The organism is Bacillus sp. NH11B, assembly GCF_001884205.1.
GTDB classification, from domain to species: Bacteria; Bacillota; Bacilli; order Bacillales; family Bacillaceae_G; genus Bacillus_A; species Bacillus_A proteolyticus.
Genome location: NZ_MAOG01000028.1, coordinates 1 through 57,671 on the forward strand (window position 1 = coordinate 1; position 57,671 = coordinate 57,671).

At 35.3% G+C, this 57,671-nt stretch carries 58 protein-coding genes, 1 pseudogene and 1 riboswitch (1 of these 60 running past the window's edge); of the genes and pseudogenes, 40 read left to right on the forward strand and 19 right to left on the reverse strand.

Features of this window, described 5'->3' with window-relative positions; translation table 11 throughout:
- Positions 1-112 precede the first annotated feature (112 nt).
- The 12 genes from BAU27_RS06530 to BAU27_RS06585 all read left to right on the forward strand — a co-directional run bounded on the left by BAU27_RS06530 (position 113) and on the right by BAU27_RS06585 (position 12,306).
- Entirely contained in the window at positions 113-1,558 is a 1,446-nt protein-coding gene (locus BAU27_RS06530; RefSeq protein WP_071770420.1) for an o-succinylbenzoate--CoA ligase, read from the forward strand.
- Complete coding sequence (gene menC / locus BAU27_RS06535; RefSeq protein WP_071770421.1) at positions 1,559-2,665, forward strand: o-succinylbenzoate synthase; 1,107 nt, start codon at positions 1,559-1,561, stop codon at positions 2,663-2,665.
- A gap of 232 nt (positions 2,666-2,897) precedes the next feature.
- Positions 2,898-3,596, forward strand: a complete 699-nt coding sequence (locus BAU27_RS06540; protein ID WP_071744353.1) for a response regulator transcription factor — start codon at positions 2,898-2,900, stop codon at positions 3,594-3,596.
- Positions 3,589-4,695 carry a HAMP domain-containing sensor histidine kinase gene (locus BAU27_RS06545; RefSeq protein WP_071744354.1) on the forward strand — a complete coding sequence of 369 codons (1,107 nt, stop codon included), beginning with the start codon at positions 3,589-3,591 and terminating at the stop codon, positions 4,693-4,695. The genes BAU27_RS06540 and BAU27_RS06545 overlap by 8 nt, the downstream gene beginning before the upstream one ends.
- Positions 4,696-4,777: 82 nt before the next feature.
- Positions 4,778-5,638, forward strand: coding sequence for a M15 family metallopeptidase (locus tag BAU27_RS06550; RefSeq protein WP_071744355.1), 861 nt, complete (start codon positions 4,778-4,780; stop codon positions 5,636-5,638).
- A 233-nt stretch (positions 5,639-5,871) separates the two neighbouring features.
- A complete protein-coding gene (locus BAU27_RS06555) occupies positions 5,872-6,972 on the forward strand; it encodes an amidohydrolase/deacetylase family metallohydrolase (RefSeq protein WP_071770422.1) in 1,101 nt (366 codons plus the stop codon).
- Positions 6,950-8,053, forward strand: a complete 1,104-nt coding sequence (locus BAU27_RS06560) for a DgaE family pyridoxal phosphate-dependent ammonia lyase (RefSeq protein ID WP_071770423.1) — start codon at positions 6,950-6,952, stop codon at positions 8,051-8,053. The genes BAU27_RS06555 and BAU27_RS06560 overlap by 23 nt, the downstream gene beginning before the upstream one ends.
- Position 8,054: 1 nt before the next feature.
- Complete coding sequence (gene dagF / locus BAU27_RS06565; protein WP_000181936.1) at positions 8,055-8,810, forward strand: 2-dehydro-3-deoxy-phosphogluconate aldolase; 756 nt, start codon at positions 8,055-8,057, stop codon at positions 8,808-8,810.
- Positions 8,803-9,819 carry a sugar kinase gene (locus BAU27_RS06570; protein ID WP_071770424.1) on the forward strand — a complete coding sequence of 339 codons (1,017 nt, stop codon included), beginning with the start codon at positions 8,803-8,805 and terminating at the stop codon, positions 9,817-9,819. The genes dagF and BAU27_RS06570 overlap by 8 nt, the downstream gene beginning before the upstream one ends.
- Positions 9,819-10,544 carry a GntR family transcriptional regulator gene (locus BAU27_RS06575; RefSeq protein WP_071770425.1) on the forward strand — a complete coding sequence of 242 codons (726 nt, stop codon included), beginning with the start codon at positions 9,819-9,821 and terminating at the stop codon, positions 10,542-10,544. Before BAU27_RS06570 ends, BAU27_RS06575 begins: the two co-directional genes overlap by 1 nt.
- A 65-nt stretch (positions 10,545-10,609) precedes the next feature.
- Positions 10,610-11,935: a gluconate permease GntP gene (gene gntP, locus BAU27_RS06580; protein WP_071770426.1), complete on the forward strand. Its 1,326-nt coding sequence runs from the start codon at positions 10,610-10,612 to the stop codon at positions 11,933-11,935.
- Between the two features lie 179 nt (positions 11,936-12,114).
- Positions 12,115-12,306, forward strand: coding sequence for a YjcZ family sporulation protein (locus tag BAU27_RS06585; protein ID WP_001290387.1), 192 nt, complete (start codon positions 12,115-12,117; stop codon positions 12,304-12,306).
- 53 nt (positions 12,307-12,359) lie between these two features.
- Here BAU27_RS06585 and BAU27_RS06590 read toward each other — a convergent pair whose 3' ends face one another.
- From BAU27_RS06590 to BAU27_RS06615, 6 genes are all read right to left on the reverse strand, one after another.
- Positions 12,360-14,339, reverse strand: a complete 1,980-nt coding sequence (locus tag BAU27_RS06590; protein ID WP_071770427.1) for an FtsX-like permease family protein — start codon at positions 14,337-14,339, stop codon at positions 12,360-12,362.
- Positions 14,336-15,088 carry an ABC transporter ATP-binding protein gene (locus BAU27_RS06595; protein ID WP_000393250.1) on the reverse strand — a complete coding sequence of 251 codons (753 nt, stop codon included), beginning with the start codon at positions 15,086-15,088 and terminating at the stop codon, positions 14,336-14,338. Before BAU27_RS06595 ends, BAU27_RS06590 begins: the two co-directional genes overlap by 4 nt.
- 19 nt (positions 15,089-15,107) lie before the next feature.
- Positions 15,108-17,063, reverse strand: coding sequence for an FtsX-like permease family protein (locus BAU27_RS06600; RefSeq protein ID WP_071770428.1), 1,956 nt, complete (start codon positions 17,061-17,063; stop codon positions 15,108-15,110).
- A gap of 79 nt (positions 17,064-17,142) precedes the next feature.
- Positions 17,143-19,113 (reverse strand): FtsX-like permease family protein, encoded by a 1,971-nt coding sequence (locus BAU27_RS06605; RefSeq protein ID WP_071770429.1) that lies wholly within the window; start codon positions 19,111-19,113, stop codon positions 17,143-17,145.
- A 94-nt stretch (positions 19,114-19,207) separates the two neighbouring features.
- Complete coding sequence (locus BAU27_RS06610; protein WP_071770430.1) at positions 19,208-20,230, reverse strand: sensor histidine kinase; 1,023 nt, start codon at positions 20,228-20,230, stop codon at positions 19,208-19,210.
- 2 nt (positions 20,231-20,232) lie between these two features.
- Entirely contained in the window at positions 20,233-20,928 is a 696-nt protein-coding gene (locus tag BAU27_RS06615; protein WP_071770431.1) for a response regulator transcription factor, read from the reverse strand.
- A gap of 208 nt (positions 20,929-21,136) precedes the next feature.
- Here BAU27_RS06615 and BAU27_RS06620 point away from each other — a divergent pair, with 208 nt between their 5' ends.
- The 4 genes from BAU27_RS06620 (at position 21,137) to BAU27_RS06635 (ending at position 24,483) form a co-directional block, all read left to right on the forward strand.
- Positions 21,137-21,409, forward strand: a complete 273-nt coding sequence (locus BAU27_RS06620) for an autorepressor SdpR family transcription factor (protein WP_071770432.1) — start codon at positions 21,137-21,139, stop codon at positions 21,407-21,409.
- Positions 21,406-22,041 carry an SdpI family protein gene (locus BAU27_RS06625; RefSeq protein ID WP_071770433.1) on the forward strand — a complete coding sequence of 212 codons (636 nt, stop codon included), beginning with the start codon at positions 21,406-21,408 and terminating at the stop codon, positions 22,039-22,041. The genes BAU27_RS06620 and BAU27_RS06625 overlap by 4 nt, the downstream gene beginning before the upstream one ends.
- 161 nt (positions 22,042-22,202) lie before the next feature.
- Positions 22,203-22,919 carry an ABC transporter ATP-binding protein gene (locus BAU27_RS06630; protein ID WP_071744369.1) on the forward strand — a complete coding sequence of 239 codons (717 nt, stop codon included), beginning with the start codon at positions 22,203-22,205 and terminating at the stop codon, positions 22,917-22,919.
- Positions 22,909-24,483 (forward strand): putative ABC transporter permease subunit, encoded by a 1,575-nt coding sequence (locus tag BAU27_RS06635; RefSeq protein WP_071770434.1) that lies wholly within the window; start codon positions 22,909-22,911, stop codon positions 24,481-24,483. The genes BAU27_RS06630 and BAU27_RS06635 overlap by 11 nt, the downstream gene beginning before the upstream one ends.
- A 152-nt stretch (positions 24,484-24,635) precedes the next feature.
- Here the strand turns inward: BAU27_RS06635 and BAU27_RS06640 are convergent, their stop codons facing one another.
- Positions 24,636-25,508 (reverse strand): AraC family transcriptional regulator, encoded by an 873-nt coding sequence (locus BAU27_RS06640; protein ID WP_071770435.1) that lies wholly within the window; start codon positions 25,506-25,508, stop codon positions 24,636-24,638.
- A 304-nt stretch (positions 25,509-25,812) separates the two neighbouring features.
- On the opposite strand from BAU27_RS06640, the gene BAU27_RS06645 reads away from it, so the two are divergent.
- Together BAU27_RS06645 and BAU27_RS06650 are read left to right on the forward strand one after the other, a co-directional pair.
- On the forward strand, positions 25,813-26,583 hold the full coding sequence (locus BAU27_RS06645) for an ABC transporter ATP-binding protein (RefSeq protein ID WP_071744372.1): 771 nt from the start codon (positions 25,813-25,815) through the stop codon (positions 26,581-26,583).
- Positions 26,570-28,519 carry an ABC transporter permease gene (locus BAU27_RS06650; RefSeq protein WP_071770436.1) on the forward strand — a complete coding sequence of 650 codons (1,950 nt, stop codon included), beginning with the start codon at positions 26,570-26,572 and terminating at the stop codon, positions 28,517-28,519. Before BAU27_RS06645 ends, BAU27_RS06650 begins: the two co-directional genes overlap by 14 nt.
- Positions 28,520-28,585: 66 nt before the next feature.
- Here BAU27_RS06650 and BAU27_RS06655 read toward each other — a convergent pair whose 3' ends face one another.
- On the reverse strand, positions 28,586-29,044 hold the full coding sequence (locus BAU27_RS06655) for an epimerase (protein WP_071770463.1): 459 nt from the start codon (positions 29,042-29,044) through the stop codon (positions 28,586-28,588).
- Positions 29,045-29,317: 273 nt separating this feature from the next.
- On the opposite strand from BAU27_RS06655, the gene BAU27_RS06660 reads away from it, so the two are divergent.
- The gene (locus tag BAU27_RS06660) at positions 29,318-29,896 is read left to right on the forward strand and encodes a class I SAM-dependent methyltransferase (protein ID WP_071770437.1); all 579 of its coding nucleotides are present in this window, start codon (positions 29,318-29,320) and stop codon (positions 29,894-29,896) included.
- Positions 29,896-30,495: a DedA family protein gene (locus BAU27_RS06665; RefSeq protein ID WP_071770438.1), complete on the forward strand. Its 600-nt coding sequence runs from the start codon at positions 29,896-29,898 to the stop codon at positions 30,493-30,495. Before BAU27_RS06660 ends, BAU27_RS06665 begins: the two co-directional genes overlap by 1 nt.
- Before the next feature lie 71 nt (positions 30,496-30,566).
- On the opposite strand, the gene BAU27_RS06670 is transcribed toward BAU27_RS06665, so the two are convergent.
- On the reverse strand, positions 30,567-30,950 hold the full coding sequence (locus tag BAU27_RS06670) for a hypothetical protein (protein WP_071770439.1): 384 nt from the start codon (positions 30,948-30,950) through the stop codon (positions 30,567-30,569).
- Between the two features lie 80 nt (positions 30,951-31,030).
- A complete protein-coding gene (locus tag BAU27_RS06675; protein ID WP_071744377.1) occupies positions 31,031-31,489 on the reverse strand; it encodes a helix-turn-helix transcriptional regulator in 459 nt (152 codons plus the stop codon).
- 296 nt (positions 31,490-31,785) lie between these two features.
- Between BAU27_RS06675 and BAU27_RS06680 the strand changes: the two genes are divergently transcribed.
- Positions 31,786-31,965, forward strand: a complete 180-nt coding sequence (locus BAU27_RS06680) for a hypothetical protein (RefSeq protein ID WP_071744378.1) — start codon at positions 31,786-31,788, stop codon at positions 31,963-31,965.
- 148 nt (positions 31,966-32,113) lie between these two features.
- On the opposite strand, the gene BAU27_RS06685 is transcribed toward BAU27_RS06680, so the two are convergent.
- Entirely contained in the window at positions 32,114-33,049 is a 936-nt protein-coding gene (locus BAU27_RS06685) for an Rpn family recombination-promoting nuclease/putative transposase (RefSeq protein ID WP_071770440.1), read from the reverse strand.
- A gap of 173 nt (positions 33,050-33,222) precedes the next feature.
- On the opposite strand from BAU27_RS06685, the gene BAU27_RS06690 reads away from it, so the two are divergent.
- Both BAU27_RS06690 and BAU27_RS06695 read left to right on the forward strand, forming a co-directional pair.
- Entirely contained in the window at positions 33,223-33,903 is a 681-nt protein-coding gene (locus BAU27_RS06690) for a DUF7003 family protein (RefSeq protein ID WP_071770441.1), read from the forward strand.
- Between the two features lie 24 nt (positions 33,904-33,927).
- The gene (locus tag BAU27_RS06695; RefSeq protein ID WP_071770442.1) at positions 33,928-34,428 is read left to right on the forward strand and encodes a DUF2199 domain-containing protein; all 501 of its coding nucleotides are present in this window, start codon (positions 33,928-33,930) and stop codon (positions 34,426-34,428) included.
- A gap of 47 nt (positions 34,429-34,475) precedes the next feature.
- Here BAU27_RS06695 and BAU27_RS06700 read toward each other — a convergent pair whose 3' ends face one another.
- On the reverse strand, positions 34,476-35,378 hold the full coding sequence (locus BAU27_RS06700) for a diacylglycerol/lipid kinase family protein (RefSeq protein ID WP_071770443.1): 903 nt from the start codon (positions 35,376-35,378) through the stop codon (positions 34,476-34,478).
- A gap of 229 nt (positions 35,379-35,607) precedes the next feature.
- The gene (gene hpt, locus BAU27_RS06705) at positions 35,608-36,135 is read right to left on the reverse strand and encodes a hypoxanthine phosphoribosyltransferase (protein ID WP_000687586.1); all 528 of its coding nucleotides are present in this window, start codon (positions 36,133-36,135) and stop codon (positions 35,608-35,610) included.
- Positions 36,136-36,296: 161 nt separating this feature from the next.
- Here hpt and BAU27_RS06710 point away from each other — a divergent pair, with 161 nt between their 5' ends.
- The 7 genes from BAU27_RS06710 to BAU27_RS06740 all read left to right on the forward strand — a co-directional run bounded on the left by BAU27_RS06710 (position 36,297) and on the right by BAU27_RS06740 (position 43,980).
- Positions 36,297-36,512, forward strand: coding sequence for a hypothetical protein (locus tag BAU27_RS06710; protein ID WP_071770444.1), 216 nt, complete (start codon positions 36,297-36,299; stop codon positions 36,510-36,512).
- A 183-nt stretch (positions 36,513-36,695) separates the two neighbouring features.
- Complete coding sequence (locus tag BAU27_RS06715) at positions 36,696-37,028, forward strand: hypothetical protein (RefSeq protein ID WP_071770445.1); 333 nt, start codon at positions 36,696-36,698, stop codon at positions 37,026-37,028.
- Between the two features lie 158 nt (positions 37,029-37,186).
- Positions 37,187-40,081 (forward strand): S-layer homology domain-containing protein, encoded by a 2,895-nt coding sequence (locus tag BAU27_RS06720; protein WP_483295353.1) that lies wholly within the window; start codon positions 37,187-37,189, stop codon positions 40,079-40,081.
- A gap of 163 nt (positions 40,082-40,244) precedes the next feature.
- A complete protein-coding gene (locus BAU27_RS06725; RefSeq protein WP_071770446.1) occupies positions 40,245-40,691 on the forward strand; it encodes an LPXTG cell wall anchor domain-containing protein in 447 nt (148 codons plus the stop codon).
- 89 nt (positions 40,692-40,780) lie between these two features.
- Positions 40,781-41,401, forward strand: a complete 621-nt coding sequence (locus tag BAU27_RS06730) for a class D sortase (RefSeq protein WP_071770447.1) — start codon at positions 40,781-40,783, stop codon at positions 41,399-41,401.
- A 39-nt stretch (positions 41,402-41,440) separates the two neighbouring features.
- A complete protein-coding gene (locus BAU27_RS06735) occupies positions 41,441-42,130 on the forward strand; it encodes a response regulator transcription factor (RefSeq protein ID WP_000041857.1) in 690 nt (229 codons plus the stop codon).
- Complete coding sequence (locus BAU27_RS06740) at positions 42,127-43,980, forward strand: sensor histidine kinase (RefSeq protein ID WP_071770448.1); 1,854 nt, start codon at positions 42,127-42,129, stop codon at positions 43,978-43,980. The genes BAU27_RS06735 and BAU27_RS06740 overlap by 4 nt, the downstream gene beginning before the upstream one ends.
- A 219-nt stretch (positions 43,981-44,199) precedes the next feature.
- On the opposite strand, the gene thiT is transcribed toward BAU27_RS06740, so the two are convergent.
- A complete protein-coding gene (gene thiT / locus BAU27_RS06745; protein ID WP_071770449.1) occupies positions 44,200-44,859 on the reverse strand; it encodes an energy-coupled thiamine transporter ThiT in 660 nt (219 codons plus the stop codon).
- Between the two features lie 86 nt (positions 44,860-44,945).
- Positions 44,946-45,047, reverse strand: a riboswitch (TPP riboswitch).
- Between the two features lie 194 nt (positions 45,048-45,241).
- Between thiT and BAU27_RS06750 the strand changes: the two genes are divergently transcribed.
- Genes BAU27_RS06750 through BAU27_RS06760 form a run of 3 tightly spaced genes read left to right on the forward strand, consistent with a single transcriptional unit; the run spans position 45,242 to position 47,638 of the window.
- Positions 45,242-45,469: a FeoA family protein gene (locus tag BAU27_RS06750; protein ID WP_071744389.1), complete on the forward strand. Its 228-nt coding sequence runs from the start codon at positions 45,242-45,244 to the stop codon at positions 45,467-45,469.
- Entirely contained in the window at positions 45,466-47,454 is a 1,989-nt protein-coding gene (gene feoB / locus BAU27_RS06755; RefSeq protein ID WP_071770450.1) for a ferrous iron transport protein B, read from the forward strand. The genes BAU27_RS06750 and feoB overlap by 4 nt, the downstream gene beginning before the upstream one ends.
- Before the next feature lie 16 nt (positions 47,455-47,470).
- Positions 47,471-47,638 carry a FeoB-associated Cys-rich membrane protein gene (locus BAU27_RS06760; RefSeq protein WP_046956111.1) on the forward strand — a complete coding sequence of 56 codons (168 nt, stop codon included), beginning with the start codon at positions 47,471-47,473 and terminating at the stop codon, positions 47,636-47,638.
- 37 nt (positions 47,639-47,675) lie between these two features.
- On the opposite strand, the gene BAU27_RS06765 is transcribed toward BAU27_RS06760, so the two are convergent.
- Positions 47,676-48,254 carry a lipoprotein BA_5634 family protein gene (locus BAU27_RS06765; RefSeq protein WP_071770451.1) on the reverse strand — a complete coding sequence of 193 codons (579 nt, stop codon included), beginning with the start codon at positions 48,252-48,254 and terminating at the stop codon, positions 47,676-47,678.
- Between the two features lie 413 nt (positions 48,255-48,667).
- On the opposite strand from BAU27_RS06765, the gene BAU27_RS06770 reads away from it, so the two are divergent.
- The 5 genes and pseudogenes from BAU27_RS06770 to BAU27_RS06790 form a co-directional block, all read left to right on the forward strand.
- The gene (locus tag BAU27_RS06770) at positions 48,668-49,333 is read left to right on the forward strand and encodes a PspA/IM30 family protein (RefSeq protein WP_071744392.1); all 666 of its coding nucleotides are present in this window, start codon (positions 48,668-48,670) and stop codon (positions 49,331-49,333) included.
- A 79-nt stretch (positions 49,334-49,412) separates the two neighbouring features.
- Positions 49,413-49,817: a DUF350 domain-containing protein gene (locus tag BAU27_RS06775; RefSeq protein WP_002123337.1), complete on the forward strand. Its 405-nt coding sequence runs from the start codon at positions 49,413-49,415 to the stop codon at positions 49,815-49,817.
- Between the two features lie 21 nt (positions 49,818-49,838).
- Positions 49,839-50,345, forward strand: a complete 507-nt coding sequence (locus BAU27_RS06780; RefSeq protein ID WP_000051748.1) for a DUF4178 domain-containing protein — start codon at positions 49,839-49,841, stop codon at positions 50,343-50,345.
- Positions 50,346-50,358: 13 nt separating this feature from the next.
- Positions 50,359-51,177 carry a DUF4247 domain-containing protein gene (locus BAU27_RS06785; protein WP_071770452.1) on the forward strand — a complete coding sequence of 273 codons (819 nt, stop codon included), beginning with the start codon at positions 50,359-50,361 and terminating at the stop codon, positions 51,175-51,177.
- A gap of 99 nt (positions 51,178-51,276) precedes the next feature.
- Positions 51,277-51,477: pseudogene (locus BAU27_RS06790) on the forward strand (hypothetical protein); the annotation flags it as partial.
- Positions 51,478-51,728: 251 nt separating this feature from the next.
- Here BAU27_RS06790 and BAU27_RS06795 read toward each other — a convergent pair.
- Complete coding sequence (locus tag BAU27_RS06795; protein ID WP_071744395.1) at positions 51,729-52,601, reverse strand: YitT family protein; 873 nt, start codon at positions 52,599-52,601, stop codon at positions 51,729-51,731.
- A 184-nt stretch (positions 52,602-52,785) separates the two neighbouring features.
- Positions 52,786-53,826: a YdcF family protein gene (locus BAU27_RS06800; RefSeq protein WP_071770453.1), complete on the reverse strand. Its 1,041-nt coding sequence runs from the start codon at positions 53,824-53,826 to the stop codon at positions 52,786-52,788.
- A gap of 709 nt (positions 53,827-54,535) precedes the next feature.
- Here BAU27_RS06800 and BAU27_RS06805 point away from each other — a divergent pair.
- Together BAU27_RS06805 and BAU27_RS06810 are read left to right on the forward strand one after the other, a co-directional pair.
- Positions 54,536-55,309, forward strand: a complete 774-nt coding sequence (locus BAU27_RS06805; protein WP_071770454.1) for an S-layer homology domain-containing protein — start codon at positions 54,536-54,538, stop codon at positions 55,307-55,309.
- 82 nt (positions 55,310-55,391) lie between these two features.
- Positions 55,392-55,625 carry a spore germination protein gene (locus BAU27_RS06810; protein ID WP_071744397.1) on the forward strand — a complete coding sequence of 78 codons (234 nt, stop codon included), beginning with the start codon at positions 55,392-55,394 and terminating at the stop codon, positions 55,623-55,625.
- Positions 55,626-55,788: 163 nt separating this feature from the next.
- Here BAU27_RS06810 and cydB read toward each other — a convergent pair whose 3' ends face one another.
- Together cydB and cydA are read right to left on the reverse strand one after the other, a co-directional pair.
- The gene (cydB, locus tag BAU27_RS06815) at positions 55,789-56,817 is read right to left on the reverse strand and encodes a cytochrome d ubiquinol oxidase subunit II (protein ID WP_071770455.1); all 1,029 of its coding nucleotides are present in this window, start codon (positions 56,815-56,817) and stop codon (positions 55,789-55,791) included.
- Positions 56,807-57,671: the 3' portion of a cytochrome ubiquinol oxidase subunit I gene (gene cydA, locus BAU27_RS06820; RefSeq protein ID WP_071744399.1), read on the reverse strand. 485 nt of this gene lie beyond the right edge of the window; the window shows 865 of its 1,350 coding nt (coding positions 486-1,350); its start codon lies off the right edge, out of view — the gene reads right to left on this strand; the stop codon is at positions 56,807-56,809. Before cydA ends, cydB begins: the two co-directional genes overlap by 11 nt.

Below are 57,671 nucleotides of genomic sequence, written 5' to 3' on the forward strand. Positions count from 1 at the left end.
AGCCACCGAACATTCTAGCCGCTGCAGCTAGATAAGATCAAACCGGAAACAAAACAACTAAGAGACTTGATGTCATATCAAGTCTCTTTCTTTCATGAAAGGAGAATGAATGATGGAGACGATGCCGAATTGGTTAATGCAACGTGCATTTTTAACACCTGATCGTACTGCAATTGAAATAGAGGAAGAGAAAGTTACTTTCATGCAGCTGCATGAAAAAGTAGTATCTGTTTGTGAACAGCTTTCACATGTTAGAGTGAAGCAGGGGCAAAAGGTGGCTGTTCTGATGAAAAATGGTATGGAGATGATTTCAGTTATTCACGCCCTATCTTACGTAGGTGCAGTAGCTGTACTTTTAAATACGCGTCTTTCAAGAGAAGAGCTACTTTGGCAAATGGATGATGCTGAAGTTGTTTGTTTAGTGACGGATCAAGATTTTGAGGCTAAGGGTGTTCCTGTCTATTCGTTCGCTGAAGTGATGAATGGGCCAAAGGCAGAAGCCTCTATACAAGAAGAATTCTCTTTAGAAGAAGCGATGACAATTATTTATACGTCTGGGACGACAGGGAAACCGAAAGGCGTTATTTTAACGTACGGCAATCACTGGGCAAGTGCGGTTGGTTCTTCGCTTAATTTAGGGCTTCGTGATGATGATTGCTGGTTAGCTTGTATGCCGATGTTCCATGTTGGCGGACTATCTCTTTTAATGAAAAATATTATGTATGGTATGCGCATTTTACTCGTTCCGAAATATGATGCTAATTTCATTCATGAAGCACTTCAAACTAGAGGTGTTACGATTATTTCTGTCGTTTCTAAAATGTTAACAGATTTATTAGAGAGACTTGGAGAAGGAACATATCCATCTTCTTTACGATGCATGTTACTTGGCGGGGGACCAGCGCCGAAACCGTTATTAGAAACGTGTGTGGATAAAGGAATTCCTGTGTATCAAACGTACGGAATGACAGAAACGTCGTCGCAAATTTGTACGTTATCCGCAGATTACATGTTAACGAAAGTAGGATCAGCTGGAAAACCTTTATTCCAGTGCCAACTCCGTATTGAAAAAGATGGCGTCTTAGTGCCGCCGTTTGCGGAAGGCGAAATCGTAGTAAAAGGACCGAACGTAACAGGTGGCTATTTTAATCGTGAAGATGCGACGCGCGAGACAATTCAAAATGGCTGGCTTCATACTGGTGACCTCGGTTATTTAGATGAAGAAGGATTTTTATACGTATTAGATCGCCGCAGTGATTTAATCATTTCAGGCGGAGAAAATATATATCCAGCTCAAATTGAAGAAGTGTTGCTTTCTCATCCGATGGTAGCGGAAGCAGGTGTTGTCGGTATGACTGATGATAAATGGGGACAAGTACCAGCTGCTTTTGTTGTAAAAAGCGGGGCGGTAACAGAAGAAGAAATTCTGCATTTTTGCGAGGAGAAATTAGCGAAATATAAAGTACCGAAGAAAGCTTGCTTCTTAGAGGAATTACCACGAAATGCTTCGAAAAAATTGTTAAGACGAGAGTTAAGACAATTAGTGGAGGAGATGTAGGTGGAGATAAAAAAGGCAACACTTTATATAACGGAAATGCCACTTGTCATCCCGTTTGCGGCAAGCTACGGGACTTACGAAAAGCGTGAGAGTATCGTCGTTGAATTAGAAGATACGGACGGGTGCATTGGTTTTGGGGAAGTCGTTGCGTTTTCTGAGCCTTGGTATACGGAAGAAACGGTGAGGACAGCACTGCATGTACTGCAAGACTTTTTATTACCTGATTTATTAAAGGCTGAAATTTCTCATCCGAATGAGGTACCGGGTCTATTTCAACATATAAAAAGAAACCGAATGGCAAAGGCGGGAATTGAAGGGGCTGTTTGGGATTTATATGCGAAGCGTCAAAAGAAATCGCTAGCGACATTACTTGGCGGAACTAAGTCTGAAATTGAAGTCGGTGTTGTAATCGGAATTAATACGATTCCGATTATGTTAAAACAAATCGAGAAGTACGCGGAAGAAGGATACGAGCGTTTTAAAGTGAAAATAAAGCCAGAACATGACTACGAGTTATTAAAAGAAATTCGTAAAGAGTTTCCGTACATCCCGTTAATGGCTGATGCGAATTCTGCGTATACATTAGCGGATGCAGAGAAACTGAAACGATTAGATGAATTCAGGCTGATGATGATTGAACAACCACTAGCGGATTACGATTTTCTTGATCATGCACAACTGCAAAAGAAAATTGAAACACCGATTTGTTTAGATGAAAGCATCCATAGTTTAGAAGACGCGCGCGTTGCGATTACACTTGGCAGTTGCCAAATCGTTAACATTAAACCAGGGCGAGTGGGCGGATTAACAGAATCGGTTCAAATTCATAATTATTGTATGGAGCATAATATCCCTGTTTGGTGCGGTGGTATGGTAGAGATGGGGATTTCACGAGCGCAAAATGTTGCGCTTGCTTCATTGCCGAACTTTACGATTCCTGGCGATATATCTGCCTCTAGTAGACATTGGGAGAAGGATATTATTTCGCCGGAAGTGATGCTTAAAGATGGGAAAGTGATTGTACCGCAAAGCATTGATGCTGAGTATGAGGTGGATCGCGGGAGATTGGCGGAAATTACGAAACAGCGGATTGTTTTGGAGCGGTAGGGATTTTGTCGTTAATTGTCGGTAAGTCGATATATTTCAATAATCGCTGATATAATTCGAGTTACGGTCGATATAATTGAAAAATCGCCGATATAATTCAAGTAGTGGTCGATATATTTGGAAAATCGCTGATATAATTTTATTTACCAAGGTTACTTTAACGAGTAGCCTTTTCGTATTGTACAAATTGGATAGACTAGTTTACAATCGAGCGTATAAAAGGGGGAGTAAAATGAAGCGCATTTCAATTTTAATAGCTGATGATGAGGCAGAAATTGCTGATTTAATTGAGATACATTTAGAAAAAGAAGATTACCACGTCGTGAAAGCAGCTGATGGAGAAGAGGCAATTCATATTATTGAAACGCAGCCAATCGATTTAGTGGTTTTAGATATTATGATGCCGAAGATGGATGGTTATGAAGTGACGCGCCAAATTCGTGCGAAGCACCATATGCCAATCATTTTCTTAAGTGCGAAAACGTCTGATTTTGATAAGGTGACAGGTCTTGTATTAGGTGCAGATGATTATATGACGAAACCTTTTACACCGATTGAATTAGTTGCACGTGTAAATGCACAATTACGCCGGTTTCTTACGTTAAATCAGCCAAAAGTAGCGGAGAATAAATCTGCTTTAGAGGTAGGCGGAGTCGTTATTGATCCGGAGCGAAGAACAGTGAATGTGTACGGAGAACAAGTTGAATTAACACCGAAAGAGTTTGATATTTTATATTTATTAGCGAGCCATCCGAAGAAAGTGTACAATGTGGAAAATATCTTTCAGCAAGTATGGGCGGATGATTATTATGAAGGTGGAAATACAGTTATGGTACATATCCGTACTTTACGAAAAAAACTTGGAGAAGATAAAAGAAAAGATAAGTTAATAAAAACAGTGTGGGGAGTAGGGTATACTTTCAATGGCTAAAAAGATGAGAAGTTTTCGCTCGAAGATGGTTATGCTATTTGCGTTAAGTATGATATTAGCCGGTGGCGTAACATATTTCATTTATGAAGGATTAAGGATTTATTATAAATTAGTCGTTCGTTATGAAGATCCTTTAGCTCAATTTCGTTCCGTGGTAAGACAAATTGGGGACGTTAATTTCTTTTTAATTATTTTTATCCCTCTGTCCATTATGTTTTTCTTCTTCCTTACTAGACCGTATTTAAAGTATTTTGATGAGATTTCAAACGGGATTCATCATTTGGCGAACGGAGATTTTACAAATCAAGTGCGCATTTCATCAAATGATGAGTTTGGATATATCGCAAGCGAAATTAATGTAGCGAGTGAGAAATTAAAGGAAGCAGTGGAACGAGGAGACTTCGCGGAAAGTAGTAAGGATCAGCTTATTGTTAACTTAGCTCACGATTTAAGAACGCCGTTAACATCAGTGTTAGGATATTTAGATTTAATTCTTAAAGATGAGAATTTGACGAAGGAACAAATTAAACACTTTTCCACGATTGCTTTTACGAAATCGCAAAGGCTTGAAAGCTTAATTGATGAATTATTTGAAATTACACGTATGAATTATGGCATGTTACAACTAAATAAAAAGCCGATTGATATAAGTGAGTTGCTTATACAGCTAGATGAGGAATTGTATCCGCTATTAGAGAAACATCATTTAGAAGCAAGATTGCATGTTGATCCTCATTTACCGATTAACGGTGATGGAAAATTGTTAGCTAGAGTATTTGAAAACTTGTTAACAAATGCCGTTCGATACGGATATGATGGGCAATTTGTTGATCTGAATGGGTATATCGATAATGAAGAAGTTGTCGTACAAGTTATTAATTACGGAGATAGCATTCCAGAAGAAGATTTACCGTATCTTTTTGATATGTTTTATACAGGTGATAAGGCAAGATCAGAGCAGCAAGGTGGTACAGGCCTTGGGCTATTTATTGCGAAAAATATTGTTGAACAACATGATGGGAAGATTTCGGCTGAAAGTAATGTAGTTAGAACAATATTTGAAGTGCGATTGCCAAAAGACGAGAATTTAACAATTTAATAAAAATTTAAACTTTACCCCACTTTTTATTTTAATAGTTTTTTCTATTCTATACGTAAGTTACGTTAAGGAGGAACTAGAAATGAAAAAGTGGGTATTTATTTCTCTTTTTTTATTATGTACAGTCTGTGTAGGCTTTTATATATCACCATTATTTCAAAAGGAAATCGACGTTAAAATTGTCGGGAAAGATGAGCTAGTAAAGGCGGCAAACACCGAGAGGAAAGAGATTACGAAGGAACAAATTTATAAGGGCGATTTATTATTAGTTAACAAAGATTACCCAGTTAAAAAAGATAGTATTAGGTCTGATATTATAAATTTAAATCATAATAGTGAATTAGTGAGAGGCTATGTAATATTTGATAGAAATCTTCGTTTATCAAAGGATGTTGTGAAAAAGTTTTTGAACGTTGTCGATGCGGCTGGAAAGGAAAGTGTTAACCATTTTTTGATTAGTAGTGGTTATCGAGATTTCCAAGAGCAAAGACAGCTATATGAAAAAATGGGATCTGATTATGCGCTTCCAGCAGGATACAGTGAGCATAATTTAGGCTTATCACTGGACGTTGGGTCTACTCAAAAGAAAATGGAGAAAGCGCCTGAAGGAAAATGGATTGAAGAGAATGTATGGAAGCACGGATTTGTTTTACGTTATCCGAAAAATAAAAGTAACATTACTGGAATTCAATATGAGCCATGGCACATCCGTTATGTCGGCCTACCTCATAGCGCAATTATGCAAAAAAAGAATTTTACACTAGAGGAATATTTAGAGTTTTTAAAAGAGGAAAAAGAGATTTCAACTGAAGTAGAAGGTAAGAAATATACTGTTTCTTATTATAAAGTTTCGGGGAATATGAAAGTGAATGTTCCGGTAAATAAGCAGTATGAAATTTCCGGGAACAATATGGATGGGGTTATTGTGACGGCTCAGGAATAGAGAAAAAGGCTGTGCCATGTGGGACAGTCTTTTATTATATAAAGAGGGAATTGCCGTTCTTTGCCGTACTATCAATATTTTTGGGAGCCCTTTTTTATTTATAATTAAACATTATAACGTTATATTTACTTCTCCCTTTTTTTGTGTTACGCTAAACGTGTGAAAGAGATATAAAATGAAACATTAATGTAAGCGTATTCTTATGGCTTCTTATAGAAAAGGGTGGAAATACAATGACAGAACGATTCGTACTACGTAATGTGAAACGTGTGAACGGGGAAGAGATTGACATTGTAATTGAAAATAATAAAATCGCACAGGTGACGAAAGCAGGTGCTGGCGAGGGTGGAAAGGTTCTTGATTACTCTGGTACTTACGTATCGAGTGGCTGGATTGATTTACACGTTCACGCTTTTCCAGAGTTTGATCCGTATGGCGATGAGGTGGATGAAATTGGCGTTAAGCAAGGGGTAACGACAATTGTTGATGCGGGTAGCTGCGGAGCTGATCGCATTGCAGATTTAGCATTAAGTAGAGAACAGGCGAAAACGAATTTATTTGCCTTTTTAAATATTTCTCGCATCGGTTTGAAACGAATTGATGAACTATCCAATATGGAATGGATAGATAAAGAGAAAGTAATAGAAGCAGTAGAAAAGTATAAAGATATAATCGTCGGATTAAAGGCGAGAATGAGTAAAAGTGTCGTTTGTGATAGTGGAATTGAACCGCTTCATGTTGCACGCTCTTTATCTCGTGAAACATCATTGCCGATTATGGTACATATCGGTTCAGCACCTCCTCGCATAGAGGAAGTTGTACCTCTTTTAGAAAAAGATGATGTGATTACACATTACTTAAACGGGAAAGAAAATAATTTATTTGATGAAGAAGGCAAACCGCTACCTGTGTTACTAGATGCAGTGAATCGCGGCGTACATTTAGATGTTGGTCACGGTAATGCTAGTTTTTCTTTTAAAGTAGCAGAAGCAGCGAAGCATCACGATATTGCCTTTAATACAATTAGTACAGATATTTACCGGAAGAATCGTATACACGGTCCAGTGTATAGTATGGCTCACGTTCTTTCGAAATTCCTTTACTTAGGTTATCCGCTAAAAGAAGTAATTGATGCGGTGACGAAACATGCGGCAGAGTGGCTGAAAAAACCAGAGCTTGGCCGTATTCAAGAAGGAGATATTGCAAATTTAACTTTATTTACGGTGAAAGATGAGAAGGTTACGTTAATTGATTCAGAAGGGGATCAGCGCATTGCTGAAAGAAGGATTGATACGAAAGGGGTTGTAATCAATGGGTCATTCATTGAATGCTAAGTACGGATTAAAAAGAGTGATTAATGCGAGCGGTAGAATGAGTATTTTAGGTGTATCCGCTCCGGCAAATACAGTTATGGATGCAATGAAACATGGTGGACAAAATTATGTGGAAATTGCTGATTTAGTAGATAAAGCAGGAGACCATATTGCGAGAATTCTAGATTCAGAGGCGGCAGTTGTTGTGAATTCAGCATCAAGCGGAATTGCACTTTCTATTGCGGGTATCGTTACGGAAGGAAATCGACGTAAAAGTGAAAGACTTCATCAAGAGGTCATCGCGAAAAACGAAGTGATTATGTTAAAAGGTCATAACGTTCAATACGGTGCTCCTGTTGAAACGATGATTTACTTAGGTGGAGGAAAACTCGTTGAAGTTGGTTATGCAAATGAAGGGAAAGCAGAGCATATTGAAGATGCGATTGGTGAAAATACAGCAGCGATTCTTTATGTGAAATCACATCACGCAGTGCAAAAAAATATGATTTCTGTTGAAGAAGCATGGGAAGTAGCACAGCGAAATAACATCCCACTTATCGTCGATGCGGCAGCTGAAGAAGATATTCAAAAATATGTGAAGTATTCAGACCTTGCCATTTATAGTGGTTCAAAGGCGATTGAAGGGCCTACTTCTGGTATTGTTGGCGGGAAACGAAAATATATTGAGTGGCTGAAAGTGCAATTACATTGCATCGGGAGAAGTATGAAAGTTGGGAAAGAAACAACGTTCGGCTTACTTCAAGCACTTGATGAGTACGGAGTAAAAGAAGATAAGAGCCAGCAAGAAAAAGAATTGTTACAAGTACTTATACCGCTAAAAGAATTAAACGGTGTAAATGTAACAATCGTGCAAGATGAAGCAGGAAGAGCAATCTTTAGAGCACGTATTCACATTAACGAGAATGAGTTAAATAAATCAGCAAAAGACGTTGTAAATGCATTACGCGAAGGGGAAATCGCCATTTACACACGTGATTACGGAGTAAGACAAGGATTCTTTGATATTGATCCACGTCCACTTCAAGGTGATGACATACATGTGATTGAAGAAAAATTGAGAGAAATTGTAGGGGGAAACTAAAATGACAAACATTCAAAAACGTTTTTATAAAGGACGCGTAGCATTAAATGTGTTAGCGAACAATATCCGAAATGCAAAAGATATTTTTGAAGCAGCAGAAGGTTATGTAGTAGTAGGAGTGTTATCAAAAGACTACCCAACAGTAGAAGAAGCAGTTACAGCGATGAAGGCATACGGAAAAGAAATTGATGACGCTGTATCAATCGGACTAGGAGCAGGAGATAATCGCCAAGCGGCAGTTGTAGCTGAAATTGCGAAGCATTATCCTGGTAGCCATATTAACCAAGTGTTCCCTTCAGTTGGAGCGACACGTGCAAATCTTGGCGGAAAAGATAGCTGGATTAATAGTTTAGTATCGCCAACAGGAAAAGTAGGGTACGTAAATATTTCTACTGGTCCAATTAGTGCGGCTGGAGAAGAAAAAGCAATCGTTCCAATTAAAACAGCGATCGCACTTGTACGTGATATGGGCGGAAATTCATTGAAATACTTCCCAATGAAAGGTTTAGCTCATGAAGAAGAATATCGTGCAGTTGCGAAAGCATGTGCGGAAGAAGGATTTGCATTAGAGCCAACAGGCGGAATTGATAAAGAAAACTTTGAAACAATTGTACGTATTGCGCTTGAAGCAAACGTAGAGCAAGTTATCCCGCACGTGTACTCTTCTATTATTGATAAAGAGACTGGCAATACGAAAACAGAAGATGTTCGTGAATTATTAGCAGTAGTGAAGAAGTTAGTTGATCAATATGCGTAAGAAAATCGCGGCATTCGGCGAAGTAATGATGCGCCTGCAAGTACCAGGATATGAATTGTTGTCGCAAGCTAACACGTTAAATTACTCATTTTCTGGTACAGGTGTGAACGTTGCAGCAGCACTTTCTCATCTCGGGCATGAAGGCTTTCTTATTTCAACTTTACCAGAGAACTCGGTTGGGGATGCTGCAGTATCATATATTCAAAAGTTAGGCATTCAGGCACCGTTTATTTCAAGAGGCGGTAAATATGTCGGCATGTACTTTTTAGAAAATGGATTCGGCGCACGTGCAAGCCGCGTTACATATTCGAATCGATTAGAAAGTAGCTTCAATACGGCATGTGAAGAAATGTATCAATTTGAAGAAATCGCAAAGGAAATTGATATCGTTCATTTTTGCGGCATTACACTTGCGATGAATGATACTGTGCGCCATCATATGAAATCTTTAGGGAAAGCAGTTAAAGAAAACGGAGGCACTGTCGTTTTTGATTGCAATTATCGTCCCTCACTTTGGGGAGAAGATGGATATGAACAGGCGAAACCGCACTATGAAGAAATGCTTGGTCTTGCTGATATCGTTATGATGAACGAAAAAGATGCGATGTTTGTTTTAGGAATGAAAACCGAAGAAACGGAGCGAGAAGCACAACTTGTTGATCTTATTCCAAAAGTAGCTGAAACGTATTATATCGCTACAATTGCTGGTACACATCGCTCTATTAATAGCGATAATACACACTCGCTTCGCGGATTTATATGTAAAGATGGTGCGTTCACTTTTGCAAAAACCCTTACGTTTTCTGTATATGATAGAATAGGTGCTGGAGATGCTTATACGAGCGGGATTATTCATGGCGAGATAGAAGAGTTTGCACCAGAGAAAGCTGTTTCATTTGCGTCAGCAGCTGGAATGCTTGCACATACAATCGTCGGTGATACGCCAATGTCATCAGAGAAAGATATACTTCGGGCAATGACGGCATCAGTAGGTGATGTAGAAAGGTAGTGGGTGTAACAGTGAACGTAACGAGGAAAAAAGGACCATTATATTTGCAAATAAAAAATATTATTCGCGATCGAATATTACATGGTGTATATGCCATTCATACGAATATTCCTTCTGAACCACAATTAGAAGAAGAGTTCAAAGTGAGTAAAATTACAGTACGAAACGCAATTAAAGAACTAGCTCAAGAAGGATATTTAGAAAAGAAAAGTGGTAAAGGAACGAAAGTCATTCGTAATACTTCTGCGACAAAACTTTCAAAAGGTAAAAAATTTACAGAAGTGTTAGTGGAAGAAGGCTATAAAGTACAAAAGAAATTGCTAAAGGCAGAAGTAGTCCATAATGAAGAAGGGACAGTGCCATTTCGTTTATTTGGCAAAGAGAGTTTCAGAATCGAGCGTCTATACTCTTTAAATGATGCTCCGTATATTCATTATACGCACTATTTTTCAGCGCGCATGGCAAGTACAGACTTATCGGACTTTGATTTACAATCGCTTTACGATCTAGTCGAGGAACAAGGGATACATTTAGAAAATTTCAGAGATGAATTTGCTGTTGGGGCTGCACCTAGTTTCGTTGCGGAAGCGTTAGGGGAAAAAGAAAAGACAGCATTATTAAAACGTATGCGTTATTCTTACGATGAAGTAGGCGAAGTAATTGAATATAGTGAAGGCTACTACAATACGGAAATGCAGCATTATGTAGTTAATTATGATGTGTAAAAAATGAAGAGGGACTAATTCCCTCTTTTTTTGTAAAAAATTTTCATATCGAAGGGGAATGGGATATGGATATATACTTATTAATCGTCACGTTAATTGCAATCGCAATTGTTATTTTAGGAGTATCGTGGTGGAAATGGCATGCGTTTATTAGTTTAACGGTTGCTAGTCTATTTTTAGCTATTATGTCTGGATTGAACTTGACCAAAATTGTTACTGCCTATGAAACTGGTGTTGGAAGTGTACTAGGGCATTTAGTCGGTATTTTAGCTCTCGGTACGATTTTGGGTAAAATGATGTCTGATTCAGGGGCTGGCATGCAAGTAGCAGATTTCTTCATTCGATTCTTCGGGGTGAAAAAATTACCTTGGGCGATGTTATTTGCTGGATTTGTAATCGGGATTCCAGTGTTTTTTGAAGTAGGGATCGTCATCCTATTACCGCTCGTTATCTCCATTAGAAAAACAACAAAGCAAAATATATTGTTAATTGCGTTACCTGTTATTGCGGGATTATCGATTGTACATGGGCTAGTGCCTCCGCATCCAGGTGCGATGACAGCAATTGGTATTTATAATGCGAACTTAGGAAAGGTACTATTGTATTCATTAATTATCGCATTACCAACAGCAATTATTGCAGGGCCTGTATTTGCAAAGTGGGTACATAAGCGAGTTATACCTGAAAATGAACCAGAACTTGTTCGTGTTACAACAGTATCTACTGATTTGCCAAGTCGTAAAGTTTCATTCTTTATCATTTTATTACCAGTAGTCTTAATGATTTTATCGGTAGTCGCACCATATATTTCATTACCGAAAAAAATGACGGAATTTTTAATCTTTATTGGAAGCCCAGTAATCGCTTTACTAATATCATGTTTCGCAGCATTTTATTTGCTTGGCATAAAACAAGGAATTAATAAAAAGATGATAAAAAAATTAACAGATGAAAGTTTATTACCAGTCGGTTCAATTATTTTAATTATCGGTGCAGGTGGTGGATTTAAGCAAATATTAATTGAAAGTGGTGTTGGAACAGCCATCGCTCAAATGGCAGAACATATTTCATTATCACCAATCGTCTTAGCGTTCATGGTAGCGGGGTTAATCCGAATTGCAACAGGTTCAGCTACAGTAGCATTAACGACAGCAGCAGGAATTGTTTCACCGGTTATTCAGCACATGTCTGGTGTGAATTTAGAGTTGCTGGTTATTGCAACGGGCGCAGGTTCATTAATGTTTTCTCACGTAAATGATGCAGGGTTCTGGCTTGTAAAAGAGTATTTAGGTTTGACAGTAAAAGAAACGTTTAAAACGTGGACGGTACTCGAGACATTGTTATCATTTATTGCATTCGGTTTTGCGCTTTTACTTAATATGTTTGTTTAAAAGAAGGGGGTGCCTATTTAAAGGTATCCTCTTTTTGTGTTGGGGCTCTTTTCATGAAACAAGCCCGTTTTTAGGTAGGCCAAGCTTCCGATTTGCCCTGAAAACATAATATAAATGGAATCCCCTCATTTAGAGCAAGAGGAACTTGTTATGAATGATACTAAAGGAGGAATAGAGTAATGAGCGAAAAGTGTGAACACAGACATGATGATTGCGACCGCAGACGTGGGTGCGGAGGCGGTTTTGCGCTTCTAATCGTATTGTTTATTTTATTAATCATTATCGGTGCTAGCTGCTTCGGCGGTGGCGGTGGTTGTGGTTACGGCGGTTATGGTGGATATGGCGGCGGCTATGGTGGATACTGCTGCTAATTATTAAAAACTATTGAAAATGGCCTTGTGCAATACGCACAAGGCCATTTTATTCATGTTCTAATATGCTGTGATAATTTATTGATGTAAAGAGAACGGATTAAGAAGAAGAAAATAATCTCGATAATCCCGAACAAAGTAAGTATAATCACTAATTCTTTTAATAAAGAGAAAGAAAACATGTTTTGTAAAAACTGAATTGCAAATATTGTATGAATACCAGCAACGATATAAGGAATGAAAAATAAGATTCCTAATTGAATCGTTGCGGAGCGAAACATTTCTGACTCAGTTAATCCAAGCTTTGTAATCGTAATGTACTTTTGTTTTTCAATTGTTAAGTCATTATACATACGGAAGTATAAAACACTAGCTGCCCCGATAAAGAACATAAAGCCAAGAAATGTCCAAATAAAGAAAGTAGCGATTGAATTTCCTTTACTATAGTTTAGATAATCAGTAGCTGTATGAATATTAAATGGGGTGTTAGGAGCCGATTCTATATTTTTATATGCCTCATAGAAGCTATCCGCATCATTCCCAATATGTTTTGAAATATTTTTCGTCGGAACAATTGCATCTTCCCAGTTCTCAACGAAGTAGTTATACACTATAGTCGTTTCAATATGAGGAATCATATTATCAAATACATAATCTTGTACAACAATTATATGTGGGAATGCAAAGGCTGGTTCGATTCCTTTATTAATAAATCCTTTAATATGAAATTCCTTTTTGTTTGATCCGAGTGTAACTGTATTTTGTTTTGCAAATGGATTTGATACAAGATTTAAGAGTTCTGGCGAGTACCGAGAAATAATATAAACTTGTGTAGCATCAAGAGTTATTTCCGGCCTCTTTAATTGTTTCGCAAGTGTGTTATAGTCACTCATTTTCATAAGAGTAACGTCTTCTTTTAAAGCTGTATCTTTCAACATTGTAGTCTTATGCTTATTGTATTGAAAATTAGCATTTGTAAGCTCCGTTTCAATTGTAGCAGTGTGCTTTTGTTCAAATGGATTTTCACCCTCGGACGTATATGTGAAGGGGAAAGGATATCGTTCTAATGTCGATGCTTTCGTATTATTATTAGCAGCAAATAACCCAGTAATAATTGTAAATGCAAGTGCTGACAACATAGAAACGATAAAGAGCACATTAATATTACTACGTGTACGGCTAGCTAAATCTGAAATCCATAACATGTTTATTTGTTTCATATAAAACTTTCTCCGTTTTTTTAAGATAAAGATAAAGAGGAGAAACGTCTGTGAAAAGAATAAATATGTTCCGACTATTACGAGTGGCAAAATAGATAACATGATAAGGTATACCGATCCATTTTGTGCATTTTTTTCTGTTACGTAGCCTTGCGGATAACCGGCGATATAATAACATAATGTTAAGCAAATTAAAGCGAATATCGAAATAAGTATAGATGGTTTCTTTTCTTTGTCTCCTTTTTTTGTCCCCTTAATGTGCTGTGTTGTTTTCCGAGTGCGAATGAACATCGGTGTAAACGTAGAAACGATGAAAAATAAAATGATAAACGTTACCGTTGTAACGATAATAGCTTCTGTTGGCCAATATAAATAGAGGCCGTTAGCATTTGTTAATTTAGAAGTAACGAGTAAGAAAAAGTTAGAAAACACAAGCCCGCCTTGAATACCTGCAAAGATAGCGAGTACTCCAATGATCATATTTTCAGTAAACAAAAGACGTTTTAATTGTTTTTGAGATATACCGAGAACAGTTAAAACACCAAATTGCTGTTTCCGTACATTTAAAAATGTCCCGATAGAATATAAGAGAAAGAAAAACGAGAACAAAACGATAACAAACTGTGCCATGCCAGCTAAGTTCATGAGAGGATCTTGTTCCTGCAATTTATTCATAATTTGTAACCGCGGATGATACGCGTATACAGTAAATGAAAAGAAAACCATAATAGAAAACGCACTACTTACAAAGTAAGCGAAATATGCTTTCGAATTACGCGAGACATTTTTAAATGCAAATTGCCAAAATGTCATCCACGTCTTCCTCCTAGTAATGCTAGAACATCTAATATTTCTTGATAGAATTTTTCACGGTACAATCCGCGGTGCAGTTCATTGTAAAGTTCGCCATCTTTAATGAAAATAACACGGTTACAATAACTTGCTGCAAACGGATCGTGGGTAACCATTAAAATTGTTGCATCCTCTTCTTTGTTCAATTTCGTAAATAGCTCCATTACATCAATTGCCGCTTTTGAATCTAAGTTTCCTGTTGGTTCATCGGCAAGTAGAAGTGAAGGATGATGAATAACAGCACGTGCTACTGCGGTACGCTGTGCTTGTCCTCCAGAAACTTCAAAAATACGCTTGTCCAAAATGTGATCAATTCCAAGCTTTTTTGAAATGTTATCAAGCTTTTCGTCCATTTCTTTTAATGGAACATTATCTAACGTTAAAGGTAGTACGATATTTTCACCGATTGTCAGTGTATCTAGTAGGTTAAAGTTTTGGAAAACAAATCCTAACTCTTGGCGGCGGAAAATAGCTAACTTTTCTCTACGAAATGTGTGCGGTTTTTTTCCGTTAATAACGACATCACCAGAAGTGGGAGAATCAATTGTAGAAATAACGTTTAAAAATGTAGATTTACCGCTACCGGACGGCCCCATGATCGCAACGAATTCACCTTTATCTACGTGTAAATTTATATTTTTTAAAGCGGTATGGGGGACTTTCCCCTCATACACCTTTGAGACGTTTTTTATGTGTAATACTTCTTCCATAATAATCACCTTTCTATTTTTAAAACTTAATATGTTGTGATAATTTTTGCATATAAAAGGAACGAATTAAAAGGAAAAATAAAATTTCAACTGTTCCAAAAATCAACAGTACGACTGTAATCTCAGCGAAGAACGAGAGATGTAAAACTTCTTGTAGCATCTTTGTCGCAAACATCGTATGGATAGATGCCATAATGTAAGGCACGAAGAATAAGATGGCAAGCTGAATTGTCGCTGAACGTTTCATTTCAGTTTCAGTTAAGCCAATTTTCGTAATCGTTATATATTTTTCTTGCTCATTTGTTAAATCTGTATACATTCGGAAATAAAGAACACTGCCAGCACCGATAAAGAAAATAACACCTAAGAAAGTACCAATTAAGAAGAATGAGGCGACATTTAGTTTTGTTGTGTATAGAGAATGGCTCGCTTCACTTGCATGGAACGGTGGATGCTCTGCTTGAATTGCTGCATTGTCGTTATCGATTTTTGTTATAAACGATGAACCGATATTATGTGCTTTTTCCCAATCTGTAACTTTGAAGTTATATACACTCATTTGTTTGGAAACGGTTGATAAGGCTTCTACATTTTTATCAGATAAAATGAGCAACTTTCGTATTAAACTATTTGGAAATGGATTATAACTTTTATATTCTTTTACTTGCAAATGTAAAGAATTTTGAGCAAGTGTAAGAGTACTTTTCTTTTCTCTATCATGTAGTGTTCCAACGACTTGAGCATCTAAATCTTTAATTAGGACATAAGATTCATTCTTATTCACCGTGAGTTTTTCCCAATTTAATGCCTTAGCAAGTACATTATAGTCACTTTGTTTAATTGCGTAATAGAGCTGCGTGTTATCTTCAGCTGAAGATACTTCATATATATCCGTTTTAAATTTTGTATAAGTAAAGTGCTCTTCATTAAATTTCTGCTCTAACCAGTTTAAATGTTCATCAGCTAATGTATTTTCAGTATGTGATAAATACGTAAACGGGAAAGGATTTTCCCTAATTTCATCAAACTTTGTAAACTTTCCGAATCCATATAAGAATGTAATCATTGTAAAAGCGAGCGTCGATAGCATCGCTACTATAAAGAGCATATTAATATTTGTACGAATGCGCGATGCTAGATCAGAGATCCAAAGCATATTAATTCGTTTCATATAAAACGTTCTTCGCATTTTTAAAATACGAATAAGTAAAAAACTAATTTGTGAAAAGAAAAAGTATGTTCCAGCTGCAATAAGCGATGGAATGACAAATATACTAGAGACGACATATACAAGCCCAATTATATCGCCTAACGACATAAAATATAATGGATTGGATTCTAATACATATCCAGTTATTAAACATGCCGCACCAAATAGAGAGACGAGTACGGATGCTTTTCTTTCTTTTTGTTGTGTTCCTTCTTTTAAAAGACGTACGGCTTTTCTCGTACGAATGAGCATCGGTGTAAAAGATGATACGAGAATGAAGAGCCCGAGAAAGATGATGATAGTTAAAACGATAGCACTTGTAGGCCCATATAAATATAAACCAGGTACGTGTGTAATTTTGGCGGTAACTAATAAAAAGAACTGTGAAAAGACAACTCCAAGTTGAATGCCAAAAAATATAGAAAGAACACCAATTAACATATTTTCTATAAATATGAGTCGTTTTAATTGTTTTTGAGATATGCCAAGTACTGTTAAAATCCCGAACTGTTTTTTTCGTACTTTTAAAAACGTCCCGATTGAATACAGTAAAAAGAAAAATGAAAAGAACACAATGACAACTTCTGAAATTGTCATTAATATGTTCAGAGAATAATTCACATCTGTCATATGCAGTTTAGGATGAAATAAATAAACTGCAAATGAGAAAAAGATTGCAATGGAGAACGCACTGCTTACAAAATAGGCGAAATAAGCTCTGGCGTTTCGTGTCACGTTTTTAAAGGCAAACTGCCAAAATGTCATTCACCTAAACCTCCTAATAGAGTGAAGAGGAAAAGGCTATAAGAGATACCCTTTTCCTGTACTAATGTATTTATAAAACTTAACCATTCGTATACTCTGATAACTTTTGCATGTAAAAGGAGCGAATGAATAAGAAAAAGATGACTTCAACTACGCCAAAAATAATAAGAACGGCTGAAATTTCTTTGAATAGTGATAAATCAATTACATCTTGAAGCATTTTTGTTGCAAACATTGTATGAATGGACGCCATAACGTACGGAACGAAAAATAAAATGCTAAGTTGAATGGTTGCAGATTTTTTCATCTCTGCATCTGTTACACCAATTTTTGAAATTGCTACATATTTTTCTTGTTCGTTCGTTAAATCCGTATACATTCTGAAATAAAGAACGCTACCTGCTCCAATAAAGAAAATGACACCTAAGAATGTCCCGATTAGGAAGTATGCAGCACTTCCTGATGTGATTCTATATAATGAGTCTGCTGATTCATAGGAGCGTATAAGGGGGCCTTCGTATTGGAATGCCTCTCGATCTTTTTGTATTTTTTTCATAAAATCATTAGCAATTTCATACGTCTTTTCCCAGTTTTGTACGTTATAATTGTACGCTGATACACGCTTTGTTGTACTTGGTAAGTTGTTTACAACAACATCAGGTAAAATTAAAGTTTGATATGAAAAGTTAGAGGGAATGGCCCCTGCTTGTTCATAGCCCTTTACTTGTAATATCGTATTTGTGCTAGAAAGTGTAATGGATTTTCTATTGAAGCTTGGCTCAAATTGGCTGAATAAGGTGAAATAAGCGCCATCGCTTAAGACATATGCTTCGTTATCGCTCATGAATAGTTGTTTCATTCGCAGGGCAGCTGCGAGTTTATTATAGTCACTTTGTTTCATTGCATAGATGTCATTGTAAGTCGTTATACCTTCATCTTCTTTCAGTGGTGTTTCATATAAATCAGCTTTGATCTTTTTATAAGAGAAATTTTCTTTTTGTAACTGCTGCTCAAGCCAAGTTAAATGCTCGTTAGTAAAAGGGTTTGCGTCATATGAAAAATAAGAAAATGGAAAAGGTGAACTTCTCGTAACATCTAGCTTTGTAAACTTTCCGAATCCATATAGGAACGTAATCATTGTGAAAGCAATTGTAGAAAGCATCGCTACAATAAAAAGCATATTGATATTCGTTCGAATACGACTTACTAAATCCGAAATCCAAAGCATATTAATTCGTTTCATATAAAACTTTCTTCTTTTCTTTAAAATATAAATAAGTAAGAAACTAATTTGAGAAAAGAAAAAATATGTCCCAATTGTAACAAGTGTTGGAATCACAAAAACACTTGAAACCATATAGATAACGCCTACTTGCGTGTTTATTGAGAAGAAATATTTAGGGTTTGCAGCTAAAATATAACCACCTAATAAACAGATAACACCAAATAGAGAGATAAATATGGATGGTTTTCTTTCCTTTTGTTTCCCACTATTAGTTTTTAATAGGTTTACCGTCTTTTTCGTACGAATTAGCATGGGTGTAAATGAAGATACAGCGATAAAGAGACCAAGAAACACAATCGTTGTTAAAATGAAAGCATTCGTAGGGGGATATAAATATATCCCTGGTAGATGTGTAATTTTCGCTGTTACTAATAAGAAAAACTGCGAAAAGACAAGTCCAAACTGCATGCCGAAAAAGATCGATAAAATACCAATTAACATATTTTCCGTAAAAACGAGACGATGTAATTGCTTTTTCGATATACCTAAAATGGTTAAAATCCCAAATTGTTTTTTTCGAACTTTTAAAAACGACCCAATTGAATATAGTAAAAAGAAGAAAGAGAACAATACAATAACAACTTCTGAAAAAATCATTAATCCTGAAATTTCAGAGATCATACTGAAATTTTGAAATTTCGGATGGAATAAATAAACGGCAAACGAAAAGAAAACAGCAATTGAAAAGGCACTACTTAAAAAGTAGGCAAAATAAGCTCTCGAGTTGCGCGTTACATTTTTAAATGCAAATTGCCAAAATGTCATAATATGTGCCTCCCGTTAGAAGGCCAATATGTAGTTTTATTGCAAAAAATGTATGAGAGTAAGTTCTCATACATTTTGCTAGCATATGTTACGATCATGCTTCGGTCACCTTCTCTGTATTTTCTGCTTGATTATTTGCAGCGTTGTGGAAGATGATTTTAATCGTCGTTCCTTTACCAACTTCAGAATCTAGTTTGACAGAGTGACCTAAATAATCGCAAATTTTACTTACAATATAAAGTCCCATACCAGTAGACTCTCCGAATGTACGACCATTTTTTCCAGTGTAAAATGGTTCAAATACTCTTCGAATATCTTCTTGCGGAATACCTACGCCTTCATCACGAACTTCTAAAATAATATCTTTTCCGTTTCGATAAGCAGATAAGAACACTTTCTTTCCGCGCTCACCAGAGTAACGAACAGCATTTGTCATTAACTGATAAATAATGAATTTTAACCATTTCGCATCAGAAGTAACTTTTAAATCAGAATGAACTTCTAAAACAGGGAAGACGCCATTACGGATGAATAGTTCTTTTAGGCCGTTAATATTTTTTGTTACAGTATCTTTTAATGAAATCGTCTCGACATGGAAGTCTTCATGGAAGTTATTTAATCTTGCCATGTATAAAGCCATATCAAGCCCTTGGTTCAGACGATCTAATTCCTGTTTAAACTTTGGAATTAAATGTTCATCTTCCATTTCGAGCACCATAAGTTGCATGACGGAAACAGGTGTCTTCATTTGATGCACCCAATGGTTAATGAATAATTGATGTTCTTGTTGTTTTACTTCATATGATTGTAGTTCTTTTTGGAAGAGACGGTACTGCGTACGCACGAGTTCATTTACACCGTGAGGCATCGGAGCAGTTGCTCTTTCAATAAACGCATCTTCCATTTTCTCTGGTTGCTCACTTAATCTATGGTACATTCTACGATTTCGAACGTAACGATAAGCGAGGAAACAAATGAATAAATATAAACTTAAAACGATGAAGTAAAATTTATTATTTTGAAATCCATCTACTGCATCATAAAGAACGAAAATGATACCGAAGTTTAATACATATAGTAGAAAAAATGCAAAATGATCACGTAAAAATAGCTTCATGCTTATTCACTCCAAGTTGCGTTAAAACGATACCCAAGTCCACGTACTGTTTCAATAGAGTTCTCAATACCAAGCTCATTAAACTTTTTACGAAGACGCGTAATGTTTACGTTTAATGTATTTTCTTCAACGAAGCTCTCATCGTCCCAAAGGGCAGCTAATAAATCTTCACGGCTTGCTGTACGAGGGAATTTAGATAATAGCATTTCTGCTAAAATAGCTTCTTTCTTCGTTAAAAGAACTTGCTCAGATCCAAAATGAATTTCTGGGCGTTCCGGGAATAATTTTAGTCCTTCTACATCAACGATACGTTCAGAAATATTTGGGGCATAATCACCGTAAATACGGCGTAATTGACCTTTAATTTTCGCCATTACAACGTCATAGTGGAACGGTTTCGTAATGTAATCATCCGCGCCACTTTCAATCGCCATAATTTGTTCCATTTCACCAGCACGTGCCGAAATGAAAATAATCGGACAAGTAGATTCATGACGAATTTGACGGCACCAGTAGAAACCATCGAATTTCGGTAAGTTTACATCAAGTAAAACAAGATGTGGTTTCACTGCGTTAAACGATTCCATAATATCATCAAAGTTTTCAGTAACAACAGCGTCGTAACCGTATTTTTGAATGTGAGATTGCAGTAATGATGAAATATTTGGATCGTCTTCAACGATTAAAATTTTATACATATGTATATTCCTCCTAAAAAAACAATTGTAGCTATAGTGTATCATGTGTTTCAAGTCTTTTCATTATGTTGAAATATAAGCTAGTAAACAGTATAGGTCAAAAGTGGAAAAAGTAAAAAGGGCTATGGATATAATTGACAATTGGCGGTTTTCGATTTAATATTTAGATAAATATCTAAATGTCTAATTAGTGAAAGGAAGAAAGACATTGAATCAAGCATTCAAAGCATTAGCAGATCCAACAAGGCGAAAAATTTTAGATTTATTAAAAGAAGGCGATTTAACAGCTGGCGAAATTGCTGAACAGTTCAATATGACAAAGCCAAGTATTTCACACCACTTAAATGCGCTTAAAAATGCTGAACTTATCCAAGATGAAAAAAGAGGGCAATTCGTTATGTACTCTTTAAACACAACTGTCTTTCAAGATTTATTGACCTGGGTGTTTACGTTTACGAATAAGGGGGATGAAGGGAAATGAGAAAGCATCTTTTTGCAATTATATTAATTCTTATAACCTGTATCGCATGGGCGTTTGCTTGGCCACATTTGCCGGATACAATCGCGACACATTGGAGTGGCGGTAAGGTAGATGGTTATTCTTCTAAACTTTACGGAATGATTTCTATGGTTGGAATTATGATTGCGTTATATGTATTTCTAAATGTGATACCAAAGATTGATCCAAGAAAAGCAAATTACGAGAAATTTTCTAAAGCTTTTATGATGATGAATAACGGGATACTCTTGCTACTATTTGTAGGAAATATAGATATTATTACAAGTGGACTAGGATATAATTTATTCATTAATCGAGTTCCAGAATTATTAGTTGGTGTTTTATTTGTAGTGATGGGTAATTATTTACCACAGTGTAAACCTAACTTTTTCGTTGGGATGCGTAATCCTTGGACATTGAGTAATGAAGAAGTATGGAGAAAGACACATCGATTTAGCGGGAAAGTATTTGTAGCTTTAGGACTGATTATGATTATAAGTGTTTTCGCTCCGGCTGATTGGAGATCTTATATGATGCTCGGGATTATAGTAGTTGCTGTCATCATAACGAATTTATATTCTTACGTTTTATATAAAAAAGAAATGCAATTGTGAGTAATAAGGGATTGAACGGTACTAGTTAAATTTTATATTTATAGTTTCTATGTGTTGAGGGGTTCTAATACTCAGTGGGGATAACGAAAAGGCTCGCTGAGTAAATTTTTTACTTTTAGATCTGAAAATTCAGTTAAAAAAGATGGTTTGGGGGAAATCACATGTTAGAAATTATAAATTTTAGCAAGACATACAAAGGTGGTAAGAAAGCGGTAGATCATTTAAATATTACTGTTAAAGCAGGAGACATCTTTGGATTTATCGGGCATAACGGTGCGGGAAAAAGTACAACAATTAAGTCGTTAGTAGGAGTTATAGATTTTGAAGAAGGGGAAATTTTTGTTGATGGACATTCAGTAAAAAAGGATCCAATTGCATGTAAGAGAGTAATGGCGTATATTCCTGATAATCCAGATTTATATGAGCAATTAACAGGAATTCAATATTTGAATTTTGTTGCGGATGTGTTTAAAGTGTCTGCGAAAGATCGGGAAGAACAGATACAGAAGTATGGGGATGCCTTTGAGATTACACCTTACTTAGGAGACTTAATATCTTCTTATTCACACGGTATGAAACAAAAAGTAGCGATTATATCGGCGGTTTTACATAAACCGAAATTATTAGTTTTAGATGAACCTTTCGTTGGTCTTGATCCAAAGGCAGCCGTAGTATTGAAAGGTATTATGAAAGAGCTTTGTGAAAAGGGAAGTGCGATTTTCTTTTCTACGCACGTTTTAGATGTAGCGGAGAAGTTATGTAATAAAATAGCGATGATTAATAGAGGGAAATTAGCACTTTCAGGGGAAGTGAATTCTTTAATAAAGGAAGGCTCATTGGAAGAGCTCTTTATGAAGGAGCTTGCTAATGAATACTAATAGTTTAGGGCTTTTGAAAATCCGTTTGATAACGCAGCTCGGTTTAAATACTTTTAAATACGAAAAAGATAAGAAAAAGAGGCAGAATAAGATTTTGCTGACAGCATCTATTGCCCTAGTTGGTGTCATGCTAATGTTATATTGTGGAACCTCGGCATATGGATTGGTGAAACTAGGAATGAGTGAAATTATTCCCGTTTATGCACTAGTTATTAGTAGTGTATTAACGTTGTTTTTCACTATATTTAAGGCAAATGGAGAAATTTTTGCTTTTAAGGATTACGACTTTTTAATGTCATTGCCGATTCGTGTAAGTACTGTTATTGCAAGTAGATTTTTGTATTTATACTTGCTGAATACGATCTTTTCAATCATAATCATGCTACCGATGGGAGTTGTGTATGGCATACATGGGAATCCATCAGTTTCTTTTTACTTTATGTGGTTCATCAGTATGTTTATAGCATCTTTAATTCCAACAACAATTGCAGCGATCTTTGGAGCTGCGATTACAGCAATCGCTTCTAAATTTAAAAATGCGAATAAAATAACTACGATTTTAAGTTTTATAGTAATTATTACATTTGGTTTATTTATGCTAAAAAACGGAAATGCTCAATATAGCCTTACTGATATGAACGGAATTGGTGCAATTGTCTCGGAGCAATTAACGAAAGTGTATCCACTAGCTAACATGTTTCAAAAGGCAATTGTTCATGCTGATATTGTAGCTTTCATCCTATTCGTTGGAATATCGGTTACTTGGTATTATCTTTTTATAAAAATACTTTCGTTAAAATATAAGCAAATAAACACAGGGATTTCCACTTATCATATGCTTTCAAATTATGAGATTAATAGTATGAGAAAAGAAAGTGTATTGGTCGCATTGTATAAAAAAGAACTGAAACGTTTCTTCTCTTCTACAGTGTATGTCATAAATAGTGGAATGGGAGTCGTGATGGCGATAGCTTTCTCGCTGGCTATAGTTGTAGTAGGGCCAAGTCAATTAATAGCGTATCCTGGAGTTGAGCTCCTGTTGCAAAAGATTGCGCCATTTGCTATTGCAGCAGCGATTTCGATGACGTGTACAACATGTGTGTCATTGTCTTTAGAAGGAAAAAATGTATGGATTATTAAGTCATTGCCTATAGCGCCAAAGGTGATTTATGACAGTAAAATACTTATGAATCTTTCATTAAGTATACCTGCATCACTTATTAGTGCCGTATTACTGATAATAGGATTAAAACTAGATGTTTGGAGTTCTCTTTTAATCGTAATAACACCGCTAGCATATTCATTATTTTCGGCAGTATGGGGGATTTTTATTAATAATCGATTTGGGTATTATGATTGGGTATCAGAAACCCAAGTAGTAAAACAAAGTGTAGGATCATTTGTTGGTATGTTTGGTGGCTTAATTGTGGCTGTTATACCTGCTTTGTTAATCGGTACGGCTGCGATCTCGAACTACAGAGCATTTACTTTTTTAGTTGTTATAGTGCTTACGATTATTACTATTTTCTTGTATAAGAACGAGTCGAGAAGAAGTATAAAGTAAAACTTTAATCAGTGGGGGGCATCCCCCACTGATTATCACCCCTCACCAATCGTACGTTTACTGTCCGCAAATAGCGGGATAAAATAAGAAGCTGCTTTTCCTTTAAAGAGGAAGAGCAGCTTCTTTATTTTGAAAAGGTTTAGACCCTTATATTACTTTTTTAAAACAGGTACCCATATTTCGCTTCTGAAATTCGGTGAGGACATCTCTTTACTTTCATTCCACAATATTTCCGGTCCTTCCGCTAGTTCATAGTTCGAAGAAGGAAACCATTCGGAATAAATACGTCCCCACACATTTTGTAATGCATCAGGAAATGGACCGACAGCTTCAAATATAGCCCACGTTGAAGCTGTGACTTCAAGTTGCGCGAATTGCTCTGGACAATCTTTCGTTGTGGCTACCCCAATATAATGATCGAGTGCGCCTTTTTCCTCCATTCTTCCTTCAGAAAAGTTAGTAGAAGCACTAATGATTCCATTTGGTTCCACATTTGAAAGCATCTTTAATGTTTGAATGGACTGTGGGTTTAAACTTTTCCACATAGAAGCAATTTCTTCATTTACACCATTGAAAACGATTGGTACTCGTTTTGTAATACCTATAATTCGAAATGAGTCTTTTTCTTCAATTCGATAGTTCATTTCATTTCCCCCTTGAATGGATAGTTGGAAGGTCATTGATGAATAAGCTTTCAAAGAATGACTACTATTTCGGGCCTCTGAAGGTGTTATGCCATGCAAATTTTGAAATGCACGTGTAAATGAATCTGGTGAATTGTAGCCATATTTTATAGCTACATCAATGATTTTTACATTGCTGTTTTTTAGTTCAAAGGCAGCGAGAGTAAGGCGTCTACAACGAATATAATCTGACAGCGATATGCCAGCTAGAAATGAAAACATCCTTTTAAAGTGATACTCGGAGCAGAGAGCTAGCCTTGCAACTTCTTTAAAATCAATTTCATCTGTCAGGTTGTCTTCAATATATTGCATTGCTGCATTCATATTTTTTAGTGAATCCATTAAATGACCTCCTTTGCAATTAGAATAGCAGGAAAGAAATAGCTTCATCCGACATTTCGTGCACAACTTTGTAGGTACATTTTTTACCTTACAAAATTGTAATGTTCCTGTAAGGAGAATGAATGGATGGTATGATATCCCAATGCTATAGTAACAAAGTACTTTCATTCATTAGGTTAAATTTTTATGTCTTTACTTATATGCCTTACATAACTGTCATGTTTGTGTAAGAAACATCGATAGTGGCAAGAGTAGAGAATGTATATAGTGAAAATAGAGGATAGAAGAAATGAGGGATGTCGGGATGAAAACAGTGTTAGAAGCAAAAAATATTAAAAAAGTATATGACACGGGTGGAAATAAATTTGAAGCGTTAAAAGGTATTAACTTACAAGTAAAAGAAGGCGAGTTCGTTGGAATTATGGGACCTTCTGGTTCTGGTAAGACGACACTATTAAATGTTCTTTCTACAATTGATAATGCGACGAACGGTGAGATTTTAATTGATGGAAAAGATATCGTGAAGATGAATGATGATAAGCTGGCGTTATTCCGCCGCGATCATTTAGGTTTCATTTTCCAAGATTATAACTTATTAGATACGTTAACAGTGAAAGAGAATATTGCGTTACCTCTTGCTTTATCGAAAGTAAAGGCAAATGAAATTGATCGACGTGTTCTTGAAATTGCGAAAAAGTTCGGTATCGATCATATTTTAAGTCAGTTCCCATATCAAGTATCTGGTGGACAGAAACAGCGTTGTGCGGCATCGCGTGCGATTGTTACAAATCCGAGTATGATTTTTGGGGACGAGCCAACTGGAGCACTCGATTCTAAATCAGCAACAGATTTATTAGAAAGTATGAAATCATTAAATGAATATGATAACTCAACAATTTTAATGGTAACGCACGATGCATTTGCGGCAAGTTACTGTAAACGAGTTATTTTCATTAAAGATGGTGAATTATATAAAGAATTACATCGCGGGGAATTAACGCGTAAACAATTCTTCCAACAAGTCGTGGATGTAATGTCTTCTATTTCTGGAGGTATGGCTGATGACCTTATCTAGCATTGCCCTCCGCAACATACAGCGGAACTTTAAAGACTACTTTGTATATTTTGCATCTATGATTTTTAGTATCGTCATTTACTTTACATTTAAAGCACTGCAATACAATTCACAAATGGAAAAAGCAGCAGAAGCTTCTAAAAAAATTAGTGGAGCGTTCCAAGTTTCCAGTGTGATGCTTATCATTTTCGTAGCAGTGTTCATTATATATTCGAACGGATTCTTTACACGTAAACGTAAAAAAGAAGTTGGATTATATTCTTTACTAGGTATTCGTAAAAGACAAATTGGTAAAATGCTCTTTTATGAAAATATGTTAATGGGATTAATGTCTTTAATTATCGGGATTGCAATCGGTAGCGTTCTTTCAAAATTATTCCTTGAGTTATTAGTAAGTATGATGGGACTAAACTTAAATGTTCATTTTGAAGTACCGATGGCTGCGATTATTGATACAGCAATTATTTTCTTTGTGATTATTTTATATACATCACTTCAAGGATATCGTTTAATTTATCGCTTTAAGTTAATTGAACTTTTCCGTGCAGAGCGCGAAGGAGAAGCAATGCCAAAAGGCTCAGTTATTATGGCATTAATTTCAGTGTTCTTAATCGGTTCAGGTTATTTCTTAGCATTAATGTACATGAAAGCAGTTATGTATGCAGACTTTATGGTCGTTGCATTATACATTTTATTAGCGACAGTAGCAGGGACTTATTTATTGTTCATGTTCTTCACAGTGTTTGTATTGAAACGTGCAAGAAATAATAAGTCAGCGTTTTATAACGGTATGAATATGGTAACGACATCGCAGTTACTATATCGTATTAAAGGAAATGCAAAGTCACTAGCGACAATTGCTATTTTAAGTGCAGTGACATTAACAGCGGTTGGTACGTCAGTTACGATGTATTACAATACATTCACGCAATCAAAAGTGGCTGCGCCGTATAGTTATTCTTATGAGAAAAAAGATGAAGCATTAGATAACAAAGTAAATGAAATACTTGCTGGAGAGAAGAATAATCATCCAGTGACATATGAATCAGAAATTGAAATGATTCCTGTGAAAGGAACATTTAAAGGTGAAAGAGCGGATCAAGTTCTGAACACACACTATAATATTACGAATCAGTACCAGCTTATTTCACAATCAAGCTTTAATACACTTGCGAAACACTTAGATGTAGAACCTGTAAATTTAAGTGCGAATGAAGCTTTTGTATATGATAGCCTATATGTTGAAAAGCTTGATTTTGGTCCTCTTTATACAGGAAATACAGCTGTATTTCCTGTTGGAAATGAATCGAAAGAGCTAACAATTAAAGGTGTAAATAATAGAAGTATTACAAACTTAAATGAACTGTTTGTAATCGTTCCGGATAAAACATATGAGCAAGTGAAACGATTAAACGAAACACGCACTGTAAAAAATATTGATGTAAAAGGTGAGCGAAATAGTAAAGAGTTAACAGCAAAATTAGCGAGTATTATGCCAGCTGGTGAATCAGAAGTTTTAAAACCATTTAACGATTTCTATACAGGATTCCAAATGGGACTTGAAACGACAGGGTTAATGATGTTCATCGGACTGTTTTTAGGATTAGTATTCCTATTAGCGACAGGCTCAATCATTTACTTCAAGCAACTTACAGAAGCAAGTGCTGACCGTGATCGTTACGTTGTCCTTCATAAAGTTGGTGTAACGAAGCAAGAGATGAAGAAAGCTATCGCAAAACAAGTGAGCTTTATCTTCGCTATTCCGTTAGTAATCGGTATTTTACACAGCTTATTTGCACTAAAAGGATTAGCAAATATATTACCATTTGAAATTATGATCCCGCTTCTAATTAGTATTGGAGTATACGGCGCTATTTATATTGGATATTACTTCTTAACAGTTCGTTCTTATTATAAGATTGTGAGTGCGAAATAATAGGGGAGTTGTTTAATCTTAGTAAAAAAGCATTCGACTAGTATGTTAGTCGAATGCTTTTTTTATCTATAGGTTAGCTTGATTTTCATTTGAATTATCAAACATGTCCATTGCTTTAAAGATACTTTCCAATAGCAATGTACATGCTATTGCGAAAACTAATACGGCATGAGGTGATAGTTCAACTGATGTGAAGTTAAGGTTTGCTAGCCAAAAGTAACCTACATAAAAAGTTAGAAATGTACTAACAGCCGAAAGTGTAAATCCTAAAAAACCTAATTCCTTTAATTTTTCCTCAGATAATTTACATAAACGCAAAACAAGAGAGAAGAGGATTCCAACTATAAAAAATCCAATGCATAATGTGAGCAATGATATTATGCTTGGATATTGAATTTCATCTGGCATCCATTTTTTCATTCCCACTATTACAAATGTAGGGAGAAGAATGGGTAATAAAAGTGGTAGCACTATTTGTATAACTGCAAACAATGCATTTGATTTGTTATCGTTTTGATTATTCATAAAGCCTCCAAAAATGATTTTGATACTAATTCCAAATATCTTAGAGGATTCTAACATAGAAATAATAGCTGTGCTATACAAAATCTGAGTAGGATCATTATTCTTTATGATAAATAAGTGAGATGTTTTATTCGCATATGTTTGAGTCATTTTTCATTAAAGTTTCCCTTTATCTTAATAAAATCTTAAGAAACTTCCTCAATTTTTGTTAAGAAACGATAGTTATACTTAGACACAAGTTAAAAACTATCGAACGAATGAGGAGAGATTTATATGCAACTCATAACATTCTTACATGAATTTATTAAACATCCGAAACATACTGGTGCAATTGCGCCAAGTTCAAAAATATTAGCAAAGAAAATGGTAGATGTAATTGATTTTAATAAAGCGAAATGTATTGTAGAGTTAGGGCCTGGTACAGGGGTTTTTACGAAAGAGATTATGAAGAGAAAAAAGAAGGAAACAATATTTCTTCTTATTGAAATTAATGAAGTGTTTTGCAAAGAGCTAAAGAGAAAATTTAAAGATGAGCAGAACGTCATTGTTGTACACGGTTCAGCTGAAAATATAAAGAAGTATATGGAAGAGCTCAATATAGAATGTATTGATTACATTTTATCAGGGTTGCCTTTCACTTCTTTACCAGAAGAAGTTTCAAAGCGCATTTTAAACAATGCGATGGAAGCGATACATGAGAATGGTGAATTTATTACATTTCAATATTCACTTGTGAAAAAAGGATTTATACAGCATTTCTTCCCCGAAATTACACTAGAAAAAGTATGGCTCAATTTTCCGCCAGCCTACGTCTTTAGCTGTAAAAAAGAACTAAGGAGAGCGTATGCATAATGGAATTACATGAATTATTATCCTATATTGAGCAGTACGGTTATTGGGCATTATTTTTCTGTTTATGGTTAGGTATTATCGGTATGCCAATTCCAGATGAAATGATTGTTATGAGTGGTGGTTTTGTCTCTTCACTAGGTATATTAAGTGTCATTCCAGCATTTTTATTAACATATTTAGGTGTCGTATCTGGGCTATCGTTAGGTTATATATTAGGGAAAATATTTGGTACGAAAGTACTTGATAAGCTAATGAAAAAGAAAAAGGCGAAATATCTTTTGAAATCTCAACAAATGGTAGAGAAGTATGGTCATTATGCGTTAGTCACAAGTTACTTCATACCAGTTGTAAGACATATTGTACCGTATTTAGTTGGAATGAATAACATGTCATTTAAGGTGTATGCTTTGTATTCCTATACGACAGGATTTGTTTGGACACTCGTTTATTTTGTGCTTGGTTCTTTATTTGGACAACACATTAACAGGATTGTAGCAATCGCAATAGAGTATGGCGTGTATTTTGGTGGAATTGTTTTTGTTGTTGCGAGTGGTGCTTATTTGTATAAGCAAAGAAGAAGTACGGTGATGAGTAAGTAAATAGAATGAAGGTTTACACTTATTGAGAGTAGTATAAAAGGGAGAGTTATTTTGTAGAATAACTCTCCCTTTTAATGTACTAGCTTCTTATCACTTACATTAGGATTTGTCTGAAATACAGTTATATAAATTGTTAATATGATTGTATTGATCAGATTAGCTAATATAGTCATAAAATCACTTGATGGAGTGATAAGAACAAAGATTGAAAGAGCGGCAGAAGCAAGTGGAATGAACTTTTGTAGCGTAGTTAACTTTCCATCTTTATGAAGCTTCGAAGATTGAAAGAAGCAAAGTAAGAAAATAAAGGATGTAAATAATAATCCTAAATATCCCCATCCCTCTTCAATATACCAAGGTAAAAAGCTCATTCTCGATGTGAAAATAAATAAATTTAATACTAAGGTGCTAATGATTAACGTATTTAAAATAGTGATATTTATCTGTTTCTTCATTTGAATTACACTCCGGAATTTATTTTATCCCGCATTAACGGACAGTGGACAGTAAAATCCCCACTGATTAAAGTTTCACTTTATTGAGATGTTTTTGCCATTTCCATAAATCGCTTTTCAATTTCATCCAATTCGAATGAATGGCATATTCTGCGATCTTCTTTATCTAAAATTCGATAATGTTGAGATAATATATTTTGCTGTATTTGATAACCATTTAACTCTTTTATTTGTCGCCACCATACTTTTCCTCCTAAAGTCTTCGGGAAGTTCGTATTGTAATGTGCAAAAGCGATTGTTTTTATAATTTCATTCACATCATCCCCGAATGTCATCTGGACTGTATTGCTCTGTTCAAAGAGTGTTACGACACAAACTGCGCCTGCCCATGTTAGAGTGCGTCTTCCTTTTTCAATTTCCACTAATGTTTTCTTCGATAAACCAATAATTTCTGACATTTTATCTTGTGATAAATCATTTTCAACACGGATGAGTTTTAATTTTGAATTGACTAGTTCAATAAATTCTTGTTTATTCATCATACAGCTCCTTTTTTATTATAGTGTAAAATTACACTATAAGTGTAATTTTGTCAAAACGATAGGGATGATAAGGAAAAAGAAGCAACTATTAATGAAGTAGGTAAATTACTAAAAGGTTCCTACTAGCATATGTTTACAAAGGGAAAGTTTTTACATGATAAAATGCAAGTAATGATAGATATGACTCCTGACGGACGAAGGCAAAGTTAGGATTGTAAGTATGAATTCGATTCTTAATGAGAGAATTGAATTTGTTATTTTATGGTAAAATATAGAGAGAGGGGGCGGAAGTTATGCTACTCATTGTTAGCCTTATTTTAATTGGAATCATGTGTAGTATGAGAATAGTATCTTTACATATGATAGAGCGAGAAAAGATAGAAGAACGATATGTATATTGTCCAAAGTGTGATAAGAAAATTAGAAGAAGGAATGCAGCTCCTTTTTGTTCGAAATGTAATTTAATATTTTAGTTCAAGTAAGCTCCGAACCACTTTGTATGGTGCTGGATTTTTCTTTTGAAGAAACCGTTGGAAAATCTTAGTACTATTTCAAATAATGAGGAGTATGCTAAGAGGTTAATAAAAAAGAGCTTGAAACAATTCAAGCTCTTTTTTATTACTATTTATGTTCTAAAATATGCTCAATCTCATACACACTTAATTTACTTGCCTTAGCAATCGTTTCAAGTGGTATACCAAGATCATACATGCTTTTAATCATTTGAATTTTTCCTTGTTGAACCCCTTTTTTTATCCCTTGTTCAATCCCTTGTTCAATTCCTTGTTCCATTCCTCTTTTTATTCCTTCTGTCTCTGCGTGGGCGAATTTTGCGGCTTCATCCATTAAAACTTTCTCCCTTGCGTCATAGGCTTGTCGGAAAGAAGAATCTTGACTCATACGTTCCCATTTATTTATCGCCTTTTGTAAAATAGGATCTTGGTTCATAGCAATATCCTCCAATAGTTTAGTTAAGTGCTCATCCTCATTTGCTGAAAGCAATAAAAGCCAACGAACAAATGGATCTTTCCACGGATTTACTTTTTCTTCATGCCATTGTTCAGTTAACTTTGGAATTTCTATAATGTGGATTTCTATGTCGTCACTCAGGAGTTTTTGTTGTTGTGTATTCCATAATATGCTCGTTGTATGGAAGGCTGGGTGTTCCGAAAACATTACGAAGTTTAGTAAGTTTATGGTGATGGTTTTGTGAAGTGCACTGTAGGGCATCCCTTTTTGTAGTTGAGATGTGTATAGTCTTCCCCAATAATATAAACTGCGTTTAACCATATCGTGATTATTATTGAGTTGTATTTCTACATTGACTTTTGTTCCTGTGTTTAATGTCGCTGAAATGTCTAAAATAGATAACTTATCCTCTTCATATTCCCTGTGTAAATGTGGATCTTCTAGTTGTAGAGAAGCAATGGGCGACTCTAAAGACTCTTGTAACATAGCGTTTAAAAATGCAATTAGAATATCTTCACTACCATTCGTACCAAACAATTGTTTAAATGCAAAATCAATGCGTAAATTAACTAACTGTTGGTTGAACACAGTTTTTTCTCTCCCTTGTATCAGGTTGCTTCTTTCCTTCATTGTATCTAAAAAGAACTGGGGCATGCAAACAGACCCTTCTGCTATTTTATTAGTAGTATTATTAGAAAATGAAAGGCAATTATGTCTATGTTATACTCTAGTGAAATTGAAAAATTTATATAGAGGTGAAGATGATATATATGCAAAAAGATATTTTAAAGCTATTAGATAAAAAGCAAAGTAAGTATGAATTTCCTGCCTTTGATAATGAATATATGGATATTTCACAAGTGAAATTCTCTCTTCTCTTTAAAGATGATAAGGATTGGTTAATGGTGTTTCAAGTTGTCGGTGTAGGTTCATTAGGTGTATTTAATGATATCCAAGTATATGGTGATAGAATGAATCATTCAATTGGTGATGACGGTATTTTGCAAGTAAAAGATGGAGATTATGAATTATTTGATGATGAAGGTGAATTTATACCGGATATTCATAACGGTAGTTTAAAAATTCGCGATCATCATTTTGAATATCAATTTACAGAAGAAGATTATGCGAATAATGGAATAGAAGTGAAAACGAAAGAGTCTTATCCAACATATTTCATGCGTATGCTTGCTACTAATGACGAAGCTAGAAAGTTATTATGGTGGGATAAAGAAGAAATTTTAGAAGAGTTCGGTTTAAAAGGTGATTGGGAAGTAGCTTATGAAACGGAAGAGTGGCAACATGTTGAAGAAGAGAAAGTAAGTGAAAATGAATTCTTCCAATCAGTAGCCGCTGCAATAGAGAAGAAAGATCCAAGTGTTATTGTGAAGAAGGATTCTAATACGCATTGGAGAAATTGGGTAGAGTTTGATTGTGACTGAAAAGGATAGGAGAAAGAATAATAAATGAAAAGAAGAAGAAAATCCGGAGAAAAAGTACAAATGAATCGTTTTGCACTACCTCTATGCTACGGAAGTGAAGCACCATATTATTATTACGAGGTAGCGCCCCATGAAAGAGAGGAACGCTTCCATTTAACATCAGAACTTTGCGTAATGGACGATGAACATTACTTTATTAGAGGTTGTTTAGAGATTCCTATCATTGATTACCACGAAAATTTCATATGGACTGTGTGGGTATCACTTAGTAAAGAAAGTTATGATGAAGTATTAGAAAAGTGGGATGAGAGAGCCCGAGAAAATAGTGATCCTTATTTTGGTTGGTTATCTGTAGAAATACCAGTTTATCCAGAAACATTAAATTTAAAAACAAATGTACATATAAGAGAAGTTGGAATGGCACCGTATGTTGAATTAGAGCCAACCGAGCATCCTTTAGCGATCGAACAAAGAAATGGAATTACTTTAGAGAGAGTTAAAGAAATACAAGAAATGATCCAATGACATAACTAGATTAGAAGAGAAAAACGAGTGCTAGCACTCGTTTTTTATTACACAACCGCAGGATTATAAATCATTGTAAAGTGCCCTTGTAACAATTCAATATGACACGGTGTATGAAGCGAGCTTTCTCCATCTGTATCTACTTCTTTTTCTTCTTTCGTTTCGATATGAATGGATTTCGCTTTTACGTGGAAAATGTCATTTTCATTTGAGTCTTCAAATAGTTTCTTTCCGATATAATCTTTAAAGGCTTGAATGCCTGTTGATTTGACTACGAAAATATCAAGTGTTCCGTCGTCACATTTTACGTTCGGAATAAAGGAAGGAATACCGCCAAGATATTCACCGTTTCCAACCATAACAAGAACAGCCTCGTCTTCATATACTTGTCCGTCGTAAGTAATTTTGATCGGGAATGTTTCAGCATTTTTTACAGTTCGAATTGTACTTAAGTAATAGCCGATTTTTCCAAGCTTTGCTTTTTCTTCTGCATCAATATTGTTTGATACTTCAGATACGAGCCCAATGCCCCAGAAGTTCAAGAAATGTTGTCCGTTTGCTTTTGCGACATCAACTGGTTTTACGTGTTCCTTTGTGATAAGTCTTGCTGCTTCTGCAATGTTTTGTGGAACGCCTAGCGTACGAGAGAAGTCGTTGCAAGTTCCGCCTGGAATAATTGCAAGTGTAGGTCTAGTTTCAAGAGGAGCTAAGCCATTTGTGCATTCAAATACTGTTCCGTCACCACCAAAGACGATAATTAAATCTACTTTACTAGCAAACTCTTGGCAATATTTTGTTGCATCACCTTGCTTTTTCGTATGGAGGATATGTAAGTCAGGAAAAGTTGCCGCAAGAGGTGGTACGATTTTCGCCAAATTTGTATGTAAGTCGCCTTGTCCAGCTTTTGGATTTACGATGAGGAGTACTTTTTCAAATTTTGTCTTTGTCATTTTTATTCTCTCCCTTTGTCTTTTACGAATCGTGATAGAAAATAAACTTCCATCAGTAATTGATGGAAGTTTACCCCGCTTAACGGGCAGTAAGACTCCCACCTCAAATTTCGCCGAATACGAAGAAGTCAGGTGGGAGATTAACTGCCCGTAAAAGCCCGATTGGTGAAGGCTAATAATCAGTGGGAGAAAAAAACCACTGATTAAAGTTTCACTTTATTTTATTATATTATTCCGTTACAACTGAAGCGATAAATGGTAAGTTACGATATTTTTCTGCACAGTCGATACCGTAGCCAACGATAAATTCGTCTGGAATTTGGAAGCCAACATATTCAGCTTTTAAGTCCACTTTACGGCGCTCTGGTTTATCAAGTAACGTACAGAATTTCAATGCTTTTGGTTTATGCATAAAGAAGTGATCTTTTAAGAAGTGAAGTGTTAAACCAGAATCGATAATGTCTTCTACGACAATTACGTTTTTTCCAGTAATGTTTACATCGATATCTTTTAATAGTTTTACTTTTCCAGTTGTTTCTGTTTGATTTCCGTAGCTAGATGCAGAGATAAAGTCGATAGTTACTTCGTTTTTAATATGACGAATTAAATCAGCAGCGAATACGAAAGATCCTTTTAATACAGCGATTACAACGATTTCTTCTCCTTCAAAATCACGTTCGATTTGAAGCGCTAGTTCTTTTACTTTTTCTTGTAATTGTTCTTCAGAAATTAAAGTGTCTTTTATTTCAATTTTCATTTGAATCCTCCTACAGTGTAAAACTTGTGAACATTTCGACTGTAAAGGATAGAAAGAAAAAAGTCAAAGAAGATATAAGGTTTTTACAGAAATCCCCACAAAATAGTCAGATGATATGATATACTGATCACATTAAGAAAACGCTTCCATAAAGGGTGATTATGATGAAAAAGAAAGAATATACAAGTGCAACATTTATAAAAGCATTACTTTTAACAATTGTTCTTGGCATGTTGGCTTACATAATTGATGTACCTGCAATTCGGATTTCACTAATTGGAATGACTTTAGTATTAGGCGCAATTTCTCACGGTATGATGTCACAGCTACAAGAAGCTGGAGTCGATCATATGAAAGATCATATAGATGAGAAATGAGAAACCTTCACGTATAGAGAGTGAAGGTTTTTTGTTTCTTACAAAAATGTAAGGTAGTTGTAAGGCAAATCGATAGTTGCATAGTAGTGTTTTGGATAAACTATAAGTGTAAGGTAAAAGGCAAGCATATTTTAGGTAAATTAAGTTTTAGGCACTCTATATGTGAAAAAGGAGTAGGAGGGCATGGAGAAACGTTGGACGACCTTTTCTTTTTTAGCAACTAGCAACACCGTAATGCTAGCTGGCGAAATGGATTTTTTGCACTTGTTTGATCGAGAAGACGATCATTCTTCTTCTAAACTTACAATTAAATGGAATAAATGGAGCGAAAGTTGTAGGTTGGAAGAAGAGGCCCCTAACGAAGAGCAAAAGATTATTTTGACAAATCCTATTAAAGCGTGGGTTGTTCAACGTCGTAAGTGTAACGTCAAAAATCACTTAAAGAAAACTGAGCCGAGACAATTAGTTATCACTCCGGCCCTTTCTACTTCTCAATCACGCGAAAGTAACAAATAAATATCGAGACACATCAAAAAAAGCATTGTATTATACGATGCTTTTTTTATTTTTACGAAAAGTCCCTTAGCGTAGAAAAGATTTGCTATGATTATGGAGGAATCTTACATTTATATATGGTAGGAAATAGAATTGAAGTAAAATTAGAAAAGGTGTGTATGATGAAAAAATATAGTGTAATTGCAGTAGCCAGTTTATTGACAACAAATCTATTAGCGTTTCCTTCTAGTTCACTAGCGGAAATTGAAAATAATACAAGAAATAATATAGAAGCTTTACAGAGTATACATAGTAATAGACAGAGTGAATTGCAAAAACAATTTAATGCTATAAAAGAGAAACAAATGGAATTAGAAAAAAGAAAAGATATTTTGAAACAGCAGGAAGAGTTATTTGATAAAGTTGACGAATTAAAACAGAAAAAAGAAGAATTACTAAAACAAGATAGTGAAGATAAAGAAAAATTAGAAGAAGTTCAGCAAAAATTAGATAAATTAAAGAAACAACAAGAAGAACTTGAAAAGAAGAATCCGTTAGAAGTACAAGAAAAGAATAACCAAGAAGAGACAAACTTGAATGAATTAGAGGAACAAAAAAGGAAGAAAGAGCTTGAAGAGAAGAGTCGATTAGAAGAAAACGAAAAGAATAATCAAGAAGAAACAAATCCTGAATTAAAAGAGAAACAAAAGAGAGAGGAATTAAAGAAACAGCAAGAAGAATTAAGAATAACGCAGCAAAAATTGGAGCAGCAACAAATAGAGTTAAAGCAGAAAGAAGAGCGAGAAAAACAAGAACTTGAATTAAAGCAAAAAGAAGAACAAGAAAAACAAGAGCTTGAATTAAAGCAAAAAGAAGAACAAGAAAAACAAGAGCTTGAGTTAAAGCAAAAAGAAGAGCAAGAAAAACAAGAACTTGAATTAAAACAAAAAGAAGAACAAGAAAAACAAGAGCTTGAGTTAAAGCAGAAAGAAGAGCAAGAAAAACAAGAACTTGTATTAAAGAAAAAGGAAGAACAGGAAAAAAGAGAAGTAGAATTAGAAAGGGCAGTGAATAATTTACAAGTAGCACCACAATCATTCCCTGATGTTCCAGGGTGGGCGGAAGAGTCTGTTAATTATTTAGTAAATAAAAAAGTAATTACAGGAATGCCGGATGGAACATTTTCACCGCATAGCGTATTAAGTAGGGCTGAAGCGGCTACAATTATGGCTAAAGTTTTAGGTTTAGAAGTTAAAGAAGGGGACAAGCCGACCTTTATAGATTCGAAAGATAATTGGGCATCTTCCTACATTGCAGCGGTGGAAAAAGCAGGCGTTATTAAAGGTGAAGGAAACGGGAAATTTAATCCGTACGGTCAAATGACAAGAGCGGCAATGGCAACAATGCTTGTACAAGCATATCAATTAGATTCGAAAGTTAATGGAGAATTACCGACATTATTTAATGATGTGAAAGATCATTGGGGTGAGAAATTCATTAATATTTTAGTAGAATTAGGTATATCAAGTGGTATCGATGGAAAACAGTGGCAACCTGACAAATCGATAACACGTGCTGAGGCAGCGCGACTTGTTGCGGTAACGGATCAATCTAAAGATAGTGAAGTAAAAGTGAAAAAGGTAAATATAACGAAAAGTTTCTTTACGTATAATGGGCCATCATTATCATCAGGTATTTCAAATGAGTATGCATCACAAGAAGTAAAGGTGTATGAAGAAAGAGACGGTGGATGGATAAAAATTCATACGGATCTGGGTTTTAAGTGGGTGTGCTTAACTGAGAAGAAAGTAAATATAACGAAAAGTTTCTTTACGTATAACGAGCCATCATTATCATCAGGTATTTCAAATGAGTATGCATCACAAGAAGTAAAGGTGTATGAAGAAAGAGACGGTGGATGGATAAAAATTCATACGGATCTGGGTTTTAAGTGGGTGTGCTTAGCTGAGAAGAAAGTAAATATAACGAAAAACTTCGTTACATATAATGAATCGTCATTATCGTCGGGTATTTCAGGCGAGTATACTCCGCAAGAAGTGACGGTTGTTGAAGAAAGAGAAGGCGATTGGATTAAAATTCATACTAGTTTAGGCTATAAATGGGTATGTCTAACTGAAAAAAAAGTACAGATTGATAGAGACTTTACTACTTATGATGCTCCGTCACGCTCTGCGAAAATTTTATCGTATTATGGACCACAAACAGTAACTGTTGTAGAAGAAAGAGGAACGTGGCTTCGAATAAGTACATATGCAGGATACCAATGGTTGGACACGAAAAAGGAGACAAAGTATTTATCTAAAGTATTTTTTGCATATGACAGCCCTAGTTTTGTATCACGTGTATCAGGGAAATATTCTCCCCAAACAGTAGAAGTTTATGGCGAAGGAGAAGGCGGTTGGATTCAGATACAAACTAATAATGGTTTGAAATGGGTTAATGAAGGCAATGTTAATCGTAGTCAAGTGATATTGAACGTACCATCAATTTATCAATTCCCAGAATTACACAATGGCTGTGAAGTAGTCTCTTTACAAATGCTTGTGGAACATCAAATTGGTCGTTCATTAAATAAAGTAGCATTTGCTTTTGAAATGCCTTTTGATCAAACGAAATTAAAGAACTATAAAACATCATCACAAATTTGGGGAGATCCAGATGTAGGATTTGTAGGTGATGTGACAGGAAATACGCCAGGATATTCTATTAATCCAGAACCATTAAAAAGATTGTTAGATAAATATGCAAGAGGAACGAACTTAACAGGAAATGATTTTTCAGTACTGGAAAATTATGCGCGAAATGGGAAACCAGTTGTTACTTGGGTAACTGTAGCACTAAATAATCCAAGACCAATTACAACATGGAAAACACCAGGCGGAAAAACAATTTATGGGCGAATGAATACTCATGCGGTCGTTTTAACAGGTGTCGATGATAATTATGTGTATTATAATGACCCATTTTATGGAACGAAAAATGTTAAAGTGAGTAAGAGCCACTTTGCAAGTATTTATAATCAAATGGGCAAGAAGGCTTTAAGTGTAGATTAAATAAAAAAGGTTATCCGAAGATTATTTCGGATAACCTTTTTTTCTACAATGAAATCTTTAAATGAAATATATTTCATCTGCATCTTATATTTATATCTGTTGTTTATTCTAGTGATACATCCGATGCGAAGTGATGTAAAACGTATAAAAGGAGAGAAATAAAATGAAAAAGAAACTATTACCAATCTGTGCAATGGCACTGTTAACAGTAGGATATTCTTCAGTAGCAAGTGCGGATACTGGAACAGTAACAAAGGAAGAATCAGCGCAACTGCAACAAGATAAAGCGAAAAAAGAAGCAGCGATTAAGGAACAGCAAAAAAGTCAAGAAGAGAAAAAGCAAGCGGCACAAGTACAAGAAAAAAGTGATATGGCTAAAAAAGAAGAAGCGATAAAAGAGCAACAAAAGAATGAAGTAAGGAAAAAAGAAGAAGCACAAGTACAACCAAAAAATGATGCGGCAAAAAAAGAAGTAGCGAAGCCAGTTGTACAAGGTGAAAAATTACCAAATACAGCATCAAATAATGTAGCAATGATGGGATTAAGCGCATGTCTTGTAGCAATAGGTACATTATTTGGTTTGAATCGTCGTAACAAAAGTAAGGCGTAAATAAAATATTGTCCTATAAAGAGTGGGATAATTTCACATATTAAAAATGGTAGGTTATCCCTACCATTTTTTGCATGGAGGGATGAAGCATGAAGTTACTCAATTATATTGGTATCATATTGATGGCCATAGGGCTATTCATGGGATCGTATTACGCTGTGGAATGGTATAAAGGAAAAAGCGCTGCGCAAGAATTAACGAATGAGGAAATAAAGAGCCTTAAAAATATACAAGATACTCACCTTTCTCATGAAATGCCTGTAACTTCCAAAGTACCTTCTTCTCAAACAGAGCATAAAGAAGGAGAAAAGGTAGCGGTGTTAAATATACCGAAAATAAAGAAGAAGTTTTCTGTATATTGGGAGGCGAATGATACAACTTTGAAAAAAGGAGTTGGTATGTTCGTTAGTGATGTAACGACAACACCATCTGGAGGGGGGCATACTGTACTGAGTGGGCACCGAGATACTGTTTTTACCGATGTAGGAGAGTTAAAAGAAAAGGATACCCTTATTGTAGAGTATGATAATAAAACTTACACATATGAAATTCAAAAGACATGGATCACCCATGCGGATGATCGTACTGTTATTATAAAAAAAGGAGAACCAATATTAACACTGACGACTTGCTATCCATTTGATTATATAGGGGATGCACCAGATAGATATATTATCGAGGCGAAGTTAACTGCTAGCTATTCAAAATAAAATTATAGTTTCTGAAGGCGAGAGGGGGATACATAAGTTATGTCAAAAAACATTTTAATTGTTGAAGATGAAGATATATTACGTGAAATATTAAAGGACTATTTTTTGAGTGAACAATATGTAGTGTTTGAAGCAAGGGACGGGAAAGAAGCTTTAGTTGTATTTGAAGAGGAAGAGGTTGATTTAGTTATTTTAGATATTATGTTGCCGGAACTCGATGGATGGTCTGTTTGCCGAAGAATTCGGAAGACGTCCGAGGTGCCTATTATTATGTTGACGGCGCGCGTAGATGAAGATGATACGTTACTTGGGTTTGAACTTGGGGCAGATGACTATGTGACGAAGCCGTATAGTCCACCAATTTTATTAGCAAGAGCGAAAAGATTGTTAGAAAGTAGAAAAGTGACAAAGCAACTTTTAGAGAATGAAGATGATACATTATCAATCCACGGTATTCACGTTCATTTTCCGTCGCGCACTGTTACGGTAGATAGAACAGACATTAATTTAACACATACAGAATTTGAAATATTAGCGTATTTTATGAAAAATCAAGGGATTGTTTTAACACGGGAGCAATTGATTTCAAGAATTTGGGGATATGAATTTGCTGGTGACGATCGAACGGTTAATAGTCATATTCGTAATTTAAGAAATAAATTAGGAGAGAAAGCAAAGTACATTACAACTGTAGTACGAACAGGTTATAAATTTGAGGGGAATGTATGAGAAAAGGGATTGTACTAAAACTATTTACCCTCACAACAGCATTATGTATGTTAATTTTAGCGACGATATTTATTGGACAAACGATATTTTTTAAACAATATTATGCGAATCGAAAAGTGGAAGATATTAAAGTGAATTTAAATTCCTTCGAAAAGAATTATTTGAACTATGCAGGAAGTGCAGAAGGGATTCAGAAGCTGGAGCAAGACTTTTTAAGAGAAAATAATACGTGGATTACGACATTGGATCAGAACGGGAATTTAAAGCATGCAGATGATTTTTATTTTGAGGTAACGATAAATCGTTGGCAACAAAAGAGCTTTGGACAACAACTATTCAAAATCCCCCTATACAATCTCGTCAATATAGAGGAGATTGATAATAAACCATCAAATCAGTTTTTAGGCCAAGAAATTTATTTTTCTGGAGTGAAAAAAGAAGATAGTTTTATTCCATTCTCTTTCTCATTATCTAAGCAGAATTTAAGCGGATCTAATAAACCGTTAGAAAAAGCATTTAATGAGAAAATGAGTAAATTAGATCAGGAGAAAAAGAAAGTAGCTGGGGAACAAGTTGGTAAGGAAAAGAAGCCGGCAGTTCAGGAGCAAGCTGTCCAAGAACCAGATGCTTACATAGAAGGGCGTGTTACGAAAGTACAATTCCCTGATGTAAAAGGTCCCGTAAATCCAATTTATAAAAACACTTTATTTTTGGATAGTATAAAAGAATTTCAAACGGATGTAGTACTAAAAGAGAGTAATCAAATAGAGTATTCAACAAAGACAATGGACTATGAAAAAAATGATATAAAATATAAATTATTAATGAAACCGATAAAAGAAAAAGACGGATCAGTCACATATATATATGCGATGGCTTCCTTACAACCTGTAGATGAAGCTGTACAAATGGTGCAAGATTACTACATTTACATCATTGCATTTGTAGTCGTTCTCATTTTTCTAGCTTCGTTTTATTACTCAAAACAAATTGCAAAGCCGTTATTAAAAATAAATGATACAACGAAGAAAATAGCGCATTTAGATTTCACAGAACAAATACCGATTACTTCAAAAGATGAAATTGGTGATTTATCGAAAAATATTAATGTATTATCCAATAAGCTCCATTCGCATATTGGACAGCTAGAACAAGATATTGAAAAGGAAAGAAAATTAGAAAAGACGCGGAAAGAATTTATTTCTGGTGTTTCGCATGAACTAAAAACACCGCTGAGTATTATGAAAAGCTGTATTTCTATTTTAAAAGATGGAGTAGCTGAGCATAAAAAAGAGTACTATTTTCAAGCGATGGAACGAGAAGTAGACAAAATGGATACATTAATTTTGGATATGCTGGAGTTAGCTAAATTTGAGTCAGGCACATATAAAATGAAAATAGATTCATTTTATATCGATACAGTAATTGAAGATATATGTGAACATCTTTCTGTAGAAATAGGGAAAAAAGAACTTCGTGTTCATAAAAATATAGGTCCATTTGAAGTGATGGCAAATCAAGGCCGGATTGAACAAGTCATCGTGAACTTCATTACGAATGCCATACGTTATACACCAAATAAAGAAGATATTATTACTTCCACAATAGACGGGAAGGATCGTATAAAAATATGTATCGAAAATAAAGGTACTCACATTGAAGAAGAGCAATTAGATAAAATTTGGGATCGTTTTTATAGAGTGGATGCAGCTCGCCAGCGTTCACAAGGTGGAACAGGGCTTGGGCTTGCAATTTCAAAGAATATTTTAGAACTGCACGATGCTGAATATGGGGTAAAGAATACAGAAGATGGTGTGTTATTTTACTTCTATTTACCGAAAAAAGCGTAGACAATACATGTTACGCTTTTTTAATTTAACTTCATATTATCTTTACCTAATCTTTATTTTGGAGCAGTATACTTTGGATAGAAAATGAGGTTATGTAAGGAGTAGATTAGCCGTGAATAGCAATTTACTAGGTGTGATGGTATTTATTTTCTTTTGTGCATTTATCGTATTTATTATTGATATTACTCATTGAGAATTTTGATAAAAAAAGAGCGCTAATTAAGCGCTCTTCTTTTCTGTATTCATCTGATAAGCACCGATGCTTTTGAATAAGCGTGGTGAAGTTGTAAATAAAAGAATTAGTAATACAGTACATAGTATGAAAGAACCAATCATTGTACTGCCGTTTACAATTAATGAATATAAGACAGCCGATTGTCCTTTAGGTGCATATTGACCAAAGAAAATAATGCCAGCAATAAAGTGACAGAAATAACGTGCAAAGCTGCCGACAAATGTGGCAAGTATAATGTAAACGAGTGCTTTTTTGCCTTTGTTCTGTTTTGGTTTATCTTTACGAATGCCAAAATTAGAATGCTCTGCATTACTGTTGTCTGAGGCAAGTGCTTTTTGAATTGGACGATAGAATAAACCAGCAAAGCCGATAAAGGCAAAAGCAATGAAGTACTCAATGAATGCTTGCACTGGTGTTAGAATGTAGGCATCACCTACGACAATTTGTAATAATCCCCAAATTAAGCCTCCTAAGGAAGCCATTTTGAAGCCCCAGCGGTATGCGATAATAAAAATAGGAATCATAGCAAATGAGATGGAACCGCCTGTTGGAAGTTTAAGTGATAATGGTAAAATGTCGATAATCAAGGCGAAGGCTGCAAGAATAGCAGATTCGATCATCGCTTGTAAATTGGTGTTACGCATGTTGTCTCCCCCTAAATCCAAGTTGCACAAAAAAGAATAGATATCATAGGAGGATACGAAATACGTAAATAAAAAAGAGGTATGTATTTCGGACGTTTGCACAATCCCTGCGTTAGCATTAACTAACAGGTTCGAAGGGTCGGAACGAAGTGTTCCCTCTCAGCGGCAAGGCTCCCCCTGTGATAACGAGATTCTTTATTTGCTATTGTTTATTGTAAGCGAAATGGATGAGAATGGCAAATGAACCTCGTATGACAATAAGTGAAATATAATTGTATTGAAATGTTAATAAATATGAAGCAAAAAGATATAGTCCAAATGAAATAGAGTATGATATAATTTTTTTGAAAATAATTATCATTCTCTTCTGAGGGGGAAGGTTATGAGCTTAGTAGATATTAAAATTGGTGAGAAAGTGTTAGTAAAAAGTATTCAGTCGTTAGATAATTTACTAAAGAGAAGACTGGCTGCTTTTGGTCTCGCGGAAGGAAGCGAACTTAGTCTGAAACAGAAAGCGATGTTTAAAGGTCCTTGTACATTGGAGTGTCGCGGACAGTTAATTAGTATTCGTCATTGTGACGCGAAAATGATAAAGGTGGAATTAGCGTGAATAAGGTTGCTTTGCTAGGGAATCCGAATACAGGGAAAACATCATTATTTAATGCACTTACTGGTTCTTATGAATATGTAGGAAACTGGAGCGGTGTAACAGTAGAAAAGAAGGTTGGTAAATTAAAAGATAAGCAAGGAACATTAATCGATTTACCAGGCGTCTATGATTTAAATCCAGTTTCACGTGATGAAGGTGTCGTTACGAATTTTCTACTAACAGACGAATTCCATCATATGTTAAATATTGTGGATTCTTCGCAATTTGAGCGAAATATGCATTTAACTTTGCAATTACTCGAATTTGGTAAGCCGGTTTCAATTGGTTTAAATATGGTTGATGTGGCGAAGCAAAGAGGAATTGTTATCAATGTAAAACGATTATCAGAAATATTAGGTGTAACAGTCGTTCCTGTCATCGCAAGAACCGGAAAAGGCTGTGAAGAATTACTTACGACTCTTAAAGAAAATGACAAAAAAGAGAAAGAACCATTCATTATTTCATATGGTGTACAAGTGGATGAAGGGATTGGAGAGATAATCGCTCTTTTAGAGATAGCGAATTATGAGCATCCAAGATGGTTAGCCCTTCAATTTCTAAGCAATAACGAAGTAGTAGAAAAAGAAATGAAAGCACTATCAATTTATAAGGAACTTGTAGCCGTTCGATCTCGCTTAGAAGAAAAACTTGATTGTACGTTAGAGGAGCATATTTACAAGACTCGTGAAGCGTATATTGAAAAGTTAAAAACAAATGTTATGAAGCATGAGAAAGAAGGGAAAATTCCTTTTTCGGAAAAAATCGATAAGTTAATTACACATAAAATTTTAGGACTTCCAATCTTTTTAGCAGTTATGTTTTTTATTTTTCAGGTTACGTTTACGTGGATTGGTACACCTTTATCTGATATGCTTGATGGATTTTTTGGAGGGCAACTTACTGATTGGGTTACAGCTGGGCTCACAAGTGTTGGGGCTTCTGACTTTATTCAAGCACTCGTTACAGAAGGTATTATTGCGGGCGTTGGTGCAGTATTAGTATTCGTGCCACAAATCTTTGCACTATTCTTTTTCATTTCATTATTAGAAGACTCAGGGTATATGGCGCGAATTGCAGTTGTTATGGATAGAATTATGGAGTTTTTCGGTTTAAACGGAAAAGCGTTCATTCCGATGATTATCGGTTTTGGATGTAACGTTCCAGGTATTATGGCTGCGAGAACGATTGAACAAGAAAAAGAACGTTTACTTACAGTTTTAGTAACACCATTTATGTCTTGTTCAGCACGTTTACCTGTATATGCATTATTTGCAGGAGTATTCTTCCCTCATAGTCAGGCAACTGTTGTGTTCTCTTTATACGTTGCAGGTATTGTTCTTGCATTACTTGTTACAAAAATTATGTCTCTTACGATTTTGAAAGCGGAAAAATCTATTTTCGTAATTGAATTACCGCCTTACCGTGTGCCACAAGCGAAAACGTTATGGCTGAGCACATGGGAGAAAGGAAAAGGATTTGTTCGTAAAGCTGGTACATTCATTTTCGGTGGATCGGTTGTCATTTGGTTATTAAACTATGCAGGCCCATCAGGATTTGGTGTCGATATGGGAGATAGTTTCTTAGCGATGATTGGTGGATTTATCGCGCCACTATTTGCACCGCTCGGTTTTGGAACTTGGCAAGCTGGGGCATCTCTTTTAACAGGATTTTTAGCGAAAGAAGTTGTCGTTTCTACAATGGCAATTATTTATGCGGTTAAAGAAGATGTGCTAGGAAATGTAATGGGAGCACATTATACTGCTTTATCAGCGTACGCATTTATGTTCTTTGTTTTATTATATGTTCCATGCTTAGCGACAGTAGCTGTTATTAGACGCGAAACAGGATCGATGAAATGGACAATTTTCTCAGTCGCTTATCCATTAGTTGTTGCTTATGTATTAACGTTCATTATATACCAAGTTGGGTCCTTACTCGGATTCTAGAAGGAGATGTATTACGATGATGGTCAATATTATAATTGGAGCTATCATTTTTGGTTATGCAACATATACGCTAGTGAATTTTGTAAAGAGAAGTAAAAAAGGAAAATGCGCAGCATGCTCTTTAAATAAGTCATGTCAGTCGCAAACTTGTAGTCCAGATATGGAGCAAATTGCTCATAAATAGAAAAAAGCTTTGCGAATTTCGCAAAGCTTTTTTTGTGTTATTTTTTAATTTTTACAAGTTGAGAAGCTTCTACTCCGTTGTAACCAGGGAATTCTTTACTTGGGTCTTTATCGAACTTTAATACGCCTACAGATTTTTCATCACCTTTTACATTGCTGTAAGTTGCGTCATCAACAATTGCGTACATATCTGTATATGCGCGGCCACTTCCGATAATTGTGTTACCTTCATATTTTAATTTCGCACCATCAAGTGTAGTATTTTCAACTTTCTCTTTTGCGAATAATACACCTTGTTCAGTCGTTACAGCCGGTAATTTATCAAGTGGTTTCGTGTTGTCTTTTTCATCAACTTTGCTAAGTAACTCTTTTTTTACGAGTTCTTCACCAGTTTTCTTATCCATTACAAGAACTTTTTTACCATCTAATGTTGTCATTTTCATTTTATAGAAGTCTTTTTCTTTCACTTCTTTTTTATTTTTATCTGTAATTTGCTGAACTTGTTCTTCTGATCCGTACAGTACAAAGCCGTTCGCTTTTTCTCCTAATAAAGAACAACCTGATAATGCTCCGAATGAAATTGCTGCTGCTAATCCGATTCCTACTAATTTTTTCATGATGATTTCTCCTCTTTGTATGTTTTATAGTAAATATACTTTTTGTATTAGTCCTTAAATGATGAGAAGCATGTTTGTTATTTCGTTGCTTCTGGTATTAGTGTATAAGAAATATGGAGATGCAACTATCGAGTTAGCTTACAGTAACATTACAATTATGTAATTGATTGAAAGTACGTAAAAATAAGTTAATTTTTGTGGGAAGAAATAATAAGAATATAGTAGGAATACAATATTCTATCTAGAATGTCATATTATATTGTATGTATTTTGGAAATAACATGTAAGGACATCTTAGTTTTGTTATAATGAACACATAGGTTATAAAAATGAATATTCTTACTGTAAAGGGAGCTTTTTAAATTTCCAAGTAGTGAATTTGAAATATGAGGTATATCATAGGAGGAATTTGGATGTCTGTATTTAAACGATTAAGAGATTTAACAATGTCGAATGTGTATTCATTAATTGAAAAAGCTGAAGATCCAGTTAAGATGACGGATCAATATTTACGCGATATGCAAGCGGATGTACAAGAAGCTGAGAAAAGTGTAGCAGCTCAAATCGCACTTGAGAAGAAATTTAAAATATTATTTGAAGAGCAAGAAGCACTTGTGAAAAAACGTGAAGAGCAAGCTCATATGGCTGTTCAAGCAAGCAATCTTGATCTTGCGCGTCGTGCTCTTGAAGAAAAACAAAATGCAGAGCAAAAGATGAATGAATATAAAGCGAGCTATGAGCAAAATAAAGCTGCTGCTGATAATCTTCGTGCGAAGCTAGAAGAAATGCGTAAACAATTAACAGAGCTGAAAAACAAACGTGAAACACTTGTAGCACGTGTAAATGCAGCGAAAGCACAAAAGAATATTAATCAGGCGATGTCTGGATTTGACTCAAATACAGCAAAAGCTGGTTTAAGCCGTATGGAAGAGAAAGCTCTTCAATTAGAGGCTGAAGCAGAAGCAAGCGGTGAAATTTACAAGAAAGAAAAGTCATTAGACGATGAATTCGCAAGCTTAAACAAAAATTCTGCTGTTGACGATGAATTAGCTCGTATTATGAAGCAGTACGAGAAATAATATAGAATAGACAAAGAAGCCGACATGTCTGAAGAGAATTCATGTCGGTTTTCTATTACCTTTTAGAGGAGGTTTTGCAATGACGTGGACGAATGTTTTAGCCATGCTTGTATGGACTGGAGCGAGTGCGGTACTTTTATTTGCAATTATGTGGGTTGATTCGATTTTTACAAAATACAATGATTTAAAAGAAATAAAAAATGGGAACACAGCTGTGACAACACGTTTCGTTATGAAGCTATTCGCTCAAGGATACATCTTGTCACAATCAATAACGAAAGCGAATGATTTATGGCAAGCACTTCTTGCCTCAGCAGTTTCTTTCGTTATTTTATTAGTTGTAGAAATGTTTATTGAATTTGTTTTAAGAAAAATGGCAGGTCTTGATTTAGAAGAAGGAACGAAAGAAGGCAGCGTAGCACATGCGATGTTAGCTGGTTCATTACATATCGTTGGTGCATTTATTTTAGGTGCTTGTTTATAAAGAGAGAAGGAGGGGGAGATTGTGAGCTTATTTAAACGTATTAAAAATATAATGAAAAGCCCAGAGCCGCCGAAGCCAGAAAAGAGTCTTTTAACGTTGGCTCCTGGCGATATGATTGAAGTTTCGTTAGTAATGTACGAATTAACTGGGAAAACAAGCATGCATTCTCGTAAGGAGATTGTTTTAACGCTGCAGGATGGGAAAGACATTCGCTATTTAAAAATTGAAGATCGTGAAAATACGTATTACAAATTGTATACACCGATTGATGGTCGCTTAGATTCAATCGATGAAATTCCGACGACGATTGAAATGGATGATATAGAGTATCATATGGAAGAACAATATAATGGACGTGTTGTTGTTATGGGGAAAACACCATTCGCTGCTTCAGAAGAACAGTACGTATGGGAATTCCAGTCTGACAACCGCAAATTATTACGTGTTGAATGGCAAAATGGTCGCACAATGATGTATGAGGGAGAAGCAATTATTCCTGCTGATGTACAAATCATAAGAGCAACATAAGGGGGGCGTAATCATGTCAAACCGATTGTTTACCATGATTAAATCGTTCGTGATCCCTATACTTGCTATCGTTACATTACTTGTTATTGCCGGCTATGCTTTATCGGGCTGTCAAAGTGGTCAGGCGAAGTCAATTCAGGACCGTTATCCGCTAGAGTCTGTCGCAAAGGATGGTAAACAAGAATCTTACGTGTATAGGGCTGCCAATCGGTCAGTTCCTGAAGTTGCAAAGGAACTTATAGCCGAAAGGAAACCGAAGCAAGCATCTAAAGAAGACGAAAATCAAATGTTCCTCGTTTATTCCGATAAAATGTATAGTTTACAAAAGGATAAAGAGAAACCATCTGATACGTTAATTGAAATAAGTAATGAAGAATTTGTCCGTCAAAATTACCAACCATCCTTCTTACAAGGATATATTATGGGGAGTATATTAAACGATATATTCGGTTCTAGAAAATCATCATACGGTGATTATCGCGGATATAATGACAGACAAAATCATAAACCGGTTATCCCGGAAAGACCACCTACGAAAGAAGAAAAGAAAACCCCGCCTCCAATTACGAAGGAAGGGAAAGGATCTATCATTAAGCGAGGAGATAATGTAGATCCGAAATCATCTGTAGGTGATAAAGGAAGTATTACGGAAAAAGGAAGTAATACGACACCTCCGCCTTCTACCGGAAGCAAAGGGAAAATCACGAAAAATCCAGGTGGTTCGAGTGGATCTGATGTGAAGCCGAAATCATCTATTAAAACGCCGCCAAAGAATACATCGCCCCCGAAAACGAGGGTCGGTGGTTCAGGAAAGATTACGAAGAGAAGATAGTATAGAGACCGAAAAGTGGAATTTGCTTTTCGGTCTTTTTTTATTATGGAAATTAATTCCTTGTAGCTGGTACAATTAAGTTATAAGGAGGAGATTATTATGACTATATATAAAAGGTTTAGTTTGATTATGTTCCTCGTATTATCCCTCAGTTTGTTTATTAGTACAACGATGAAATTTCACTTTGTAGTAGGTATTCTATGTATATTATGTACATGTACTCTCTTTCTATATATTCCGCTTCGTTTTCAACAGGAAGTACCTGTCTTTCAAAAATACGTAGCATGGATTAAAAGTGGGGGGAGTAAAAGTATATCAGCGATTATTAGAATATATCGACCGCAACCCAAAATATATCAGCGATTATTAGAATATATCGATCGCAACTCAAAATATATCAGCGATTATTAGAATATATCGACCACAACTCAAAATATATCAGCGATTATTGAAATATATCGACTTACCGACAAAAACTGACAACGATAGCAACTTAATAATAAAAAGAGGCAGTCCCGAAATTTGGGGACTGCCTCTTTTTTGTATAACGATTAATGAATATCACGTTTCTTGAAATTACCACCTTTTACTTCTGCTACGTCATAAACTGTAATAAAGGCATTGGGATCAATTTCATTAATAAGGTCTTTCATTTTACTTTCTTCTAAACGGTTAATTACACAAGAAATTTCTTTAAATTGCTCTCTTGAGTAACCACCATAAACTTCATTGTATGTTGCGCTTCGGCCTAAACGATCGCGAATTGTTTCTACCATTAATTCAGGCTCTTTTGTGATAATTTTAAATGTTTTCGAACCACTTAAACCAACTTCAACGATATGAATCACTTTCGAAGCGATAAAGTAAGCAATTGCCGAAAGAATAGCTCCTTGAAGACCGAATACTGTTGATACGAAAATAAACACGAACATGTTTAAGAATAAAATAAGGTCACTCGTTCCAAAAGGTAACTTGCGAGAAAGTAATACAGCTAGCATATCGATTCCATCTAATGCTCCGCCGTTACGTAATGCTAGTCCCATACCGAAACCGATAATAATACCACCAACAACTGTAACAAGTAGTGTATCGCCTTCAATAATAGTTGGTATTCCGTGCATGACAACGGTACCTATTGCTAATGAAGCAATCCCGATGATGGAATAAATTGCAAAGCTTTTACCAATTTGTTTATATCCTAACCAAACGAAAGGAATGTTAATAACTGCGATTAGAGCTCCTAATGGCAATCCAAATAATCTTGAACTAACGATACTTAAACCAGTCACACCACCGTCTGATACGTTATTTGGAATTAATACTGCTTCTAATCCGTACGCTGTGATAAATGCCCCAATAATAATCATCAAAGCTTTTGAAGCGATTTTTAGCTTATTGGGCTTGTTTTTGATAGTTTTCTCCATATAATTTCCTCGTTTCAAACTAGTTTCTTGTTTGTTACATCATTCACACCTAAATTTCATTTTAACATTTAATTTGAAAAAATTCTCCTTTAATGGATGTATGCAGGGAATATTATCGCCATATTATCTTTAAAATATTTTTGAAATGAGTATAAGAAATCCCGTCCTTTCAAAGGATGGGATGCTATTCAGAAAATATAAAACTAAGTACTGACACGAATAAAGCAAATCCTAAAATAGCTCCGCAAAACTTCATATGACGTTTACGTCCCATTACGACAATCGCAACGTATTCACGAATCATTGCATTAGGCCAGTAATAAAATGCTGTTTTTGATCCAATTCCTTGGCTATTCAGGCCAGCTTGCCTTGCATATATACCAGCGCGGAAAAGGTGGAAATTATTCGTTGTAAAAATACTTCTATACTTACCTTCAGGTTTTAAAGAATCCATAATTTCTTTAGAGAACGACATATTTTGATATGTGTTTACAGAGCGATTTTCTTGCACTGTATGTTCAAGAGGAATTCCTTTTTCAACCGCATAATTTTGCATCGCTTCTGCTTCAGGAAGCCCTTCATCTGGGCCTTGTCCACCAGAGAAAATAATTGTTGGTGGTGTATTCACAGCTGCTTGTTTCCAATAAAAGTCGATAGCTTTATTAATGCGGCTTGCAAGTAAAGGTGGTACTTTATCATTAATTAAGCCACTACCGAGAACGATGATGAAATCTTGATTACGTCTTGGTCTGTTGAATTGGTATAGAAAATAAGCACTTAAAAAGTTAGATAAGTGTATAAAGAAATATACGCTTATAAGAGAAATACCTGCAAAAATAGGCTCTAAATGTGATGAGACCAAACTTGCTGGATTTATAATAGGGAGTAACATAAAGAATAACATCCCTAAAGCAGCAAGGAGCGTTAAACAGTTAGTGAACCGTCTTCCTTCTCGCTTCATTAAAATTCTTGCATTAAGAAATAATCCAAACATTAAAGCGATAATACCGAAAGGAAGCATAATGAGGAGTGCTAAAAAGGGTAAAAATATAATGTAACGCAAGACAGCACTATCTGAGTTCAAAGATACGATCACGCAAAAAAGAAGGAAAAAACAGATAAAGGCATTAAATAAAAAGCCGTTTATTATTTTTCGCGGATCTTTTAAATACGAGATAAGAAAAATAATAAACAATATAAGAGGAATAATTCCAAAATACAGCATAAATATAGTACACCTCGACTTATATAAGAATTTGACATATCTTTTATATTACATGATTTCATAAGTGAAAATGAAAGAAAAAGGATTTTGAATTTTCTCAATAAATTACATAGATACATATGTTAAAATGTATGTAAGGCGATATATTAAAAGTAAAGTGGTTGAAGAGGCACTCGATAGAGTGTCTTTTCTTTTTTGTATGTAATTATGCATATTATATTTATTTTCAAGTGGAGAGGATTAAAATATAAGTGGCAGGCAGACTATATAAAGCAGAATTTCTTACAAACATTTCCCTCTACTTTTTGTATCTAACAATCGTATAACAATAAATAATTCTGTTTTATAATGTCTGTTTATGAAAGGTGTCTTCTTTGAAGGCACCTTTTTGTTGTTTAGTATAGTTTGTTTTTACTGTTTGCATAGTGGAAACTATCTATACTAAACATTAGCAATCTTCCGTATAAATATTATCAATTTACTATATATTCCAGTGGTGTTAAGTTAAATATGAAAGGCTTTCTTTTTCAAAATATTACCCCTAATAAATTTTTGAAAAAGTCAACTGTCTCTAAACTTGTCATTCGTGCTTAGCAAAAAAAGAATCCTGCTGGATTCTTTTTTTGTTCGACATAATATGACAAATTACATTTTTATAATTTGTTATATTGTTAAATAGTTATTGTGGAAAAGAGAAGGGGACTTAAGTATGGGATTTAAAAAATTACTTTTAACAGGTGCAATTGTTGTAACTACAGCATTTACTTCAATTGGGACGGCGCAGGCAAGTATAGAGTTTAAAGATGTTCCAAACAATCATTGGGCTTATAAGGCAATTATGGACTTAGCAAATAAAAACATTGTTGCTGGATATGGAAATGGGATTTTTGGATTTGGTGATGATGTAACTCGTGAGCAAGTTGCAGCCCTTATGTTCCGTCAATTAAAGCCAGCAGTAAAAGAACAGTATAATAATCCGTATAAAGATGTTACTGATCGTTCTACTCAGTTTAAAAAAGAGATTCTTGCTTTAACAGAGATGGGTGTATTTGCCGGAGATGGCACAGGGAACTTTAGACCGAAAGATTCGTTAACTCGCGATGAAATGGCACAAATTTTAACAAAAGGGTTCCAATTGCAAATAAGAGGGGATCATAATTTCCCGGATGTAGATAGAAATGGATGGGCGAATCCTGCGATTACTGCAGTTAAATCAAATTATATTACAGCTGGAACTGGTGATGGTAAATTCGCACCTAGAATGCATGTAAGCCGTGAGCAATACGTTCAGTTCTTATATAACGCGACATTACCGCTTGAAGAAAGACCAGGAGCAAATCAAGAACCAAAGCGCTTTGCTAATTGTAAAGAAGCAAATGATGCTGGGGTTTACGATATTACAAGAGATAGTCCGTATTACGGTAAGCATTTAGATCGTGATGGTGATGGAATTGCTTGTGAGAAAAATAAGAGCGGTAAATAAGAAAAAGCACTCAGCCTGAGTGCTTTTTCTTATTTACACATGCTATTTTTTTAGGCGATTCTCATAGAATGGGAGTAACGGAATGAAAGTAGGTGACAAAATGCCAGCTATTGTTGAAGGTGTTATTATTGAGAACTGTAACGGGACAATTAACTTAGGTGATAAATATAACGTACATCCGATTGAAAAAACGAAAGCTTATAACGGATCGGGATCTTCAAATACCGGATTAAATGTGAGAACATTCAGTGGTATTAGTACGGCAGATGTAAGGGATAACGATGTGTATGACCAAGTAATTCAATCTACGTTATAATTTTTATATGTAAAATTGCATAAAGTGATGTATTTGCCTTGTGATACAATGGAGTTGTTAGTGATACTTCTTTATCATAGTTGTTAGATTAGAAATGTAGCATCGTATCAAAAATCATACGTAAAATAAAAAATACACTTCAAACGAAGTGTATTTTTTTATTTTAGTGATACCCTTTAGCAGAGTCTTTATGAATTTTATCTTTAAATATGCTGTAGCTCCAAAGTTGATATCCAATAACGATTGGTACCATGACCATTGCAACGAAGAACATAATTTTCAAGTTTAATTCACTACCTGCTGCGTTGTATAACGTTGTGCTGTATGCGTCGTTAATACGTGATGGTAACATTCTTGGGAACATACCTGCAAAGCCAGTTGTCATAAACATTGCGATTGTTAAGCAAACGAATGTGAATGCAAGGCCGATTTTATGTTTGTACACCATAATAAGTGCGAGTACACTCATTAACATTGCAAGTACTGGAAGAATAAATAGTACAGGATATTCCGTAAAGTTTTGGAATAAGTTTGTGCGATTTGCAGTTGCTACATAGAAGATAGCTAAAATGATAGCAGCTGCCATTGAAAACGGTCTTGCGATTTTATAAGCACGATCAGATACTTCACCAGTCGTTTTAATCATAACCCAAAGAGCACCAGATACGACGAATATAGCGGTGAAGAAAAGACCACCTAAAATACCGTAATGGTTTAGTAAGCTAAGTAAGTTTCCTTCATAACCGTTTTTTCCGATTTCTAGTCCGTAATATAGATTAGCGAATGTAACACCGAATAAGAAGGCGATTAAGAAACTACCAATTGTAAATGCCCATTTACAAGTTTTTTGCCAAATTGGTGAATCGTCTTTGTGCATAAATTCAAGTCCAGCAGCACGAGCAAATAGTGCAAGTAATACTAAAAATAGTGGTGTATATAGGTAACTAAACATATTTGCATATGTGATTGGGAAGGCAGCAAATGTTGCACCACCAGCTGTAATTAACCATACTTCATTACCACCCCAGAATGGGCCGATAGCTTCTTGTAATTGATTTCGTTCTTGTCGGTCTTTCGCAACGAATGGGAAGATCATTCCGTTACCGAGTGCGTAGCCATCAAGAATGAAGTAAACTGTCCAAATTACGCCCCATAAACCGAACCAGATGATTGCAAGCATATCATGAGACATGAGCTGTACCTCCTTCAGTAGTAGGCTCTTCTAATGCAGCTGGTCCTTTTTTTGCGAACTTCAGCATTAAGTATACGTCTGCAATTAAAAGTAAAGTGTAGAACAATATTAAACTAATTAATGAGAACCAAATTTGTGGAACTGATATAGGTGATACAGATTCTGCTGTACGCATTAGTTTATAAACTGTCCACGGTTGACGACCTACTTCAGCGACAATCCAACCAGCGTTAATTGCAATGTATGGGAGTAAGACAGACCACATTGTAATTTTTAAATAACGTTTTGAGTTTTCTAGTTTTCCTTTACGGTTTAAATAGAAACCGTACCAAGTTAATGCCATAAAGAACATGCCAAGTGCAACCATTAAGCGGAAGCTATAGTACACGAGGTTAACGTTTGGACGATCTTCTTTCGGAATATCTTTTAGACCAACAATTTCTCCATCAAATGAGTTTGTATAGAAGAAACTTCCGAGTTTTGGAATTGTAAGTAATTCAAAGTTCTTTTCATTTTTCACATCAGGAATTTGAATGATTGAGAAACCTTGTCCTTTTCCAGTTTCCCAAACTGCTTCCATCGCAGCTCCTTTAGCTGGTTGATACTTAGCTGCTGATACACCGGATTGATGTCCCATAAAAGGTGTAACAGTTGCGGCGAATAAGCCTAACATTAAACCAAACTTAAATGATTTTTTGAAGAAAGCGACTTCATTTTTACGTAATAAGTGATAGGCACTAATTGCCATAACGAAGAAAGCACCGACAATATAACAACCAATTACAGTATGGAAGAACATATTCCATGCATATGGATTTGTAACAAGAGCCCAGAAATCATTTAATTCAGCGCGG

Coding starts and splice junctions, on each gene's coding strand:
- BAU27_RS06530 (WP_071770420.1), top strand. CDS start 113: ATGGAGACGATGCCGAATTGGTTAATGCAACGTGCATTTTTAACACCT.
- BAU27_RS06540 (WP_071744353.1), top strand. CDS start 2,898: ATGAAGCGCATTTCAATTTTAATAGCTGATGATGAGGCAGAAATTGCT.
- BAU27_RS06545 (WP_071744354.1), top strand. CDS start 3,589: ATGGCTAAAAAGATGAGAAGTTTTCGCTCGAAGATGGTTATGCTATTT.
- BAU27_RS06550 (WP_071744355.1), top strand. CDS start 4,778: ATGAAAAAGTGGGTATTTATTTCTCTTTTTTTATTATGTACAGTCTGT.
- BAU27_RS06555 (WP_071770422.1), top strand. CDS start 5,872: ATGACAGAACGATTCGTACTACGTAATGTGAAACGTGTGAACGGGGAA.
- BAU27_RS06560 (WP_071770423.1), top strand. CDS start 6,950: ATGGGTCATTCATTGAATGCTAAGTACGGATTAAAAAGAGTGATTAAT.
- dagF (WP_000181936.1), top strand. CDS start 8,055: ATGACAAACATTCAAAAACGTTTTTATAAAGGACGCGTAGCATTAAAT.
- BAU27_RS06570 (WP_071770424.1), top strand. CDS start 8,803: ATGCGTAAGAAAATCGCGGCATTCGGCGAAGTAATGATGCGCCTGCAA.
- gntP (WP_071770426.1), top strand. CDS start 10,610: ATGGATATATACTTATTAATCGTCACGTTAATTGCAATCGCAATTGTT.
- BAU27_RS06585 (WP_001290387.1), top strand. CDS start 12,115: ATGAGCGAAAAGTGTGAACACAGACATGATGATTGCGACCGCAGACGT.
- BAU27_RS06590 (WP_071770427.1), bottom strand. CDS start 14,339: ATGACATTTTGGCAATTTGCATTTAAAAATGTCTCGCGTAATTCGAAA.
- BAU27_RS06595 (WP_000393250.1), bottom strand. CDS start 15,088: ATGGAAGAAGTATTACACATAAAAAACGTCTCAAAGGTGTATGAGGGG.
- BAU27_RS06600 (WP_071770428.1), bottom strand. CDS start 17,063: ATGACATTTTGGCAGTTTGCCTTTAAAAACGTGACACGAAACGCCAGA.
- BAU27_RS06605 (WP_071770429.1), bottom strand. CDS start 19,113: ATGACATTTTGGCAATTTGCATTTAAAAATGTAACGCGCAACTCGAGA.
- BAU27_RS06610 (WP_071770430.1), bottom strand. CDS start 20,230: ATGAAGCTATTTTTACGTGATCATTTTGCATTTTTTCTACTATATGTA.
- BAU27_RS06615 (WP_071770431.1), bottom strand. CDS start 20,928: ATGTATAAAATTTTAATCGTTGAAGACGATCCAAATATTTCATCATTA.
- BAU27_RS06625 (WP_071770433.1), top strand. CDS start 21,406: ATGAGAAAGCATCTTTTTGCAATTATATTAATTCTTATAACCTGTATC.
- BAU27_RS06630 (WP_071744369.1), top strand. CDS start 22,203: ATGTTAGAAATTATAAATTTTAGCAAGACATACAAAGGTGGTAAGAAA.
- BAU27_RS06635 (WP_071770434.1), top strand. CDS start 22,909: ATGAATACTAATAGTTTAGGGCTTTTGAAAATCCGTTTGATAACGCAG.
- BAU27_RS06640 (WP_071770435.1), bottom strand. CDS start 25,508: ATGGATTCACTAAAAAATATGAATGCAGCAATGCAATATATTGAAGAC.
- BAU27_RS06645 (WP_071744372.1), top strand. CDS start 25,813: ATGAAAACAGTGTTAGAAGCAAAAAATATTAAAAAAGTATATGACACG.
- BAU27_RS06650 (WP_071770436.1), top strand. CDS start 26,570: ATGACCTTATCTAGCATTGCCCTCCGCAACATACAGCGGAACTTTAAA.
- BAU27_RS06655 (WP_071770463.1), bottom strand. CDS start 29,044: ATGAATAATCAAAACGATAACAAATCAAATGCATTGTTTGCAGTTATA.
- BAU27_RS06660 (WP_071770437.1), top strand. CDS start 29,318: ATGCAACTCATAACATTCTTACATGAATTTATTAAACATCCGAAACAT.
- BAU27_RS06665 (WP_071770438.1), top strand. CDS start 29,896: ATGGAATTACATGAATTATTATCCTATATTGAGCAGTACGGTTATTGG.
- BAU27_RS06670 (WP_071770439.1), bottom strand. CDS start 30,950: ATGAAGAAACAGATAAATATCACTATTTTAAATACGTTAATCATTAGC.
- BAU27_RS06675 (WP_071744377.1), bottom strand. CDS start 31,489: ATGAATAAACAAGAATTTATTGAACTAGTCAATTCAAAATTAAAACTC.
- BAU27_RS06680 (WP_071744378.1), top strand. CDS start 31,786: ATGCTACTCATTGTTAGCCTTATTTTAATTGGAATCATGTGTAGTATG.
- BAU27_RS06690 (WP_071770441.1), top strand. CDS start 33,223: ATGATATATATGCAAAAAGATATTTTAAAGCTATTAGATAAAAAGCAA.
- BAU27_RS06695 (WP_071770442.1), top strand. CDS start 33,928: ATGAAAAGAAGAAGAAAATCCGGAGAAAAAGTACAAATGAATCGTTTT.
- BAU27_RS06700 (WP_071770443.1), bottom strand. CDS start 35,378: ATGACAAAGACAAAATTTGAAAAAGTACTCCTCATCGTAAATCCAAAA.
- hpt (WP_000687586.1), bottom strand. CDS start 36,135: ATGAAAATTGAAATAAAAGACACTTTAATTTCTGAAGAACAATTACAA.
- BAU27_RS06710 (WP_071770444.1), top strand. CDS start 36,297: ATGATGAAAAAGAAAGAATATACAAGTGCAACATTTATAAAAGCATTA.
- BAU27_RS06715 (WP_071770445.1), top strand. CDS start 36,696: ATGGAGAAACGTTGGACGACCTTTTCTTTTTTAGCAACTAGCAACACC.
- BAU27_RS06720 (WP_483295353.1), top strand. CDS start 37,187: ATGATGAAAAAATATAGTGTAATTGCAGTAGCCAGTTTATTGACAACA.
- BAU27_RS06725 (WP_071770446.1), top strand. CDS start 40,245: ATGAAAAAGAAACTATTACCAATCTGTGCAATGGCACTGTTAACAGTA.
- BAU27_RS06730 (WP_071770447.1), top strand. CDS start 40,781: ATGAAGTTACTCAATTATATTGGTATCATATTGATGGCCATAGGGCTA.
- BAU27_RS06735 (WP_000041857.1), top strand. CDS start 41,441: ATGTCAAAAAACATTTTAATTGTTGAAGATGAAGATATATTACGTGAA.
- BAU27_RS06740 (WP_071770448.1), top strand. CDS start 42,127: ATGAGAAAAGGGATTGTACTAAAACTATTTACCCTCACAACAGCATTA.
- thiT (WP_071770449.1), bottom strand. CDS start 44,859: ATGCGTAACACCAATTTACAAGCGATGATCGAATCTGCTATTCTTGCA.
- BAU27_RS06750 (WP_071744389.1), top strand. CDS start 45,242: ATGAGCTTAGTAGATATTAAAATTGGTGAGAAAGTGTTAGTAAAAAGT.
- BAU27_RS06760 (WP_046956111.1), top strand. CDS start 47,471: ATGATGGTCAATATTATAATTGGAGCTATCATTTTTGGTTATGCAACA.
- BAU27_RS06765 (WP_071770451.1), bottom strand. CDS start 48,254: ATGAAAAAATTAGTAGGAATCGGATTAGCAGCAGCAATTTCATTCGGA.
- BAU27_RS06770 (WP_071744392.1), top strand. CDS start 48,668: ATGTCTGTATTTAAACGATTAAGAGATTTAACAATGTCGAATGTGTAT.
- BAU27_RS06775 (WP_002123337.1), top strand. CDS start 49,413: ATGACGTGGACGAATGTTTTAGCCATGCTTGTATGGACTGGAGCGAGT.
- BAU27_RS06785 (WP_071770452.1), top strand. CDS start 50,359: ATGTCAAACCGATTGTTTACCATGATTAAATCGTTCGTGATCCCTATA.
- BAU27_RS06795 (WP_071744395.1), bottom strand. CDS start 52,601: ATGGAGAAAACTATCAAAAACAAGCCCAATAAGCTAAAAATCGCTTCA.
- BAU27_RS06800 (WP_071770453.1), bottom strand. CDS start 53,826: ATGCTGTATTTTGGAATTATTCCTCTTATATTGTTTATTATTTTTCTT.
- BAU27_RS06805 (WP_071770454.1), top strand. CDS start 54,536: ATGGGATTTAAAAAATTACTTTTAACAGGTGCAATTGTTGTAACTACA.
- BAU27_RS06810 (WP_071744397.1), top strand. CDS start 55,392: ATGAAAGTAGGTGACAAAATGCCAGCTATTGTTGAAGGTGTTATTATT.
- cydB (WP_071770455.1), bottom strand. CDS start 56,817: ATGTCTCATGATATGCTTGCAATCATCTGGTTCGGTTTATGGGGCGTA.